The sequence below is a fragment of the Streptomyces sp. BRA346 genome (genome assembly GCF_052851135.1).
Genome location: NZ_JAIWIH010000014.1, coordinates 1 through 57,671, shown reverse-complemented (window position 1 = coordinate 57,671; position 57,671 = coordinate 1). Strand labels below are relative to the sequence as shown.

The 57,671-nt window shown below is 71.9% G+C and carries 44 protein-coding genes, 1 tRNA gene and 1 rRNA gene (1 of these 46 running past the window's edge); 17 read left to right on the top strand and 29 right to left on the bottom strand.

Annotated elements, in window-relative coordinates; all coding sequences use genetic code 11:
• The 3 genes from LCH29_RS18975 to LCH29_RS18965 form a co-directional block, all read right to left on the bottom strand.
• Positions 1–394: the 5' portion of a GNAT family N-acetyltransferase gene (locus tag LCH29_RS18975; protein ID WP_446462916.1), read on the bottom strand. The gene continues 293 nt to the left of window position 1, outside the view; only the first 394 of its 687 coding nucleotides appear in the window; it begins with the start codon at positions 392–394; the stop codon falls past the left edge of the window.
• A 67-nt stretch (positions 395–461) separates the two neighbouring features.
• Positions 462–2,831, bottom strand: coding sequence for an IucA/IucC family protein (locus tag LCH29_RS18970; protein WP_446462915.1), 2,370 nt, complete (start codon positions 2,829–2,831; stop codon positions 462–464).
• Between the two features lie 160 nt (positions 2,832–2,991).
• Entirely contained in the window at positions 2,992–4,518 is a 1,527-nt protein-coding gene (locus LCH29_RS18965) for a diaminobutyrate--2-oxoglutarate transaminase family protein (protein WP_446462967.1), read from the bottom strand.
• Between the two features lie 259 nt (positions 4,519–4,777).
• Here LCH29_RS18965 and LCH29_RS18960 point away from each other — a divergent pair, with 259 nt between their 5' ends.
• A complete protein-coding gene (locus LCH29_RS18960; protein WP_446462914.1) occupies positions 4,778–5,953 on the top strand; it encodes a trypsin-like serine peptidase in 1,176 nt (391 codons plus the stop codon).
• A gap of 77 nt (positions 5,954–6,030) precedes the next feature.
• Here LCH29_RS18960 and hflX read toward each other — a convergent pair whose 3' ends face one another.
• The 6 genes from hflX to miaA form a co-directional block, all read right to left on the bottom strand.
• The gene (gene hflX, locus LCH29_RS18955) at positions 6,031–7,374 is read right to left on the bottom strand and encodes a GTPase HflX (protein WP_446462966.1); all 1,344 of its coding nucleotides are present in this window, start codon (positions 7,372–7,374) and stop codon (positions 6,031–6,033) included.
• A 278-nt stretch (positions 7,375–7,652) separates the two neighbouring features.
• Entirely contained in the window at positions 7,653–9,257 is a 1,605-nt protein-coding gene (locus LCH29_RS18950; protein ID WP_446462913.1) for a M1 family aminopeptidase, read from the bottom strand.
• A gap of 129 nt (positions 9,258–9,386) precedes the next feature.
• A complete protein-coding gene (locus LCH29_RS18945) occupies positions 9,387–11,621 on the bottom strand; it encodes a RelA/SpoT family protein (RefSeq protein ID WP_446462912.1) in 2,235 nt (744 codons plus the stop codon).
• A gap of 136 nt (positions 11,622–11,757) precedes the next feature.
• Positions 11,758–12,669 (bottom strand): diaminopimelate epimerase, encoded by a 912-nt coding sequence (gene dapF / locus LCH29_RS18940; protein ID WP_446462911.1) that lies wholly within the window; start codon positions 12,667–12,669, stop codon positions 11,758–11,760.
• A gap of 51 nt (positions 12,670–12,720) precedes the next feature.
• Entirely contained in the window at positions 12,721–13,221 is a 501-nt protein-coding gene (locus LCH29_RS18935) for a hypothetical protein (protein ID WP_446462910.1), read from the bottom strand.
• 108 nt (positions 13,222–13,329) lie between these two features.
• A complete protein-coding gene (gene miaA, locus LCH29_RS18930) occupies positions 13,330–14,268 on the bottom strand; it encodes a tRNA (adenosine(37)-N6)-dimethylallyltransferase MiaA (RefSeq protein WP_446462909.1) in 939 nt (312 codons plus the stop codon).
• Between the two features lie 210 nt (positions 14,269–14,478).
• On the opposite strand from miaA, the gene LCH29_RS18925 reads away from it, so the two are divergent.
• Together LCH29_RS18925 and LCH29_RS18920 are read left to right on the top strand one after the other, a co-directional pair.
• The gene (locus LCH29_RS18925; RefSeq protein ID WP_446462908.1) at positions 14,479–14,697 is read left to right on the top strand and encodes a gliding motility protein; all 219 of its coding nucleotides are present in this window, start codon (positions 14,479–14,481) and stop codon (positions 14,695–14,697) included.
• 25 nt (positions 14,698–14,722) lie between these two features.
• A complete protein-coding gene (locus tag LCH29_RS18920; protein ID WP_446462907.1) occupies positions 14,723–14,995 on the top strand; it encodes an antitoxin in 273 nt (90 codons plus the stop codon).
• Between the two features lie 174 nt (positions 14,996–15,169).
• Here LCH29_RS18920 and LCH29_RS18915 read toward each other — a convergent pair whose 3' ends face one another.
• Complete coding sequence (locus tag LCH29_RS18915; RefSeq protein ID WP_446462906.1) at positions 15,170–15,982, bottom strand: class III extradiol dioxygenase subunit B-like domain-containing protein; 813 nt, start codon at positions 15,980–15,982, stop codon at positions 15,170–15,172.
• Between the two features lie 45 nt (positions 15,983–16,027).
• Positions 16,028–17,524, bottom strand: coding sequence for a tRNA (N6-isopentenyl adenosine(37)-C2)-methylthiotransferase MiaB (miaB, locus tag LCH29_RS18910; RefSeq protein WP_446462905.1), 1,497 nt, complete (start codon positions 17,522–17,524; stop codon positions 16,028–16,030).
• Positions 17,525–17,602: 78 nt separating this feature from the next.
• On the opposite strand from miaB, the gene LCH29_RS18905 reads away from it, so the two are divergent.
• Entirely contained in the window at positions 17,603–18,592 is a 990-nt protein-coding gene (locus LCH29_RS18905) for a TAXI family TRAP transporter solute-binding subunit (RefSeq protein ID WP_446462904.1), read from the top strand.
• Between the two features lie 21 nt (positions 18,593–18,613).
• Here the strand turns inward: LCH29_RS18905 and LCH29_RS18900 are convergent, their stop codons facing one another.
• Both LCH29_RS18900 and LCH29_RS18895 read right to left on the bottom strand, forming a co-directional pair.
• Complete coding sequence (locus LCH29_RS18900) at positions 18,614–20,038, bottom strand: ATP-binding protein (protein WP_446462903.1); 1,425 nt, start codon at positions 20,036–20,038, stop codon at positions 18,614–18,616.
• A gap of 18 nt (positions 20,039–20,056) precedes the next feature.
• The gene (locus tag LCH29_RS18895; protein WP_446462902.1) at positions 20,057–20,773 is read right to left on the bottom strand and encodes a response regulator transcription factor; all 717 of its coding nucleotides are present in this window, start codon (positions 20,771–20,773) and stop codon (positions 20,057–20,059) included.
• A gap of 297 nt (positions 20,774–21,070) precedes the next feature.
• Here LCH29_RS18895 and LCH29_RS18890 point away from each other — a divergent pair, with 297 nt between their 5' ends.
• The 8 genes from LCH29_RS18890 (at position 21,071) to LCH29_RS18855 (ending at position 27,645) form a co-directional block, all read left to right on the top strand.
• The gene (locus LCH29_RS18890; RefSeq protein ID WP_009714604.1) at positions 21,071–21,847 is read left to right on the top strand and encodes an amino acid ABC transporter ATP-binding protein; all 777 of its coding nucleotides are present in this window, start codon (positions 21,071–21,073) and stop codon (positions 21,845–21,847) included.
• Positions 21,848–21,923: 76 nt separating this feature from the next.
• Positions 21,924–22,832 carry a glutamate ABC transporter substrate-binding protein gene (locus LCH29_RS18885; RefSeq protein ID WP_446462901.1) on the top strand — a complete coding sequence of 303 codons (909 nt, stop codon included), beginning with the start codon at positions 21,924–21,926 and terminating at the stop codon, positions 22,830–22,832.
• A gap of 77 nt (positions 22,833–22,909) precedes the next feature.
• Entirely contained in the window at positions 22,910–23,557 is a 648-nt protein-coding gene (locus tag LCH29_RS18880; protein WP_446462900.1) for an amino acid ABC transporter permease, read from the top strand.
• Entirely contained in the window at positions 23,554–24,489 is a 936-nt protein-coding gene (locus LCH29_RS18875; RefSeq protein WP_446462899.1) for an amino acid ABC transporter permease, read from the top strand. Before LCH29_RS18880 ends, LCH29_RS18875 begins: the two co-directional genes overlap by 4 nt.
• Before the next feature lie 161 nt (positions 24,490–24,650).
• The gene (locus tag LCH29_RS18870) at positions 24,651–26,396 is read left to right on the top strand and encodes an FAD-dependent monooxygenase (protein WP_446462898.1); all 1,746 of its coding nucleotides are present in this window, start codon (positions 24,651–24,653) and stop codon (positions 26,394–26,396) included.
• Positions 26,397–26,548: 152 nt separating this feature from the next.
• The gene (locus LCH29_RS18865) at positions 26,549–26,638 is read left to right on the top strand and encodes a putative leader peptide (protein ID WP_324618140.1); all 90 of its coding nucleotides are present in this window, start codon (positions 26,549–26,551) and stop codon (positions 26,636–26,638) included.
• A 61-nt stretch (positions 26,639–26,699) separates the two neighbouring features.
• Positions 26,700–27,245 carry a cysteine dioxygenase gene (locus LCH29_RS18860; RefSeq protein WP_446462897.1) on the top strand — a complete coding sequence of 182 codons (546 nt, stop codon included), beginning with the start codon at positions 26,700–26,702 and terminating at the stop codon, positions 27,243–27,245.
• Between the two features lie 4 nt (positions 27,246–27,249).
• Positions 27,250–27,645 carry a rhodanese-like domain-containing protein gene (locus tag LCH29_RS18855; protein ID WP_446462896.1) on the top strand — a complete coding sequence of 132 codons (396 nt, stop codon included), beginning with the start codon at positions 27,250–27,252 and terminating at the stop codon, positions 27,643–27,645.
• A gap of 110 nt (positions 27,646–27,755) precedes the next feature.
• Here LCH29_RS18855 and recX read toward each other — a convergent pair whose 3' ends face one another.
• From recX to LCH29_RS18835, 4 genes are all read right to left on the bottom strand, one after another.
• Entirely contained in the window at positions 27,756–28,367 is a 612-nt protein-coding gene (gene recX, locus LCH29_RS18850; protein ID WP_446462895.1) for a recombination regulator RecX, read from the bottom strand.
• Between the two features lie 3 nt (positions 28,368–28,370).
• Complete coding sequence (recA, locus tag LCH29_RS18845; RefSeq protein WP_446462894.1) at positions 28,371–29,501, bottom strand: recombinase RecA; 1,131 nt, start codon at positions 29,499–29,501, stop codon at positions 28,371–28,373.
• Positions 29,502–29,638: 137 nt separating this feature from the next.
• On the bottom strand, positions 29,639–30,862 hold the full coding sequence (locus tag LCH29_RS18840) for an AI-2E family transporter (protein ID WP_446462893.1): 1,224 nt from the start codon (positions 30,860–30,862) through the stop codon (positions 29,639–29,641).
• Between the two features lie 90 nt (positions 30,863–30,952).
• Complete coding sequence (locus tag LCH29_RS18835) at positions 30,953–31,147, bottom strand: DUF3046 domain-containing protein (RefSeq protein WP_123107059.1); 195 nt, start codon at positions 31,145–31,147, stop codon at positions 30,953–30,955.
• Positions 31,148–31,226: 79 nt separating this feature from the next.
• Between LCH29_RS18835 and LCH29_RS18830 the strand changes: the two genes are divergently transcribed.
• The 4 genes from LCH29_RS18830 to LCH29_RS18815 are packed head-to-tail and all read left to right on the top strand — an operon-like array spanning position 31,227 to position 38,672.
• Positions 31,227–32,183, top strand: coding sequence for a hypothetical protein (locus LCH29_RS18830; RefSeq protein ID WP_446462892.1), 957 nt, complete (start codon positions 31,227–31,229; stop codon positions 32,181–32,183).
• A 60-nt stretch (positions 32,184–32,243) separates the two neighbouring features.
• The gene (locus LCH29_RS18825; RefSeq protein WP_446462891.1) at positions 32,244–37,034 is read left to right on the top strand and encodes an ATP-dependent helicase; all 4,791 of its coding nucleotides are present in this window, start codon (positions 32,244–32,246) and stop codon (positions 37,032–37,034) included.
• Between the two features lie 9 nt (positions 37,035–37,043).
• Entirely contained in the window at positions 37,044–37,847 is an 804-nt protein-coding gene (locus LCH29_RS18820) for an Fpg/Nei family DNA glycosylase (RefSeq protein WP_446462890.1), read from the top strand.
• 36 nt (positions 37,848–37,883) lie between these two features.
• Positions 37,884–38,672, top strand: coding sequence for an SDR family NAD(P)-dependent oxidoreductase (locus tag LCH29_RS18815; protein WP_446462889.1), 789 nt, complete (start codon positions 37,884–37,886; stop codon positions 38,670–38,672).
• Positions 38,673–39,178: 506 nt separating this feature from the next.
• Here the strand turns inward: LCH29_RS18815 and LCH29_RS18810 are convergent.
• From LCH29_RS18810 to LCH29_RS18770, 9 genes are all read right to left on the bottom strand, one after another.
• Positions 39,179–39,658, bottom strand: a complete 480-nt coding sequence (locus tag LCH29_RS18810) for a Dps family protein (RefSeq protein WP_446462888.1) — start codon at positions 39,656–39,658, stop codon at positions 39,179–39,181.
• 145 nt (positions 39,659–39,803) lie between these two features.
• Positions 39,804–40,187: a helix-turn-helix domain-containing protein gene (locus LCH29_RS18805; RefSeq protein ID WP_123107066.1), complete on the bottom strand. Its 384-nt coding sequence runs from the start codon at positions 40,185–40,187 to the stop codon at positions 39,804–39,806.
• Between the two features lie 109 nt (positions 40,188–40,296).
• Complete coding sequence (locus tag LCH29_RS18800; RefSeq protein WP_446462887.1) at positions 40,297–40,848, bottom strand: CinA family protein; 552 nt, start codon at positions 40,846–40,848, stop codon at positions 40,297–40,299.
• Positions 40,845–41,507 carry a CDP-diacylglycerol--glycerol-3-phosphate 3-phosphatidyltransferase gene (pgsA, locus tag LCH29_RS18795; RefSeq protein ID WP_446462886.1) on the bottom strand — a complete coding sequence of 221 codons (663 nt, stop codon included), beginning with the start codon at positions 41,505–41,507 and terminating at the stop codon, positions 40,845–40,847. The genes LCH29_RS18800 and pgsA overlap by 4 nt, the downstream gene beginning before the upstream one ends.
• On the bottom strand, positions 41,504–43,000 hold the full coding sequence (gene rimO, locus LCH29_RS18790) for a 30S ribosomal protein S12 methylthiotransferase RimO (protein WP_446462885.1): 1,497 nt from the start codon (positions 42,998–43,000) through the stop codon (positions 41,504–41,506). Before rimO ends, pgsA begins: the two co-directional genes overlap by 4 nt.
• Before the next feature lie 68 nt (positions 43,001–43,068).
• Complete coding sequence (locus tag LCH29_RS18785) at positions 43,069–43,902, bottom strand: helix-turn-helix domain-containing protein (RefSeq protein ID WP_063735921.1); 834 nt, start codon at positions 43,900–43,902, stop codon at positions 43,069–43,071.
• A 190-nt stretch (positions 43,903–44,092) separates the two neighbouring features.
• Positions 44,093–46,942 carry a DNA translocase FtsK gene (locus LCH29_RS18780; RefSeq protein WP_446462884.1) on the bottom strand — a complete coding sequence of 950 codons (2,850 nt, stop codon included), beginning with the start codon at positions 46,940–46,942 and terminating at the stop codon, positions 44,093–44,095.
• A gap of 170 nt (positions 46,943–47,112) precedes the next feature.
• Entirely contained in the window at positions 47,113–47,787 is a 675-nt protein-coding gene (locus LCH29_RS18775) for a response regulator (protein ID WP_009714629.1), read from the bottom strand.
• Positions 47,788–48,084: 297 nt separating this feature from the next.
• Positions 48,085–53,640, bottom strand: coding sequence for a HAMP domain-containing protein (locus LCH29_RS18770; protein WP_446462883.1), 5,556 nt, complete (start codon positions 53,638–53,640; stop codon positions 48,085–48,087).
• Between the two features lie 250 nt (positions 53,641–53,890).
• Between LCH29_RS18770 and LCH29_RS18765 the strand changes: the two genes are divergently transcribed.
• Positions 53,891–56,518 carry a SpoIIE family protein phosphatase gene (locus LCH29_RS18765; RefSeq protein WP_446462965.1) on the top strand — a complete coding sequence of 876 codons (2,628 nt, stop codon included), beginning with the start codon at positions 53,891–53,893 and terminating at the stop codon, positions 56,516–56,518.
• A 115-nt stretch (positions 56,519–56,633) separates the two neighbouring features.
• Here LCH29_RS18765 and LCH29_RS18760 read toward each other — a convergent pair.
• From LCH29_RS18760 to rrf, 3 genes are all read right to left on the bottom strand, one after another.
• Positions 56,634–56,706, bottom strand: a tRNA-Thr gene (locus LCH29_RS18760).
• Between the two features lie 64 nt (positions 56,707–56,770).
• The gene (locus tag LCH29_RS18755) at positions 56,771–57,478 is read right to left on the bottom strand and encodes a DegT/DnrJ/EryC1/StrS family aminotransferase (RefSeq protein ID WP_446462964.1); all 708 of its coding nucleotides are present in this window, start codon (positions 57,476–57,478) and stop codon (positions 56,771–56,773) included.
• A gap of 96 nt (positions 57,479–57,574) precedes the next feature.
• Positions 57,575–57,671 (bottom strand): 5S ribosomal RNA (gene rrf, locus LCH29_RS18750); the annotation flags it as partial.

Here is a 57,671-nt window from a genome sequence, read left to right as displayed (position 1 = left end):
GGTCGAGGTCGGCGCGATACACCTCCCAGTAGCTCATCGGGACCCCGTCGAGCACCCCCAGGCAGGGCACGCTGCGGCCATCGCCGTCGAGCTGGCCGCCCAGGTGGCTTGCCGTGATGTCGTCCGGGCCGTCGAGTTCCCAGAAGGCGGCCACGGCGGGGTCGTTCATCCATCGGGCGATGAGCCGCAGGTCGCGCCCGATGCGGACCGGGACCAGTTGGAAGGCTCCCGCCGGGGTGCTGGTGGGCCCCCATTCGGCGATGCGGTCGAGGAGGTCGGGGCGGCTGTCGAACTCCGGGCCGGTCAGCTGGCTCTCGGGGACTCGCGCGGTGTCTTCTTCCTGGCGCATCCGCATGTCGATGGTGTCGTCGGTGCTGGAGTCGGAGTGCGACACGGCGACGCTCTCCTCTCATGGATGTCAGACGCGCCGTGAGGGGCGTGATCGGCGGGGTGGACGGGCGTCATGCCGTGGAAGCGGCGGAAGTGACGAGGGGGTTGGCGATGGTGACGTAGACGGACTGGGTGTCGACCGGCCCGACGAGTTCGTCCAGGCCGCGTAGGCGGGTGAGCAGATTGGCCTTGCAGCGCAGGGTGGGCGTCTCGAGGAGGCGGGCGGGCAACTGCGAGCGGAGCTTGCCGGGACCGGACGCGGCGTCGGCGAGGAACCGGCGGAGCGCGGCCAGCAGCACGCGCTCGTCGGCGAGCCGCTGCGCCCCGAACGCTCCGATCATGCCGAGGACGTTGTTGACCCCGAGGTAGTAGGCGAAGCGCTCATCGGTGACCTCGTCGGACACGAAGGTGTCGCTGCGCCCGCCGATCCCGGGCAGCCGCCGCTGGAGATCGTCATAGCGGGACTCACGGAAGTAGTAGCCCTGGTTGTCCCGGTAGCGGCCCCCGACCGGCCAGCCGTCCGGGTCCAGCAGCACCAGGATGTTCTGCTGGTGTGCCTCCAGGGCGATGCCTGCCTCTCCGTCCAGCCAGAGCACGGGGCGTACGACCGTGTGCAGGTAGCGCAGGAACCACTCGGCGCTGACGGCCGCGGAGGAGCGGCCCGTGCGGGCGGCGAGCCGGGCGACGACGTGGGCCAGGCGTGAGCGCATCGCGGGCTGCCCCGGCCAGGTCCGGAGGGAGAGGAGCCCGGCGACGCAGACGGCGTCGTCGCCCGGGCCGAACGGGTTGTGCCGGATGACGACGTCGAGCCCGGTCAGGGGGTCGCCATCCGGCCCGTCCACCGCGAGCCAGGCCGGGTCACGGACGATGTCGAAGCCGGATCCGGGGAAGGCGGCCCGCCATCGCTCCGCCAGCCCGCTGCGCAGCAGCCGGTGCACCTCGACGCCGCGGCGAAGCTCCTTGCGGAGGTTCTCACGGCGGGAGTTGGTGATCCGCAGACCGAGGGAGAGTTTGAGCATCGCGGGCGCACCGGGCCGGTAGACGGTGCGGACCGAGGAGGTGGGGTGCCAGTGTCCGCCGGCCGGGCCGAGGTCGTGCAGCAGGCCCGCGTCGAACAGCGCGGCGACGGCCGGGCGGTGCCGGACCTCGTGTGCCTGCCAGGGGTGCAACGGCAAGGGCACGGATCCGGGGGGCAGTTGCAGACCACTGCCCGCGAGAGAGAGGGCCAGCCTCTCGGCGGGCACCGTTCGGCCGCGCTCGGTCCAGGCCGACTCACAGGCGAGCACGGACCGGTCAACGGCGAGCCACTGCAAAGGAAAGGAGCCACGCGATTCGGGTGAGCACACAGGTGAGGCAGCGTCGGAGAGACCTTCGCGGCTCTTCGGCGTGGGATGAAGGGGGTGACCGAGAAGGAGGGACTGTTCCGCGCTGAGAAAGGGGGTTCCGGCGTCGGGATCGGCGGGCGCGGCCCGGCGGTGGGCCAGGAATTGGGCGGTGCGTCGTACGGAGTCCGCGACGCGGCCGATGAGTTCGGAGGCCTCCGCGTCGGTCTCGTCCTGCCGGGCTGCATACGCCGCCTCCCGGGTGAGCAGCGCCGCGAGGGCCACCGCGCCGACAGCGGGGGCGTCCCACGGGCCGTGTTCCAGCACCGGTTCGCCGAAGCGGTGCCAGCCGGTGGCCGACCAGTAGCGCACGGGCACCTGGAGGGAGGTACCGCTCGCGGCGAGGGGAATGCGGAGGATGTCGCCGTCCGGGGGCCCTGCGGCGGTCTCCCGTACCCAGCAGCGCAGCAGGTTCTCGACCCCCGCGGCATCGGCGGCGAGCTGCGGATCGGGATGGTCGAGCGGGTCCTGCCCGGCGGTAGGAGCGGGTGCCTCGGGTGCGTCATGACCACCGTGGTCCTGCCGCGGTACCGGGGCCGTCCCGACGGGGGGCGGTTCGACAGCGGCTGCCGACGGTGTGAGAGCAGTGGCCCGGACCGGCGCGCTCGGCGCGGACTCGGCCGACGCGGACTGCGACGGCGCGGGCTGGGTCACCGTGGCCTGGGTCGGTGCGGGCCCCGTTGGCGCGGCCTGGGGCGGTGCGGGGTGGGGCGGCGCCGCGGCCTTGGGCGGCGCGGGCGGGAGGCCGGTGGGCTCCCCGGCGGTCATGGCTGCGGGCGGCTGGGGCACGAGCGGCGCGGGGACGGAGGGACCGGCGGTGGAGGGACCCGCCGTCGGCGACCCGGGTGGGGGCGTTGCCGACTCGGGTGGTGGGGCGGTGGGCTGAGACCGTGCCCCCGCGGAGTGCAGCACCCGTGGCTGTGATCCCGTCGGCGCGGTCGCGGGCGGGAACCCCGTCGTCTCCGCGGCGGCCCGCGGCGGCGCGGAGGACGCGGCGGGCGGTGTCTCGCCTCCGGCTGTGGGGTGCCCGGGAGCGGTGCGGGCCGTCCGGTCGCTCATGGCACCGTCCTCCGGGTCCGGCTGGGGATACAGGGGGGCTCGCCCAGGGGAGTGCGGCATGGTGGGTGCGGCGCTCGCGTCACGGCCTTCACGCCGGGAGCCTGGCGCCTGCCTCCTTCGATGGTGCGGTGGTGGTGCGGTCCTACGGCCGCGGGGCGCGTCACCGGCGGCCTCCGGTGAAGGGCGGGGCAGGTGGCGGGAGTTCATGGTCGGCGCGGTCGCCGAGAGCGTGGATCGCTGCGTCCAGGGCATCGGCGAGCCGGTCCAGAACGGCTTCGGCCTGCTCGTCGGTGATGGTCAGCGGAGGAAGGAGGCGGATCACGGCGGAGTGGCGGCCGCCGAGTTCGACGATCAGGCCGCGATGCAGGCACTCCCGCTGTACGGCGGCCGCCAGTATCGGCGCGGCGCGACGGGCGGGGGCTCCGGTGTCCGTACGGCCGTTTTCGCGGCCGTACGTGCGGCCGTACGCACCGGTGAAGGCGCCGGTCGTCAGGGCGTTCTCGGCCGTGGCCTCAGGGCACTCCGGGCCGGGGTCCGGCTCCGCCGGGTCGACGAGCTCCAGGCCGATCATGAGTCCGCGGCCGCGGACGTCCCCGATGTGGGGGCACCACGCGGCGAGGGCGCGCAGCCGGGTCAGCATCCGCTCGCCGACGACCGCGGCCCGCTGCGCGAGGCCGTTCTCGCGGACGTACGCGAGGGTGGCCGCGCCCGCCGCCATCGCCAGCTGGTTGCCCCGGAACGTGCCCGCGTGGGCGCCGGGCCGCCAGGCGTCCAGCTCCTCCCGGTAGACCACGACGGCCAGCGGCAGGCTGCCGCCGATGGCCTTCGACAGCACCATCACATCGGGCACCACGCCGCTGTGTCCGACCGCCCAGAAGGAACCGGTGCGTCCCACGCCGGTCTGCACCTCGTCCGCGATCAGGGGGATGCCGCGGGCCGCGGTGATCTCCCGCATCCGGCGCAGCCAGCCGTCCGGTGCGGGGATCACCCCGCCCTCACCCTGCACCGGCTCGAGGATCATTCCGGCCGGTTCGGCCGTCCCGCCCTTCGGGTCGTCCAGCAGCCGCTCGGTCCAGCGCGCCGCGAGGTCCGCGCCGCGCTCGCCGCCCACTCCGAACGGGCAGCGGTAGTCGTAGGGGAAGGGCAGCCGGGTCACGCTCACCGCGGGGGCGCCGCCGGAGGCGGCCAGCGCCCCGGCCGTCATCCCGTGGTAGGCCCCGGAGAAGGCCAGCAGGCCGTCTCGCCCCGTGGCGGTCCGTACCAGCTTGAGTGCGGCTTCGACCGCGTCCGTGCCCGCGGGCCCGCAGAACTGGATCCGTGCGTGGGCGGCGAGTTCGGGCGGCAGCGTGGCGAACAGCTCTTCCGTGAAGGCGTCCTTGACCGGCGTGGCCAGGTCCAGGACCTGGAGGGGGGCTCCCGAGTCCAGGACGGCGCGGATCGCTTCCAGCACCACCGGGTGGTTGTGACCGAGCGCCAGCGCCCCGGCTCCGGAGAGGCAGTCGAGGTAGCGGCGGCCGTCGGCGCCCTCGATCGTCAGCCCGCGGGCGCGCACCGGGACGATGGGCAGCGCCCGGGCGTAGGTGCGGGCGGCCGACTCGCGCAGCGACTGGCGCCGCAGGATGGCCGGAGCGTCCTCGCCGGATCCTTCGCCATCCGGCACGACGGGCGGCGCAGGGTCCGGAGTCATCGGCGGGAGCTGGGTCATGGCCACGGCTCACGGTCCTCTCGCTGCTGAACGCCCTCCGACTGTCCCCCGTACGTACCAACGACGGGTCAGGCCCGCGATCACGGGCTGACCGAAGATCCTTGCCGCCGGGAACCAAGGACCCGCCTGTAGCCGTCGTAGGCGGCACCGGCATAGTGGGGGATCACCCCACTGTCGGGGGGAGCATGACAATTCCGGACAGGCCGTGAAGCAGTTCAGAACATCAGGGGGAGTCCCGCCCATGCCTTTCAAACGCCGACCCGCGCTCGCCTCGGCGGCCATCGCCGCGGTGCTGGCGCTCACCGCCACCGCGTGCGGATCGTCGGACGACTCGGCCGATGCCAAGGCGTCCGCATCGTCGGCGCAGCAGGGCGCGGACGACATCAAGCTGCCCGACAACATCAACGACAAGCTGAAGAACCTCGGCGTCGACCTGGACGAGTGGAAGAACGGCGCCTGGAACAAGTGGGACCGGGACGACTGGCTCCGCGAGGCGGGCGACTTCATCAACCCGATCATCAAGGGGCTGTGGAAGCCGGACCGGATGCGGGATGCTCAGGAGCCGGAGGAGCAGGTCGACGACAGCGACATCGCTGACGACCAGGGTGTGACCGACCCCGATCCGCAGCCGGTGAAGGCGCAGGAGGTCGACGGCCCGTACAGCTCCCGCGTTCCGTATGCGGGCAAGGTCTTCTTCGACGGCCCCGAGGGGTCGATGGTCTGCTCCGCGACCGTGGTCGAGGACCCCGCCCACCCCGGCAAGTCCAACATGGTCTGGACCGCGGGCCACTGCGTCCACGCGGGCAAGGGCGGCGGCTGGTACAAGAACCTGATGTTCGTGCCCTCGTACAACGACTCCGGCAAGTCGGCGGCCGAGTTGGAGAACGCCACCCGGGAAGAGCTCGCCCCCAAGGGCGTCTGGTGGGCCGACTGGGCGCAGACCTCGTCCCAGTGGATCGACAGCGGTGCGGCCACCGGCGGCAAGGGCGCACCGTACGACTTCGCGGTCATGCATGTGAAGCCTGAGGTCAGCGGCGGCAAGTCGTTGGAGGAGACGGTTGGCGGCGCGCTGCCGGTCGACTTCAACGCACCGGCTGTGAAGTCCATCGACGAGATCACGGCCACCGGCTACCCGGCGGCTCCGCCGTTCGACGGCCAGAAGATGAACCAGTGCGCCGACAAGCCGGGCAGGCTGTCGCTGGAGGCCAAGCAGCCGACCATGTACCGCATCGGCTGCACGATGACCGCCGGTTCGTCCGGCGGCGGCTGGGTCGCGAACGGTGCGGACGGCAAGCCCTCGCTGGTGTCCAACACCTCGATAGGCCCGTCCAACGCCACCTGGCTGGCGGGCCCCCATCTGGGCCCCGAGGCCAAGGGCGTCTACAACGCGGTCAGCAAGAAGTTCGCGGGTCAGTAGTCACCCGCGGTCAGCAACGGCGAAGGCCCGCCCCCGGAATGGAGGGGGCGGGCCTTCGCCGTGAGCGGTTCGGTGCTCTACTGCCGCGCGCCTGCCGCGGCCGGTACGAACCGGCGCAGCTCGGCGGCCAGCTCCTCGTGCACCCGTGCCTTGAGCAGCGTGCCCTCCGGGGTGTGCTCCTCGGAGATCACCTCGCCGTCGGCGTGCGTACGCGAGACCAGCTTGCCCTCGGTGTACGGCACCAGGGCCTCGATCTCGACCTGCGGCCGGGGCAGCTCGTGATCGATCACCCCGAGCAGTTCGTCGATGCCCTGCCCGGAGCGGGCCGATACGGCCATCGCGCTTCGCTCCATGCGCAGCAGCCGCTGGAGCACGAGCGGATCGGCCTTGTCCGCCTTGTTGATGACCACGATCTCGGGCACGTCGACCGCGCCCACCTCACGGATCACCTCGCGCACCGCGGCCAGCTGCTCCTCCGGTGCCGGATGCGAGCCGTCCACCACATGGAGGATCAGATCGGCGTCGCCGACCTCCTCCATGGTGGAACGGAACGCCTCGACCAGGTGGTGCGGCAGATGGCGGACGAAGCCGACGGTGTCCGCCAGCGTGTACAGCCGCCCGCTGGGCGTCTCGGCCCGGCGCACGGTCGGGTCCAGGGTGGCGAACAGCGCGTTCTCCACCAGCACGCCCGCGCCGGTGAGCCGGTTGAGCAGCGAGGACTTGCCCGCGTTGGTGTATCCGGCGATGGCGACCGACGGGACCTTGTGACGCCGGCGCTCCTGCCGCTTGATGTCGCGGCCGGTCTTCATCTCGGCGATCTCGCGGCGCATCTTCGCCATCTTCTCGCGAATGCGGCGCCGGTCCGTCTCGATCTTGGTCTCACCGGGACCACGGGTGGCCATGCCGCCGCCCGACGATCCGGAGCCACCGCCACCCATCTGCCGGGACAGCGACTGACCCCAGCCGCGCAGCCGCGGCAGCATGTACTGCATCTGCGCGAGCGAGACCTGCGCCTTGCCCTCGCGGGACTTGGCGTGCTGGGCGAAGATGTCGAGGATCAGGGCGGTGCGGTCGACCACCTTGACCTTGACGACGTCCTCGAGATGGATCAGCTGGCCGGGGCTCAGCTCACCGTCGCACACGACGGTGTCGGCACCGGACTCGATCACGATATCGCGCAGTTCCTCGGCCTTGCCGGAGCCGATGTATGTCGCGGGGTCCGGCTTGTTGCGGCGCTGGATCACGCCGTCGAGCACTACGGCGCCCGCGGTCTCCGCGAGCGCGGCCAGCTCGGCGAGGGAGTTGTCCGCGTCCTGCGCCGTACCGGACGTCCAGACGCCGACCAGCACCACGCGCTCCAGGCGCAGCTGCCGGTACTCGACCTCGGTGACGTCCTCGAGCTCGGTGGAGAGTCCCGCCACACGCCGTAGCGCGGCACGGTCCGAGCGGTCGTACTGGTCGCCGTCACGCTCCCCGTCGATCTCGTGACTCCAGGCGACGTCCTCTTCCATCAGGGCGTCGGCCCGAAGGCTCTCGGCGAGGCGCTGCCGGTCCTGCGGAAGGGAAGAGGAGTGGGTCAAAGGAATCCTTACGTCGAGAGACATCGTCACTGTCGACAACGTACGACCGGCCCGTGGGATTCCCCACCGCTCCGGCCGCGACGCCGACCCCTCGATGGTCGCACGCGGCGGCGGGGCCGTCACTCGGGTTTCACGGTATGGCGCGCCGTTGGTCCGTGCGGGGTGGAGCGGGCCGCGGGCTTGGCCCCCGGCTGCGCGCCCGGCTTCGCGCTCGGCTTGGCACCCGGCTTGGCCTCCGGTTTCGCGTCCGGCTTCGGGGCGGGCTTCCAGTCGGGGTGCCCGGGCATCGTCGGCGTCTTCTTGCCGTACAGCCAAGGGCGCAGGAAGCCGTTCAGATCCTTGCCCGCCACCTCCGACGCGAGACGGACGAAGTCGGCCGTCGAGGCCACCCCGTCCCGGTGGCGGACCACCCACTGCCGTTCCAGCCGCTCGAAGGCCGCGCGGCCGATCCGCTGCCGCAGCGCGTACAGGACCAGGGCGCTGCCGTCGTAGACGATCGGGCGGAAGAGCCCGATCTGCTTGCCCGGTTCGGCGGGCCGGGGCGCGGCGGGCGGCCCTCCGGCGGCGCGCCAGACGTCGGACTGCTCATAGGCCAGCCGCATCCGGCGCTCCAGGCTCTCCTTGCCGTACTGGTCCGCGTACAGCGCCTCGTACCAGGTGGCATGGCCTTCGTTGAGCCACAGATCGGACCAGCGGCGCGGGCTGACGCTGTCGCCGAACCACTGGTGCGCCAGTTCGTGCAGCATGATCGACTCCACGTACCAGCGCGGGAACTCGTCACCGGTGAAGAGGCCCCGTTCGAAGAGCGAGAGCGTCTGGGTCTCCAGCTCGAAGCCCGTGGTGGCCTGGGAGATCAGCACTCCGTAGTCCTCGAACGGGTACGGGCCGACCTTCTTCTCCATCCAGCTCAGCTGCCCCGGGGTGCGCGCGAGCCACTTCTCGAGCTTCGTGCGGTCCGCGGCGGGCACCACGTCGCGCACCGGCAGCCCGTGCGGGCCGGTGCGGTGGAGCACGGCGGACCTGCCGATGGAAACCTGGGCCAGCTCGGTGGCCATGGGGTGGGCGAGGCGGTACGACCAGGTGGTGCGCGCCCCCTCGCGGACGCGCCCGGTCAGAAGACCGCCCGCGACGACCGTGAGGTTCTTCGGCGCGGTGACCCGGAAGGTGAAGCGCGCCTTGTCGGACGGATGGTCGTTGCACGGGAAGACCCGGTGGGCGGCGTCGGCCTGATTGGCCATGGCAAGGCCGTCCCGGGTGCGGACCCAGCCGCCGCTCGCGCCGTCCCCCGGGTCGCTGGTGTGCCGGACGGTGACCCGGAAGTCCGCGCCCCGCTCGATCCTGGTGCGCGGGGTGATGACCAGGTCCTCGCCCGCGGTGGCGAACGCGGCGGCCGCGCCGTCGACCCGTACCGAGCGCACGGTGCCCTGGGTGAAGTCCAGGTTGAGGGCGCGTAATCCGGCGGTGGCACGGGCGTCGATGGTCGTGACGGCGTCCAGCGGCCGGTCCGCGCGGCGGTAGTCCAGGGTGATGTCGTACGCCGTGACGTCGTAGCCGGGGTTGCCGAGCCGCGGGTAGAGCGGGTCGCCGATGCCGAGCGGGCGCGGGCCCGCGGGGGTCACCGGTCCGGCGGCGGAGGACGGGCCGACCGAGGCGAGAACGGCGGCCAGGGCAACGCCCACGAGGGCGGTCCTGCGGCGCCCCATCCGAGGAAGGGGACCGGCCATCCGCGGAAGTGGACCGGCCGACCGCGGAACGGGGCCGGGGCGGGGGCCCGGAGATTGCGTCATGCCTTACGGCTATCAGCGCCCGGGCGGGGACGCAGTCCCACCCGGGCCCGATCCACCCGAAGGAGTTCAGGAACGGGCAGTCGCCACCCTGCGCCCCTCCCGGGTCACGTCGTAGACGCCGGGCACGTCGCGCATGGCCCGCATCAGCGTCGGCAGTCGGCCCGCATCGGACAGCTGGAGCGTGTACGTATGGCGAACCCGCTGCTCACGCGGCGGTTCGACGGCGGCGGCGACCACCTCGGCGCCCTCCGCGGCGATGGCCTCGGTGAGGTCCGCGAGCAGATGGGGCCTGCTGAACGCCTCCGCGAAGAGGGTGACCCGGTAGTCGCCCCCGTCCCCATCGTCCCCCTCCGACCAGCGCACCCCGACCCGGGCACGCCCGGCGGCGGTCATCCGCGCCACGGCGGGGCACCGCTCGCGGTGGACGGTGACGGCGCCGCCGCGCACCGCGAAGCCGGTGATGGCATCCGGCGGTACGGGGGTGCAGCACCGGGCCAGCCGTACGATCACACCGGGCAGGTCGACGACGATGCCCGCCTCCGGGCGGCCCGCGGGGGCCCCGGGGAGCACGTCCCCGGCGTCTTCCCCGACTCCCTCCGGATCGACCTCCTCCGGATCGGCCCCTTGCGGATCCGCCCCTTCCAGCTCGGTCTCCTCCGGCTCCACGGGGGCGTGCAGATGCTCGGCGCCGGGCGCCTCGCCCTGCGGCGGCTCGTGCGCCGGGTCGGCGGGATGGGCGGCCAGCCAGCGGTTGATGGCGATGCGCGCGGCCGGGGTACGGGCGTGGTCGAGCCATTCCGGCGAGGGCCCGGACGAGGCCGCGTCACCCGCCATCAGCAGTTGAAGGGTGTCGCCGTCGCGCAGCACGGTGCTGAGCGTCGCGATCCGCCCGTTGACCCTGGCCCCGATACAGGAGTGGGCGTCCTCGCCGTACTGGGCGTACGCGGCGTCCACACAGCTCGCGCCCGCGGGCAGGCCCAGGGTGCCGCCGTCGGACCGGAAGACCGTGATCTCCCGGTCCTGGGCGAGGTCGTCGCGCAGCGCGGTCCAGAAGATGTCGGGGTCGGGGGTGGCGCTCTGCCATTCGAGCAGCCGGGACAGCCAGCCGGGGCGGGTCGGGTCGGCCCGCTCGCCCTCGGGAGCAGCGGCCGCCTCGGTCGGGGCGTACGGATTGCCGAGGGCGATCACCCCGGCCTCGGCGACCCGGTGCATCTGGTGGGTGCGGATGAGGACTTCGGCGACCTCGCCGCTGCGCCCGGCCACGGCCGTGTGCAGCGACTGGTAGAGGTTGAACTTGGGGACGGCGATGAAGTCCTTGAACTCCGAGATCACCGGGGTGAAACAGGTGTGCAGCTCGCCGAGGACCGCGTAGCAGTCCGCGTCGTCGGCGACGAGGACCAGAAGCCGCCCGAGGTCGGACCCGGTCAGCTCGCCGCGCTTGATCCCGACGCGGTGGACCGAGACGAAGTGCCGTGGGCGGACCAGGACTTCGGCGGTGATGCCCGCCTCCTGGAGCACGGCCCGTACGTCCTCGGCGGCGCGTGCGAGCGGGTCGGGGCGCTCCGCGTGGGACTGGAGCAGCTCCCGGGTGCGGGCGTACTCCTCGGGGTGGAGGATCGCGAAGACCAGGTCCTCCAGCTCGGTCTTGAGCGCCTGCACGCCGAGCCGTTCGGCCAGCGGGATCAGCACGTCGCGGGTGACCTTGGCGATGCGGGCCTGTTTCTCGGGGCGCATCACGCCGAGGGTGCGCATGTTGTGCAGCCGGTCGGCGAGCTTGATCGACATCACCCGGACGTCGTTGCCGGTGGCGACGAGCATCTTGCGGAACGTCTCGGGCTCGGCCGCCGCACCGTAGTCGACCTTCTCCAACTTGGTGACGCCGTCGACGAGATAGCGCACCTCCTCGCCGAACTGCTCCCCCACCTGGTCGAGCGTCACCTCGGTGTCCTCGACCGTGTCGTGGAGAAGGGACGCCGTCAAAGTGGTGGTCTCGGCGCCCAGTTCGGCGAGGATGAGCGTGACGGCCAGCGGATGGGTGATGTACGGCTCACCGCTCTTGCGCATCTGGCCGCGGTGGGAGGACTCGGCGAGGACGTACGCCTTGCGCAGCACGTCCAGATCGGCGCCCGGGTGGTACGCGCGGTGCACCTTCGCGACGTGTTCGATCGCGTCCGGCAGCCGGTCCCGGGATGCCGGTCCCAGCAGCGCGGCCCGGCCGAATCTGCGGATATTGCGCAGATCGATGCGGGGGAGGCCGCGCCTGCGGCCGAGAGCGGCTTGATCTGGGGCCTCTGCGCTCATGGGCACCTCCGGCGGCGTCGAGCGTCAACCGGCGTGGGCACTCCCCCGGGGCCGGTGCTTGATGCTATCGAGCCCACCACGCACGGCCGACCGGCTCTCGCCCAGAGTGAAACGGATCACCCATGAGAGGGACGAGTCAGTCGAGCGCCGCATCCAGCCACATGGGATCCAGCTCCCCCTCGGCGACGATCACGGCAGGGCCCGTCATCTCCACCGTACCGTCAGGCCGCTCGCTGATCACAAGTCGCCCACCGGGTACGTCCACCGTGTATGTGACGGGGCGCCCGGTGACGCCCGGATCGGCGCCGTCGCGGCGCGCGGCGGCCACCATGACGGCGCAGGCGCCGGTGCCGCAGGAACGGGTCTCGCCGGAGCCGCGCTCGTGCACGCGCATCGCGACGTGCTGCGGGCCGCGGTCGACGACGAACTCGACGTTGGTGCCGTCCGGGTACGCGGAGGCGGGGTGAACGGCGGGAGCCGTGAACAGGGTCCCGGCCTGGTCGAGGTCGTCGACGAAGGCGACCGCGTGCGGGTTGCCCATGTTGATGTTGCGGGCGGACCAGGTCCGGTCGCCGACCGCGACGGTGATACCGCCGTCGGGGCCGGGCTCGGGCAGCACGGCCTTGCCCATGCCGACGGTGACCGCGCCGCTGTCCGGGGCGCCCTCCGGGGCGGCCTTGGCGATGTGGATGTGCCGCAGTCCCGCCCGGGTCGCGATCGTCAGGTCGCCCTCCTCGGCGAGCCCCTCCCGCTGGAGGTACCGGGCGAACACCCGGACGCCGTTCCCGCACATCTCGGCGACGCTGCCGTCGCTGTTGCGGTAGTCCATGAACCACTCGGCCTCGGCGGCCATGGCCCGCGCCTCGGGGTGCGCCGACGCCCGTACGACGCGGATCAGCCCGTCACCGCCGACACCGGCGCGGCGGTCGCAGATCCGGGCGACGGCGGCCGCGGACAGCTCCAGCCGACCGTCCAGGTCCGGGACGATGACGAAGTCGTTCTCAGTGCCGTGGCCCTTCAGGAACCGCAGCCGGGGCGCGTTGCTCATCCCTCGATCCTACGGGGCGCCGCGCGGGCCGTCGCCCTGACCGGACAGGCCCTAGCGCAGGCGGGCCACGCGCCAGAAGGTGAGGGCCGCGAGCAGCACCACGATCACCACGTAGAGCACCACGAAGCGCCAGTCAGGGCGGCGACCGGAGCCCCGGGGCGGCAGGCCGGGCCAGGTGTAGCCCACCCGGCGGGCGGCCATCAGGCCCCAGCCCGCCGCGCAGCAGCTGAGCAGCAGGCCCAGCATGGCCACGACCGCGCCTCCGTCGCCGAACTCGAAGGCGAGCGGGAAGGCGAACATCAGCGAGCCGAGGATGGCGAGGCCGACGATCGGCGCGACCTGCCAGATCCGCAGGCGACGCGGCGGGCGCAGCTCACGGAAGGACTCCCCGGAGCCCGGCTCACCCGGCTCCCCCGCCTCGTCGAGAGCCGGGCCGCCCAGCTCGGGGAGCGCGGGGGTCTCGTCGGGGCCGTCCGGGGTCAGCGGCCCGAGATCGCCCTGCGGCGAGTCCCGCGCTGCTTGCTGCGATGCGTTGCGAGGGCCGGCCTCCATCGCCACACGCCCTCCCCACTCCAGACACCACGGCACGATCGGAGCTTGATGATGGCATGCCCGCGGGGGCCTCCATGACGAGCGGAGCGTCCCGATGCCATCACGTGATCAGGCTGTGACCGCCCGTTCAGCCAACGAGAGCGCGTTCGCCAGGAGTTCTCCTCGGTCCGCGGTCGCTCCGCTGAGCCAGTGGACCCTCGGATCGCGGCGGAACCAGGAGTCCTGGCGGCGCGCGAACCGCTTGGTGGCGCGCACGGTCTCGGCCCGTGCCTCGTCCTCCGTGCACGCTCCGGCGAGGGCGGCGAGCACCTGCTGGTAGCCGAGGGCCCGGGAGGCGGTACGCCCCTCCCGCAGTCCGGCCGCTTCGAGCCTGCCGACCTCGTCCACCAGCCCGGCCTCCCACATCCGGTCCACGCGCACGGTGATCCGCTCGTCCAGCTCGGGCCGCTCGACGTCCACCCCGATCTGGAGGGTGTCGTAGACGGCCTCGTGGCCGGGGAGGTTGGCGGTGAAGGGACGACCGGTGATCTCGATGACCTCCAGCGCCCGCACCACGCGCCGGCCGTTGCTGGGCAGGATCGCCCGGCCCGCCTCGGGGTCGGCGGCCGCCAGCCGGGCGTGCAGGGCGCCCGGGCCCAGCTCCTCCAGCTCGGCCTCGAGCCTGGCCCGCACGGCGGGGTCGGTGCCCGGGAAGTCGAGCGCGTCGATGGCCCCGCGGATGTACAGGCCCGAGCCGCCGACCAGGACCGGCGTACGGCCCTCGGCGAGCAGTCGGTCCATCTCGGCGCGGGCCAGTCGCTGGTATTCGGCGACGCTGGCCGTCTGCGTGACGTCCCAGATGTCGAGCAGACGGTGCGGCACGCCCTGCCGCTCCTCCTCCGTCAGTTTGGCGGTGCCGATGTCCATGCCCCGGTAGAGCTGCATGGAGTCGGCGTTGACGACCTCGCCGTCGAGGTGCCGGGCGAGGGCGACACCCAGATCGGACTTACCGGCCGCGGTGGGGCCGACGACGGCGATGACTCGCGGCGGATGGCCTGCTGTATTCACCCGCCCAGTCTCGCAAACCCCGGAGGGCCTCCTCGAACGAGCGACGTGACGGGGGACGGCCGCGGTCGTTGCCTGTTGCGAGGTTCCGAGGACCGGTTCGGGAAACCGGCCCCCGCGAGCGGCGCAATGGGACGCTCCGAGCGGCACGGGATTTCGCCCACACGAGTAGGCTATGGAGTAGATATGGGCGTGTTTTCCAGGTTTCGTCGGGTGTCGAAGGAGGAGAGCCGTTCGTCCGCAGAGGCGCCCTCCGAGCAGTCCGCGGCCGACACCGTGACGGCGGCACCGGCCCCCGAGGTCCCCGCCGAGGCGGAGCCGGAGCGGAGCGAGGAGGAACCCGCGGCGGGCGAGGGGGCGGCGGCGATCCCGAAGCAGCAGTCCGCGGCCGGGACGGCCGACAGCGAGGCCGGTGAGGGCGCCCGCACATAAGGGATCCGATGAGGGAAGGTGGCCCATGGGCCTGCTGGACAATCTCAAGGCCAAGGCCGGTGTCATGAAGGACCGGGCAGGCAACTTCGCGCAGCAGCACGAGGCCAGGATCGAGCGGGGTCTCGACAAGGCCGCCAAGACGGTCGACACCAGGACCAAGGGCAAGTACAGCGCAAAGATCGAGACCGGCACGGGCAAGGCGAAGGACGCCCTCAACCGCTTCTCCCACCGGAACGAGGACCGCAACGAGGACCGCAGCGGGAGCGAGCGCAAGGACCAAGGCGGCGAAAGCGCCTGACCCCCGCCGGTACGCGGCCGCGAAGCCGATGCCTCGCGGCCGCGGCGGCCCTGCGCCCGTACTCCGAGCCCTGACCCGAGCCGCCGTACCCCACGCGGCAGCGTGCCGTGCCGCTCCGGCGGCAGCTCGCCCCGGGACGCCGTCGTCCGGCGCCCGTAGTGGGCGATGCCCGCCCTACGCCCAGCGGGCCACGAAATACCCCACGCCGTATGGCGCCTCGTCATACCGCAACTCCCCCTTCAGCCCCGCCCCTTCGCCCGCCCCCGCGAGCACCTGGAGCGGGGCGCGGCCCGCCGCCTTCAGCTCGTAGGCCAGCGTCTCGTCGAGCGCGGCGAGGGCCGCGGTGTCGGCCGACGCCAACGCCCGCGCCACCTCGGCGTCGAACCCGGCGGCGCGCTCGTCGAGATAGCCCGGCGCCTTCAGTGTCCGGCACGCGCTGCCGTCGCCCATCACCAGCAGCGCGACCCGCTCCGCCGACGCGGCGAGCTTCCTTCCGACATGGATACACCGCTCGGCCGCGAGAGGTTCCCCCACGCCCAGCCCCTCGACGGGCGCCACGTCCCACCCCGCGCGCTCCAGCAGCCAGGCGCCGACCGCCAGCGACGGCGGCAGCGGCCGCCCGGGCACCCCGCCCGCGGCCTCGCTGCCCCTGACGCCGCCCCCGGCCTCGCCGCCCCAGTCCTCGCTGTCCCCGGCCGCCCAGTCCCCGGCGCCGCCTTCAGCGGCCACCGGCGCCGCGCTCCCGAGCCGTACCTCCACGTCCACGCCGAAGCCGCGGAACGATCCGGTCGCGCCCTGCGGATGCGGTCCTCGCCCCGGGGGCTCCGCCGGACCGGCCACGATCAGCCGCTCGGGCCGGGCCGCCGCCAGCGCCGCGATCGCGTCCAGGCATGCCGCGCGCAGCGCGTCGAGCTCGGGGGCCGCTCCGGCGGCCACCTCGGGCACCAGCAGCGGCGGACAAGGACAGACGGCGGCGGCGATCAGCATGATCGCCAGCCTATCCGGCGGGCCGGACCCCACGGTCGCGGTCGGTCAGTCGCAGCCGCAGCCCGTCGCGGAAGCCGGGGCAGGGGCCGGAGCCGGGGCGCCGATGGTGGGCAGCCCGAGCATCACGCCCGCAGGCTTCTTCTCCTCGGCCGCGTTCCGCCGCTCCCACGCGTCGCCCGCGCGCGTACGCCGGACGCCCCGGGCCGGGCCCTCGGCCAGCAGGTGGTGCGGCGCGGCGTAGGTGACGTCGACGGTGACGACGTCACCGGGGCGCACCGGCTCGTCGGGCCGGGTGAAGTGCACCAGACGGTTGTCGGGGGCGCGGCCGGACAGCCGCCGGGTGGCGTCGTCCTTGCGGCCCTCGCCCTCGGCGACCAGCACCTCGAGCGTCCGGCCCACCTGCTTCTTGTTCTCCTCCCAGGAGATCTCCTCCTGGAGGGCGACCAGCCGCTCGTACCGCTCCTGGACGACCGCCTTCGGCAGCTGCCCGTCCATCTCGGCGGCGGGCGTCCCGGGCCGCTTGGAGTACTGGAAGGTGAACGCCTGGGCGAACCGCGCCTCGCGCACCACGTGCAGCGTCTGCTCGAAGTCCTCGTCCGTCTCGCCGGGGAAGCCGACGATGATGTCGGTCGAGATGGCGGCGTCCGGCATCGCGGCGCGCACCTTCTCGATGATGCCGAGGTAGCGCTCCTGCCGGTACGAGCGGCGCATCGCCTTCAGCACGGTGTCCGAACCGGACTGGAGCGGCATGTGCAGCTGCGGCATCACGTTCTCCGTCTCCGCCATGGCGGCGATGACGTCGTCCGTGAAGTCGCGCGGATGCGGCGAGGTGAACCGGACCCGCTCCAGCCCCTCCACGTTTCCGCAGGCGCGGAGCAGCTTGCTGAACGCCTCGCGGTCGCCGATGTCGGAGCCGTACGCGTTCACGTTCTGGCCGAGCAGGGTGATCTCGGTGACACCCTCGGCGACCAGCGCCTCCACCTCGGCGAGGATGTCGCCCGGGCGGCGGTCCTTCTCCTTGCCGCGCAGCGCCGGGACGATGCAGAACGTGCACGTGTTGTTGCAGCCGACGGAGATGGAGACCCACGCGGCGTACGCGGACTCGCGCCGGGTCGGGAGGGTGGAGGGGAAGGCTTCGAGCGACTCGGCGATCTCGACCTGGGCCTCTTCCTGGACCCGGGCGCGCTCCAGCAGCACCGGCAGGCTGCCGATGTTGTGGGTGCCGAAGACGACGTCGACCCAGGGGGCCTTCTTGACGATGGTGTCGCGGTCCTTCTGGGCCAGGCATCCGCCCACGGCGATCTGCATGCCCGGGCGCCGCGCCTTGATCGGTGCGAGCCGGCCGAGATTGCCGTACAGCCGGTTGTCGGCGTTCTCCCGCACCGCGCAGGTGTTGAAGACGACGATGTCGGCTTCGCCCTCACCGGTGCCTTCGGGCGCACGGACGTAACCGGCGCCTTCCAGCAGGCCGGACAGGCGCTCGGAGTCGTGGACGTTCATCTGGCACCCGTAGGTGCGCACCTCGTAAGTCTTCGCACTCATCTCAATCGACCAGGGTACGTGCTCGTCCCGCTCCCCCGCCCCTCCCTTCCCGCGGCGGGGGCTGGCAGGATCCTGCCCATGGCCGTCACTCTTCCGCGCCCGGACCGGCGCCGCGCCCTGCAGTCCGCCGCGGCGGGCGTGGTCGTCCTCGCGCTGCTGCTGTGGTGGCTCCTGCCGGTCGGCGGCGGGGAGAAGCCCGAGGGGAAGGTGACCTTCGCGACGGGGGTGTCCACCGGCGTCTACCAGACCTACGGCGAGATGCTGAAGCGGGACCTGTCGCGGGACCTGCCCGATGTGGACGTCACGCTCCTGGAGACCCGGGGGTCGCCCGACAACGTGGAGCGGCTGGCCCGCGGCCGGGCCACCTTCGCCATCGCCGCAACCGACGCCGTCGCCGCCTACCACGGCCGGGACGCCGGGCGGCTGCGTGCCTGCGCGCGGCTGTACGACGACTACATGCAGCTGATCGTGCCGCGCGGCTCGAAGGTGCGCTCGGCGCGGGATCTGCGGGGGCTGCGGGTCGGCGTCGGGGACGACGGCTCGGGCGTACAGCTGATCACGCGGGGGCTGATCAAGGCCGCCGGGCTCGACTTCGACAAGGACATCACGGCCGTGCGCTCCGGTATCGACACGATGCCGGAGCTGCTGCGGAAGGGGAAGCTGGACGCCTTCTTCTGGTCGGGCGGTCTGCCGACCACCGCGGTGCGCACCCTGGCCCAGATGTATCCGATCCGGCTCGTCCAGCTCGGCGACCTCACCGGCCCGCTGCACCGGCAGGGCGGGGTGACGCGCTACTACCGGGCGGCGACCGTGCCCGCCGACGCGTATCAGGAGATACGTCAGCCGGACGACGTCAAAACGATCGCGGTACCGAATCTCCTGGTCACCACGGATCGGGTGGACCCTGAGCTGGCGAAGGGCGTCACCCGCACGGTGATAGAGAACCGGGACCGCATCGGAGCGAAGGTGCACGCCGCGCAGAAAGTGGACCTGCGGACGGCCGTATTCACCGATCCGCTGCCGCTGCACAAGGGCGCCGCGCGCTATTACCGCTCGGAGAAGCCGTGACGCCCCTGACAGCAGCGCATCTCACTGCGGCTTGCTGCGCGGCACGGTGATGGTGACGCGCAGTCCGCGGGGCTCGTTGGGCGCGTAGGCGATGGTGGCGCCGCCCGCCGTGAGCAGCGCACGGGAGATGGACAGGCCCAGTCCGGAACCCGAGACGTTCTGGTGCCGGTTGCTGCGCCAGAAGCGGTCGCCGATCCGGGCCAGCTCGTCCTCGGTGAGGCCGGGACCGCCGTCGGCGACGGTCAGGGCGATGGACTCGCCCTCGGCCCGCGCCGAGACCTCCACGTGCGACCCCTGGGGCGTGAACTTGAGCGCGTTGTCGACGACCGCGTCCAGAGCGCTGGACAGGGCCACCGGGTCGGCCCAGCCGGTGATGGCCGAGGGGCCCGTGTAGGCGAGACCGACCTCCTCGCGCCCGGCGACCGGAAGCCAGGCGTCCACCCGGTCGGCGGCCAGTTCGGCGATGTCGGTGAGACGCAGGTCGGCCGCCGTGTGCTCGGCCAGGGCGAGGTCGAGGAGGTCGTCCAGGACGCGGGCCAGGCGTTTGCCCTCGGTGCGCACCGAGGCGATCTCCTCATGGCCGTCGGGCAGCTCGAGACCCAGCAGCTCGATGCGCAGCAGCAGCGCGGAGAGCGGGTTGCGCAGCTGGTGGGAGGCGTCGGCGACGAAGGCCCGCTGCTGTTCCAGGACTTCCTCGACGTTGTCGGCCATCTCGTTGAACGAGCGGGCCAGCCGCCGCAGTTCCGGCGGGCCCGAGGCGGCCGCGACCCGCGACTGCATGCGCCCGGTCGCGATGTCGTGCGTGGCGGTGTCCAGGATGCGTACGGGCCGCAGCACCCAGCCGGTCAGGCGGAACGCGGCCCCCACCGCGAGCAGCATCGCGGCGCACTCCCCGCCCCCGATGACCAGCCAGCCGTGGAGGATGCGCGAGCGCATCCGGCCGGTGGGCGAGTCGGTCACGACGACGGCCACCACGTCCCCGTCCCGTACGACGGGGGACGCGACGGTGAGCCTGCCCCGCTGCCACGGCCACACCTGCGGCGGATCGTGGCTGCGGCGCCCGGCCAGGGCCTCGTCGAAGGCCTCGGCGCCGTTCCCGTCCCGGGGCAGCCGCCAGTCGGCGGGCGCCTTGGCCATCCGCAGGCCGTCCCGGAAGAACACCCCGGCCCGGATGCCGTACAGATCGTGGTAGCGGGCGAGTTCCGAGCTCAGCGTATTGAGCCGTTCATTGCCCTCGCCCCCCTTGTCCCCCTTCGCGCCCATCACGGCCGTCGGCCCGGCGGTGACGAACTGGGCGAGCGCGGCGAAGCGGGCGGTGTCGTCGATCCGGTCGACGACCACGCGCTGCTGCTCGCGGGCGGCCAGGCTCATGGCGAGCGGGAAGCCGAGGGCGAGCAGGACGCCCGCCATGAGGACGATCAGCAGCGGGAGGAGACGAGTGCGCACGCGGGCAGCCCTGGCCGCTCAGCCGGCCGGGGCGACGAGACGGTAGCCCACGCCGCGGACCGTCTCGATCAGGGCGGGCATGTGCAGCTTGGAGCGGAGCGAGGCGATGTGCACCTCCAGGGTGCGTCCGGTTCCCTCCCAGCTGGTGCGCCACACCTCGCTGATGATCTGCTCACGGCGGAAGACCACGCCGGGGCGCTGGGCCAGCAGCGCGAGCAGGTCGAACTCCTTGCGGGTGAGCGAGACCGTCGTGCCGTCGACCGAGACCTGGCGGGTGAGCAGCTCGATGGTGACCGGGCCGAGCCGCAGCGGCGGCTGCGGGCCCTCCCCGCTCTCCTCCGTACCGGCCCCGGCACCGGAGTCGGAGGGGAGGGTACGCCTGCTGACGGCGTGGATGCGGGCGAGCAGCTCCATGGTGTCGTACGGCTTGACCACGTAGTCGTCGGCGCCGAGGTTGAGCCCGTGTATGCGGGACCGCACGTCGGAGCGCGCGGTCACCATGATCACGGGCGTCGCGGTGAGCTTGCGGATCCGGCCGCACACCTCGAAGCCGTCCTGGTCCGGCAGTCCGAGGTCGAGGAGTACGACGCCGAAGGGCGCGCCCGCACCGGGCAGCAGCGCCTTCAGCGCCTCCTCGCCGCCGCGGGCGTGGGTGATGTCGAAGCCGTGCCGGGACAGCACCGCGGTCAGGGCCGCGGCCACATGGTTGTCATCCTCGACGAGCAGCAGCCTCACCGGCCCCTCCTCCACTTTCCCTCTCATGGGTGCGTGCCTTGTGCCCGCGCGGCCCCGAAACGTGACCGAAGACACGGCCCCAAGGAATCCACTCCGATACACGCGCATGCGTCAAGACGCATACAGTCACAGGAAGGTTTCCGTTATGCAGCCGGTACGACACCCCTGAGGACCTTTACACAGAGTGCCAGGCCGAAGCCAGATCGTTATCCTCAATTTCCGCTCAGATGTAATGACGCTGATTGTGGCTGCTCATTAATGTCCTCCCAACCAAGGAGGACGGGAGCGGAAAGCCGAATGAGCGAAGTATCGGTGACCAAGGACGCCGCGCCGGTGGCGAACGCGTTGGTCGCGCTGTCCGGAGTCAACAAGCACTTTGGCGCGCTGCATGTCCTCCAGGACATCGACCTGACCATATCCCGCGGCGAGGTGGTCGTCGTCATCGGACCGTCGGGATCCGGTAAGTCCACGCTGTGCCGCACGATCAACCGGCTGGAGACGATCGACGCCGGATCCATCACGATCGACGGCAAGCCGCTGCCCCAGGAGGGCAGGGAGCTGGCCCGCCTGCGGGCGGACGTCGGCATGGTCTTCCAGTCCTTCAACCTCTTCGCGCACAAGACGGTGCTCGAAAACGTGGTGCTGGGCCAGATCAAGGTCCGTAAGGCGGACAAGAAGGCCGCCGAGGACAAGGCCCGGAAGCTGCTCGACCGGGTGGGCGTCGGCGCCCAGGCGGACAAGTACCCCGCCCAGCTCTCCGGCGGTCAGCAGCAGCGCGTGGCCATCGCCCGCGCGCTGGCCATGGACCCGAAGGTGATGCTCTTCGACGAGCCCACCTCGGCGCTCGACCCGGAGATGATCAACGAGGTGCTGGAGGTCATGCAGCAGCTCGCCAGGGACGGCATGACGATGGTCGTCGTCACCCACGAGATGGGCTTCGCGCGCTCCGCAGCGAACCGCGTGGTCTTCATGGCCGACGGCCGCATCGTCGAAGAGGCCGAGCCGGACCAGTTCTTCAACAATCCGCGCAGCGACCGGGCCAAGGACTTCCTCTCGAAGATCCTCCACCACTGAGCCCGCGACCGCACACCCAAGTTTGCGATGACGCCAAGTCCGCGAAGACGTACGGAACCAAGGATGGGGCAGCACCATGAGGATGCGTAACACGGCAGCGGCCGCAGCGGTGGCACTCGCTCTCGCGGCGACCGCGACCGCCTGTGGCGGCGAGAAGGGCACCGCAGGCGACAAGCCGAAGGGCGGCGAGGTCTACGAGGGCTCGTACACCGTCGCCAAGGACGTGAAGCTGAACTCGCCGACCCTGAAGGCGGCGCAGAAGCGGGGCAAGATCGTCATCGGCGCCAAGGCCGACCAGCCCTTCCTGGGCTTCGTGGACACCGAGGGCAAGCGCTCCGGCTTCGACATCGAGATCGCCAAGATGGTCGCGGCCGACCTCGGCTTCTCCGCGGACAAGATCACCTTCAAGACGGTCGACTCCAACGTCCGCGAGACCTCCATCTCCAAGGGCCAGGTCGACTACTACGTCGGCACCTACACGATCAACGACGAGCGCAAGAAGCAGGTCGGCTTCGCGGGCCCGTACTACAAGGCCGGTGCCGACCTGCTGGTCCGCAAGGACGAGAAGGGCATCACCGGCCCGGACAGCGTCAAGGGCAAGAAGATCTGCTCGATCGTCGGCTCTACTCCGCTCCAGGAGATCAAGAAGCCGAAGTACGGGGCCAAGACCACCGAGCTGAGCAAGTACTCGCTCTGCGTCAAGCAGCTCCTCGACGGCCAGGTCGACGCGGTCACCACCGACGACGCGATCCTCAAGGGCTACGCGGCCCAGCGGCCGTCGAAGCTCAAGCTGGTGGAGAAGCCGTTCACCGAGGAGCCGTACGGCGTCGGGATGAACAAGAACGACAAGGTGCTGCGCGACGCGATCACCGACTCGCTCGAGAAGCACATCAAGAACGGCGACTACAAGAAGGCGTACGTCGGCACGCTCGGCAAGTCCGGCTCCTCCTACGTCGCGCCGAAGACCCCGCTGCCCCGCTACTGAGCGGTCCGGTCCCCCGTTCACCCGTGAAGCCGGTGCGCTCCGCACGCCGCTGACCCGACCGCTACCGCGGAGAATCGATGAACGTACTCCTCGATCATTTGCCCCAGTTCCGCGAGGGCTTTCTCGGAACCCTCGCCCTCACGGCGGCCAGTGCGGCGCTCGCCCTCGTCCTGGGCATCATCATGGCCGGCTTCCGGGTGTCCCCCATTCCGCCGCTGCGCGCCTTCGGCACGGCGTGGGTCACCCTGCTGCGCAACACTCCGCTGACCCTGCTGTTCCTGGTCGCCTTCTTCGTGGTCCCGCAGATCTTCTTCCCGGGAACGAGTCCGTTCGTTCTCGCGATGGTGGCGCTGGGCTGCTACACGTCGACCTTCGTCTGCGAGGCCGTGCGGTCCGGTATCAACACCGTGCCGCTCGGCCAGGCGGAGGCCGCCCGCAGCCTGGGCATGTCCTTCGCCCAGACGCTGCGGCTGATAGTCCTGCCGCAGGCCACCCGGACCGTGATCCCTCCGATGAGCAGCATCTTCATCGCTCTGACGAAGAACTCGGCCATCGCGGGCGCCTTCAGCAACACCGAACTGTTCAACGTCTCGAAGCTGCTGAGTGACAAGGGCTTCCCAATCGGGTGGATCTTCCTGTGGGTCGCCCTGTGCTACCTCGTCATCACCTTCACCATCAGCGGTGCCTTCCGACTGCTGGAGAGCCGTCTGGAGGTGGCCCGATGAGCGCGAGCGTCCTGTACGACGCGCCCGGCCCCAAGGCCCGTATCCGCAACCGCGTCTACTCGGTCCTCGGCACCCTCGCCGTCCTCGCCCTGATCGTCTTCGCCGTCCTGCGGCTGAACGAGAAGGGCCAGTTCGCGCCGGAGATGTGGGAGATCTTCAACAACGCGGGCGTGCGGACCAGCATCCGCGACGGCGTGCTCACCACCCTCCAGGTGTTCGCCGTGGCGTCGGTGCTCTCGCTGGTCCTGGGCATCCTGCTCGCGGTCGCCCGGCTCTCGGACCACCAGCCCGTGCGCTGGCTCGCGACCGGATTCATCGAGCTGTTCCGGGCCATCCCGCTGCTGATCACCATCTACGTGCTGTGGGTTCTCCTCCTCACCTACCGCTCCGACCTGGGCCTCACCGGTGACAGCACCGGCTTCTGGGCGCTGGTCGTCGGGCTGACCGTCTACAACGGCTCGGTGCAGGCCGAGGTGCTGCGGGCGGGCATCAACGCGGTGCCCCGCGGGCAGCGTGAGGCCGCCTACGCCCTCGGCATGAGCAAGACCCAGGTCATGACGACGGTCCTGATTCCGCAGGCCGTCCGGGCGATGCTGCCGACCATCATCAGCCAGCTCGTGGTGACGCTGAAGGACACCTCGCTCGGCTACGTCATCACCTACCAGGAGCTGCTGTTCCAGCTCCAGCAGCTCGCCGGGAACATCGTCGTCAACGACGACAACCCGTACGTCCCGGTGATCATCGTCGGGGGCACCATCTACATCGCGATGTGTCTGGCCCTCTCCTCGCTGGCCACCTGGATCGAACGGCGCGGCCGGCGCGCCAAGACCGGCATCCCGGTCGCGGACGCCGCCCAGCCGCTCGCGGCCGTCGACGCGCTCGACGCGGTGGACCAGCCCGCGCCGGAGCAGCCGGCCGGCAAGACCGGCTGAGGCAACCGGGTCCTGACGGGCGGTGGCGCGTGCGCCACCGCCCGTCGCCGCTTGACGCGGGCACTCGCAGTCGGTTGCATGCTTTCTGTGATCGCTCACCGGGTTTCAACTGCCAGTTTCCGTACGTCACGTACGCCCCGCAGGGCCATGGGAACCGCGCCGTGGACCCGGTGATCGTCGCCGGGGCGGGCCCGGTCGGGCTCACCCTGGCCCTCGCACTCGCCCGTCAGGACGTCCCCGTCGTGCTGTTCGACGAGACCGCCGGGGGCGACGAGCCGCGCCTGGCCCGCACCGTCGTGCTGCGCCCGGACACCGCCGCCCTGCTGGAGCGGCTCGGCTGCCGGGCCACGGCCGGGGCGCGGCCGTGGACGGGGTGGCGCACGCTGCGCCGCCGCCAGCTCGTACGGCACGTCCCCCTGGTGCCCGGCCCGCTTTTCGGCGCCCCTCCCCCGGCGGCCACCGAAGACGGCGACGGGCGGGACGGTGCCACACGCGACGGATCCCCTCGGGACGGATCCTCTCGGGACGGATCCTCTCGGGAGGGCGAGCCCGAGGCACCGGTGTCCTCCCCGCTGCATCTGCCGCAGCACGAGCTGACCCGGGCGCTGCGGGCGGCGCTGGCCGCCATCGGCGACGAGGACCTCGTACGGATCGTCCCCGGCACCCGCGTCGAGACCGTGGAGCAGGACGCGCGGGGGGTGAGCGTACGGACCCGGGGCGCCCAGGCCACCTGGTGGCGGGGCAGCCACCTGGTCGGCTGCGACGGCCCCCGGTCCACCGTCCGCAAGCAGCTGGGGGTGCGCTTCCCCGGACGTACGGCGGTGGAACGGCACGCCGTCGCCGCCCTGCGCGCCGACCTCCCCTGGCCCGGTGAGGCCGTACTGCACCGCTCGCCGCCGTGGCGCAGCATCGACGCGGAGGTGACCGCCCGTCCGCTGCCGCACGGCGTCTGGCGGATCGACTGGCTGCTCCCGCCGGGCCGCGACCTCGTCACCCCGGACGCCCTCATGGTCCGGGTGCGCGACACCCTCGCGGGGTGGTGCGAGGAGACCGCGATCCCCTACGAGCTCCTGGACACCGGCGTGCACACCGTGCACCACCGGCTCGCCCGGCGCTGGCGCGTGGGCCGCGCCTTCCTCGCCGGGGACGCCGCCCATCTGCACGGCGCCCTGGGCACCCAGGGGCTCGAAGAAGGGCTGCGGGACGTCGGCAATCTCGCCTGGAAACTCTCGCTCGCCTGGCACCACGGCGCCTCCGACGCCCTGCTCGACAGCTATCAGGCGGAGCGGCGGACGGCCGTCGCCGCGCGACTGCGCACCGCCGACCAGGCGCTGCCGCTGGTCCGGGCGGCCGGGGGGTGGCGCGCGGTACGGCGCACGGTGCTGCCGGGGGGCAGCCGCGGCCATGACGCGCTGCTCACCGACGGCCACCTCGGCCATGGCCCCCTCGGCGCGCCCCCCGCCTACGGCCGCTCCCCGCTGGCCCCCGCGGCGCCCCCGGAGGGCTCCGTCACGGTGGGCACGCCCACCGGGGGGCCGGTGGCCGACGTCCGCGTGACCGCGCCGGACGGGGCGGTGGTGCGGCTGTGGGAGCGGCTGGACCGGGAGCTGCTGGTGGTGCTGGTCGCCCCGGGCACCGGGGTGTGGGACCGCCGCCACTGGATGCGCGCGGGGCTGATGCCCCGGCTGGCGGCGGCCGTCTCGGCCCTGCCGATGCGCACGGAACTGCTGGTCGCCGAGGAGTACCCGGGGGCTCCGGCCCACACCGTGCTGCTGGTGCGGCCGGACGGCCATCTCGCCGCGGCGCTGTCCGGGGTACGCCCCGCCGAGCTGTACGCGTGCGCGGACGCGGCGCGAGGCGGGGACACCGCCCGGGGCGTGGACGCGGAGGCCATGGCACGCCGGTAGTGAGGGGAAGCCACGGCACGCCGGTGGTGAGGAGTGCGTCACGCGCCCCCGCGCCCATCATGGCGCTGACGTCGTACGCCGGTGTGTGGGCCGTCCCGGAGCGCCCCCGGTGTGATTGACCTCCCCGTCCGGCTCATGCTTCACTGCGGAGCGTGACTGACACCGGCCTGCCTCGCTTCTGGCGGAGGGTCCATCTGGACCTCCTCCGCTACGCGGGCTGCGTGTGTCGTCCGTCCTGTTGATCCGCTTTTCCTCCCGCGCGGCCCGGCCGCGCCTCTTTCGCGATCACCCAGGACGGTTTCCGTGTCTGACGCACCCCTTCTCTCCCCTGCGCGCCCCTCGGCCGGTCCCGCCACGCCGCCCAGCGCGGCCGATCTGCTGGACTTCGTCCGCCGGACCGCCGCCGACGCCGAACTCGTCGCGTCGCTCCCGCTCGATCCCGAGGGCCGCACCTGGCTGCGGCTGGAGGGCCCGGGTGGCAGCGAGGCATGGCTGATCGCCTGGCCGCCCGGCACCGGCACCGGCTGGCACGACCACGGCGGCTCGCACGGGGCGTTCGTGACGGCGGCCGGCGAGCTCAACGAACAGTCGCTGGCCGTCCGCCTGCCCACCGAGGGCTGGAAGACCCTCGAACTGGCCGAGGGCGTGGACCGCGAACGGCGGCTGTCCGCCGGACTCGGCCGGGCCTTCGGTGCGCACCACGTCCACGAGGTCATCAACCCGTCGCCGGAGCGGCATGCGGTGTCGGTGCACGCCTACTATCCGCCGCTGCCGCTGATGCGGCGCTACAGCCGCACCGGCCAGGTGCTGCGGCTGGAGCAGGTCGAGCAGCCGCAGGAATGGGAGTAACGCGATGGGCACGGCACACGTGACGAAGCGCAGCGTGGAGGAGCTGCTGGCCGAGGCCCGCCAGGGGCTGGACCGGCTCGGCCCCGAGGAGGCCGCCGCCGTGCAGTCCGCGGGCGGACTGCTGGTGGACATCCGGTACGCGGCACTGCGGGAGCGCGACGGCACCATCCCCGGCGCGCTGATCGTCGAGCGGAACGAGCTGGAGTGGCGGCTCGACCCGCAGTGCGACCACCGGCTGCCCGAGGCCACCCACCACGACCTTCAGGTGGTGGTGGTCTGCAACGAGGGCTATGCGTCGAGCTTCGCGGCGGTCTCGCTGCGGCAGCTGGGCCTGACCCGGGCGACCGATCTGACCGGCGGCTTCCAGGCCTGGCGGGCGGCCGGTCTCCCGGTGCACTGACCTCTCCGGCCCGCACCCCGTGGGCGGGAAGGTTCCGCTTCGACCAGACGTCGACCGGAGGGACCCGGACGGTCGGACATGGGCCGGAGGGCCCGATGTCGGCCGGAGCGTCAGACGTCGGGCAGATGGTGCTCCAGCAGCTCCGGGTCCTCGCCCTCCTCCTCCAGCGCGCGCCGCACCACCCGGAGTGCCACCCCCTCGGGATATCCCTTGCGGGCGAGCATTCCGGCGAGGCGGCGCAGCCGCTTCTCCCGGTCGAGCCCGCGGGTGGTGCGCAGCTTGCGCTCGACCAGCTCGCGGGCGGTCCGCTCCTCCTGATCGGCCTCGAGCTGCCCCACCGCATCGGCGATCAGCGCGGAGTCGACGCCCTTGGTGCGCAGCTCCCGGGCGAGCGCGCGGCGGGCCAGGCCCCGGCTGTGATGCCGGGACTCCACCCAGGCCTCCGCGAACGCCGCGTCATCGATGAGCCCGACGTCCTCGAACCGGGACAGCACCTCCTCGGCCGCCTCATCGGGGATGCCGCGGGTGCGCAGGGCGTCCGCGAGCTGCTGACGGGTGCGCGGGGTCCCGGTGAGCAGGCGCAGGCAGATCGCCCGCGCCTGCTCCTCCGGGCCGAGCGGCGTCCCCTGCTCGGCCCTCGACGAGGAGGGGGCGCCGCGATCCGGACGGTCCGGGGGCTCCGGACGGCCCGGGCCGTCCTGCCAGTCGGTCCGCCGTGTCATGGATCAGCTCTTCGCCGCGGCGGTCTTGGCCGCCTTCGACCCGGACTTGGCCGCCGGGGCCGCCGCGGGCTTCGCCGGTTCCGCGGCGGGCGCGGCACCCGCCGCGTCCGGGCCGGGCTCGGCGGCCGGGTCCGCGGGCTTCACGCCGATGCCGAGCTTCTCCTTGATCTTCTTCTCGATCTCATTGGCGAGATCGGGGTTGTCCTTCAGGAAGTTGCGGGCGTTCTCCTTGCCCTGGCCGAGCTGGTCGCCCTCGTAGGTGTACCAGGCGCCGGACTTGCGGATGAAGCCGTGCTCGACGCCCATGTCGATCAGACCGCCCTCGCGGCTGATGCCCTGGCCGTAGAGGATGTCGAACTCGGCCTGCTTGAAGGGCGGCGCGACCTTGTTCTTGACGACCTTGACGCGGGTGCGGTTGCCCACCGCGTCGGTGCCGTCCTTGAGGGTCTCGATGCGGCGGATGTCCAGACGCACCGAGGCGTAGAACTTCAGCGCCCGGCCACCGGTGGTGGTCTCCGGGGAGCCGAACATGACGCCGACCTTCTCCCGGAGCTGGTTGATGAAGATCGCGGTGGTCTTCGACTGGTTCAGCGCACCGGTGATCTTACGGAGCGCCTGGCTCATCAGCCGGGCCTGGAGGCCGACATGGGAGTCGCCCATCTCGCCCTCGATCTCCGCGCGCGGCACCAGCGCGGCGACGGAGTCGACGACGATGAGGTCGAGGGCGCCGGAACGGATCAGCATGTCCGTGATCTCCAGCGCCTGTTCGCCGTTGTCCGGCTGGGACAGGATCAGCGAGTCCGTGTCCACGCCCAGCTTCTGCGCGTAGTCGGGGTCGAGGGCGTGCTCCGCGTCCACGAAGGCGACGGTGCCGCCGGACCGCTGGGCGTTGGCCACCGCGTGCAGGGTCAGGGTGGTCTTACCGGAGGACTCCGGCCCGTACACCTCCACCACGCGGCCGCGCGGCAGCCCGCCGACGCCGAGGGCCACATCGAGAGCGGTCGACCCGGTGGGGATGACCTCGATGGGCTCGTTCGGCCGCTCGCCCATGCGCATCACGGCGCCTTTGCCGAACTGCCGTTCAATCTGTGCGAGCGCGGCGTCGAGTGCCTTCTCGCGGTCGGTTCCTGCCATGGGTTCCACCCGGTTTGCTTGAGTCGATCGCTTCACGTCCATGACGCTAGCGCCTGCCACTGACAAGCGGCCCGGACATGCTCGGCCTGTGGATAACCGGGCCGGGTCTCCATCAGAATGGATGTTCGATTTTTGTGTCAACTGCGCCGGGACAGCGCGTGTCGCATGCGCGCCAGCGCGGAGGCACCGCGCCGCCGCGTCCGCCCGTGCATCCGCGGATCGTCCGTCACGTCGTAGCGCTTGATGTACGCGCCGAGGAACGCCTGGAGCGTCGCGGTCGCCGGAATCGCGATCAGCGCCCCCACCGCGCCCAGCAGCGCCGTGCCCGCGATCACCGATCCGAAGGAGACGGCGGGGTGGATGTCCACGGTCCGCGACGTGATCCTCGGCTGGAGCAGGTAGTTCTCGAACTGCTGGTAGACCACGACGAAGACCAGCACCCAGATCGCGTACCAGGGGTTGACCGTGAAGGCGATCAGCATCGGCAGGGCACCCGCGAGGTACGTGCCGATGGTCGGGATGAACTGCGAGATCAGCCCCACCCAGACGGCCAGCGCCGGGGCGTAGGGCACGCCCAGGCTCTCCAGCAGGATGTAGTGCGCGACACCGGAGATCAGCGCCATCAGCCCGCGCGAGTAGATGTAGCCGCCGGTCTTGGCGACCGCAATCTCCCAGGCCCGCAGCACCTCGGTCTGCCGGTTCGGCGGCAGGACGGAGCACAGCGCGCGGCGCAGCCGGGGGCCGTCGGCGGCGAAGTAGAAGGCGAACAGCGTCACCGTGAGGAGCCTGAACAGCCCGCCGAGCACCTGCGCGGAGACGTCCAGCACATTGTCGGCGCTGTTCTTCACATAGCTCTGAAGCCAGTCGGAGTGGAGCAGGCTGTCCTGGATCTCCAGCCGCGACAGCCGGGTGTGGAACGTGTCGTTCATCCAGCTGACCACCTGATCGAGGTACTTCGGGAAGTCCTCGACCATGGTCATGATCTGGTCGGCCAGCATCGAGCCGAGCAGGGTGAAGAAGCCCGCGGCGGTGACGAGGATGCCGATGAAGACAATCCCGGTGGCCAGGCCCCGGCGGACGCCGCGCGCGGCCATGCGGTCCACGGCCGGTTCGATCGCGAGCGCCAGGAAGAACGCGATCAGGACGTTCAGCAGCAGTCCGGTCAGCTGATCGAAGGCCCAGGTGGCGAGCCGGTAACAGGCCACCAGGGCAAGGGCGAGCACCATGGCGCGGGGCAGCCAGCGCGGCATGCGCGCGGACTGCGCCGAGCCCTCCGTGGGGGCCGGTGCGTCCTTCGGGGCCTGTGCGGGGGTCGGGACGCCGTCGGCGTCGGGGGAGAGGGTCTCTTCGGTCGGGGCCACCCGGCAAGTGTGGCGTACACCCGTCCAGAAAATCCGGCCACCCCGGGAGTGCGCTCCCTCTCACACGTCCCGGCCCCCGCCCGGCGCTCGTCAGCGCTTCTCGGGAGGGATCTCCATCGCGGTGCACACCCCGCGCCAGACGTCCTTCGCCTCCCACCCCGCGGCGAGCGCCTGGTGGACGGTCCGGCCGCCGAGCTGGGACATCACATGATCGCGCGCGAAGGAGTCGGCGTACGCCTCACCGAAGTGATCCGCCATCCGCTGCCAGAAGACCGTCAACCGCATGCGACCAGTATCGCGCTCCCGGGGTGCACCGGGGCGTGAGCCCCCTTCCGCAGGCGTTTCCCGCCCTACGGTCTGTCCCATGGATCGATCCGCAGCAGTCCCCTCCTCCCCGTCCGCGCCGCCCGCGCCCGCCTCTCCGCTCGCGCGCGCCGCGCGGTTCGTGTGGCTGACCGCACGCGTGCTCGAGCAGCGCCGGTTCGCGTATCACTTCCAGGACGCCGACGCCGAGCCGGTCGAGACCGCGCTCGCCGCGTACCTGGGCACCGACGGGGGCTACGGCCACGCCCTGGAGCCGGATCTGCGCGGCCCGGTGAGCCAGCCGCAGCACGTCGCGCACGCCCTGCGGGTGCTCGACGGGATCGGCCGCTGCGGCGGGCAGCGGGTGGAGCGGCTGTGCCGCTATCTGACCGCGATCTCCACCCGGGACGGCGCCCTGCCCGCATGCCACCCGTCGCTCCGCGACTACCCGGCCGCCCCCTGGATCCGGCCGTCGGACCATCCGCGCGGCGATCTGCTGACCACCGGCCCGGTGGTGGGGCTGCTGCACCGCAACGAGGTGTGGCACGCCTGGCTGTTCCGCGCCACCGACTTCTGCTGGGCGGCGGTGACGGCGCTGGAAGAGGGCGCCCCGGCGCGTCCGTACGAGGTGGCGGCGGCCGTCGCCTTCCTCGACGGCGCACCGGACCGGGCGCGCGCCGAGGAGGTGGCCGAGCGGCTGGGCCGCCGGGTGCGGGAGCGGCGGCTGGTGGTACTGGACCCCGAGCGCGCCGAGGACGGTCCGCTGCCGCCCGGCCACGGCCCCGGTGACCACAGCTTCGTGTACGACGTCGCCCGTGCGCCCGGCTCGCTGGCCCGCCGCTGGTTCACCGACGCCGAGGTGGAGCGCTCGCTGGACTTCCTGGCGGCCGCGCAGCGCGAGGACGGCGGCTGGCCGGCCCGGCGGCGGGCCTGGACCCCGGGGGCGGCGCTGGAGTGGCGGGCGGTGGTGACCGTGGAGGCGCTGCTCACGCTGCGCGCCTACGGGCGGGCGATCTGAGGAACCTGGGCTGGCCCGCTGACCTGCGCGGACGGCCCGTTGTCGGTGGGGCGGTGCACGATGGGGGACATGGCACGGTCGGCGCTGCACGCACTTTCCCCGGCCACCCGAGGGTGGTTCACGGGCGCCTTCACCGCGCCCACGGCCGCGCAGGAGGGGGCGTGGCGGGCGATCGGCGAGGGCTCGGACGTGCTGGTGGTCGCCCCGACCGGCTCCGGCAAGACGCTGGCCGCGTTCCTGGCGGCGCTGGACCGGCTGGCCGCCGAGCCGCCGCCCGCCGAGCACCGCAAGCGCTGCCGGGTGCTGTACGTGTCGCCGCTGAAGGCCCTGGCGGTGGATGTGGAGCGCAACCTGCGCAGCCCGCTCACCGGCATCCGGCACGAGGCGGCGCGCCTCGGCCTGCCCGAGCCGGAGATCCGGGTGGGCATCCGCTCCGGCGACACCCCGGCCGCCGAGCGCCGCGCCCTGGCCACCCGCCCGCCGGACATCCTCATCACCACGCCCGAGTCGCTGTTCCTGATGCTCACCTCCGCCACCCGGGAGGCGCTGCGCGGAGTGGAGACGGTGATCCTGGACGAGGTGCACGCCGTCGCGGGGACGAAGCGCGGCGCGCATCTCGCGCTGTCCCTGGAGCGGCTGGACGAGCTGCTGGACCGGCCCGCCCGGCGGATCGGCCTGTCGGCGACGGTGCGCCCGGTGGACGAGGTGGCGCGCTTCCTGTCGCCGCGGCGCGCGGTGGAGATCGTCCAGCCGCCCTCGGGCAAGGAGTTCGACCTGTCGGTGATCGTCCCCGTCGAGGACCTGGGAGAGCTGGGCGGCTCCCCGGCCCAGGACGGGCAGCCGGGCGAGAAGCCGTCGATCTGGCCGCATGTGGAGGAGCGGATCGCCGATCTCGTCCAGGCGCACCGGTCCACGATCGTCTTCGCCAACTCCCGCCGCCTGGCCGAGCGGCTGTGCAACCGGCTCAACGAGATCGCCTACGAGCGGGCCACCGGTGAGGCACTGCCCGAGGACCACTCCCCCGCCGAGCTGATGGCCGAGGCCGGTGCGGCCCGTGGTGCGCCCGCGCTGCTCGCCCGCGCGCACCACGGCTCGGTGTCCAAGGAGCAGCGGGCCCTGGTCGAGGAGGACTTGAAGGCGGGTCGGCTGCCCGCCGTCGTCGCCACCTCCAGCCTGGAGCTGGGCATCGACATGGGCGCGGTGGACCTGGTCGTCCAGGTCGAGTCGCCGCCCTCGGTGGCGTCCGGACTCCAGCGGGTGGGCCGGGCCGGGCACCAGGTGGGCGCGGTCTCCACCGGTGTGGTGTTCCCCAAGTACCGCGGCGATCTGGTGCAGGCGGCGGTGGTCACCGAGCGGATGCGGGAGGGGGCCATCGAGTCGCTTCGGGTGCCCGCGAATCCGCTGGACGTGCTCGCCCAGCAGCTCATCGCCATGACGGCCATGGACAGCTGGGACGTGGAGGAGCTGCTGGCCCTGGTCCGCCGCGCCGCGCCGTTCGCCTCGCTCCCGGAGTCGGCGTACACCTCGGTCCTCGACATGCTCGCGGGCCGCTATCCCTCCGACGCCTTCGCCGAGCTGCGGCCGCGCCTGGTGTGGGACCGGGTCGCGGGGACGGTCACGGGGCGGCCGGGGGCGCAGCGGCTCGCGGTGACCTCCGGGGGCACCATCCCCGACCGCGGGCTGTTCGGCGTCTTCCTGGCGGGCGCGGACCCGAAGAAGGGCGGCGGCCCATCCGATACAGCAGCGCGAAGCGCTTCCGCTCGGGGCGGTGGCGGGCGACGGGTGGGCGAGCTGGACGAGGAGATGGTCTACGAGTCGCGGGTGGGCGATGTGTTCACCCTGGGCACCACGTCCTGGCGGATCGAGGACATCACCCGCGACCGCGTCCTGGTCTCCCCCGCTCCCGGCGTCCCCGGCCGGCTCCCCTTCTGGAAGGGCGACCAGCTCGGCCGCCCGCTCGAACTGGGCCGGGCGCTGGGCGCGTTCCTGCGGGAGGTCGGCGCCCTCGCTCCGGAGAAGGCCCGGGAGCGGCTGCTGGCCGCCGGGCTCGACGCCTGGGCCGCCGACAACGTGATCGCGTACCTGGGCGAACAGCGCCAGTCCTGCGGCCATGTGCCGGACGACCGGACGATCGTGGTGGAGCGCTTCCGTGACGAGCTGGGCGACTGGCGCGTGGTGGTCCACTCCCCCTTCGGCGCGCAGGTCCACGCCCCCTGGGCGCTCGCGCTCGCCGCGCGGCTGTCCGAGCGGTACGGCATGGACGCCCAGGTGATGCACGCGGACGACGGCATCGTGCTGCGGCTGCCCGACGCGGACCTCATGGGCCTGGACCTGCTCGACACCGATCCGATGCGGCAGGGCACCGAGTACGACGGCGAGCAGTCCCCCATCGGAGCGGCCGATGTCGTCTTCGACCGGGGCGAGGTGTCCCAGATCGTCACCGACCAGGTCGGCGGTTCGGCCCTGTTCGCCTCCCGGTTCCGCGAATGCGCCGCCCGCGCCCTGCTGTTGCCCCGGCGCGATCCCGGCAAGCGCACCCCGCTGTGGCAGCAGCGCCAGCGGGCCGCCCAGCTCCTCCAGGTGGCGAGCGAGTTCGGTTCGTTCCCCATCGTGCTGGAAGCCGTCCGCGAATGCCTCCAGGACGTCTTCGACGTGCCCGGCCTCACCGAGCTGATGGGCGACATCGAGGCCCGGCGGGTGCGGCTGGTGGAGGTGACCACCCCGGAGCCGTCCCCCTTCGCCCGCTCGCTGCTCTTCGGCTACGTGGCGCAGTTCCTGTACGAGGGCGACTCGCCGCTGGCCGAGCGGCGCGCCGCGGCCCTCTCCCTCGACTCGCGGCTGCTGGCCGAGCTGCTGGGCCAGGCCGAGCTGCGCGAGCTGCTGGACGCCGACGTCCTGGACGAGCTGGAGCGCGAGCTTCAGTGGCTCACCGAGGACCGCCGGGCCAAGGACGCCGAGGGCGTCGCCGATCTGCTGCGGCTGCTCGGCCCGCTCACCGGCGCCGAGCTGGCCGGGCGCGGCGCCGACCCGGCCTGGGCGGAGGAGCTGGAGCGGGCCCGGCGCGCGATCCGGGTCCGTATCGCGGGCGAGGAGCGCTGGGCGGCCGTCGAGGACGCGGGGCGACTGCGCGACGCACTGGGCACGGCGCTGCCGGTGGGCGTCCCCGAGGCGTTCACCGAGCCCGTGGGCGACCCGCTCGGCGATCTGCTGGCCCGCTACGCCCGCACCCACGGCCCGTTCACCTCCGCCGAGGCGGCCACCCGGCTGGGTCTGGGCACGGCCGTCACCGACGGCGCCCTCCAGCGCCTGGCCGCGAGCGGCCGCGTCGTCCAGGGCGAATTCCATCCCTCCGGAATCGGTCAGGAATGGTGCGACGCCGCCGTGCTGCGCAGGCTGCGCCGCCGGTCGCTGGCCGCGCTGCGCCAGGAGCTGGAGCCCGTACCGCCTTCGGCGCTCGCCGCCTTCCTCCCGCAGTGGCAGCATCTGGGCACCCACAGCCTGCGGGGCATCGACGGGCTGGTGCGCGCCATCGAGCAGCTCCAGGGCGCACCGGTCCCGGCGTCCGCCCTGGAGAAGCTCGTCCTGCCCTCCCGGGTCGGCGACTACAACCCGACGATGCTGGACGAGCTGACCGCCGCCGGTGAGGTCGTCTGGGCCGGTGCGGGCGCGCTGCCCGGCAAGGACGGCTGGGTCACCCTCCATCTCGCCGAGACCGCGCCGCTGCTCCTGCACACCCCGCACCCCTTCGAGGCGGGGCCGCTCCACCAGGCCGTGCTGGACGCGCTGGCCGGGGGCTTCGGGCTGTTCTTCCGGCAGATCGCCGAGCAGGTCCGGGCCGCCGGTCACGAGTTCCAGGACGCCCAGCTCGCCGAGGCCATATGGGACCTGGCCTGGTCCGGCCGGCTCACCGGCGACACCCTGGCCCCGCTGCGCTCCCTGCTGGGCTCGGGCCGCACCGCGGGCGCCACCGCCCACCGCGCCAAGCGCACGGTCCCCCGGGGCCGGTACGGCACGCTGACGGGGCGCACCGGCCGCCCCACCGCCTCGCGCAGCGGGCCGCCGACCGTCGCCGGGCGCTGGTCGCTGCTGCCGGAGCGCGAGCCCGAGCCCACCCACCGGGCGCACGCCCTGGCGCGCACCCTGCTGGACCGGCACGGGGTGGTCACCCGCGGAGCGGTCGCCGCCGAGGGGGTCGAGGGCGGCTTCTCCGCCGCGTACCGGGTGCTGTCCGCCTTCGAGGAGACCGGCCAGGCGCGCCGCGGCTATGTGGTGGAGGGGCTGGGGGCCGCGCAGTTCGCGATGGACGGCGCGGTCGACCGACTGCGCGCGGTCAGCACGGCGCGCGACCGGGCGGCGGGCGCGGCCTTCGGCGGTCACAACAGTTACGGCGGCCCGGACAGTTACGGCGGCCCGGGCGGTCACGGCCGTCCCGGCGGTCCGCCGGGGCAGTCGTCCCGGCACACCACCGTCCTCGCCGCCGCCGACCCCGCCAACGCGTACGGCGCGGCCCTCCCCTGGCCCGATCCGCCCGCGGGCGCGAACCACCGGCCGGGCCGCAAGGCGGGCGCCCTGGTGGCGCTGGTCGACGGGGAGCTGACCCTCTACATGGAGCGCGGCGGCAAGACCCTGCTCGCCTGGCCCGCGGGCGAGGCCGAGGCGGGGTCCCCGGAGGACGACGCCCGGCTGCGTACCGCGGTCGAGGCCCTGGCGCAGTCCGCCCGCGCGGGCGCCCTCGGCTCGGTGACCGTCGAGCGGGTCAACGGCGCCGCGGCGCTGTCCTCGCCGATCGGCCGCGTCCTGGAGGCCGCGGGCTTCCACGCGACCCCGCGCGGCCTGCGGCTGCGTCCCTGAGGGGGCGGGATGCCCGAGGGAGACACCGTCTGGCAGACGGCCCGGCGCCTGGACGACGCCCTGGCGGGCCCGCCGCTCACCGGCTGCGATCTGCGGGTGCCCCGGCTGGCGACCGTCGACCTCACCGGCCGCCGGGTCCTCGAGGTGGTCGCGCGCGGCAAGCATCTGCTGACCCGGGTGGAGGGCGGGCTGACCCTCCACTCCCATCTGCGGATGGACGGCGCGTGGCTGGTGTACGGCCACGGCGAGCGCTGGCGCGGCGGCCCGCACCACCAGATCCGCGCCGTCCTGGCCACGGCCGAGCGCACCGCCGTCGGCTACCGCCTCCCGGTCCTGGAGCTGCTGCGCACCGCGGACGAGGACCGCGCGGTGGGCCACCTCGGGCCCGATCTCCTCGGCCCGGACTGGGATCCGGACGAGGCGCTGGGGCGGCTGCTCGCCGACCCGTCCCGCCCGGTGGGCGAGGCGCTGCTGGACCAGCGCAACCTGGCCGGAATCGGCAATGTGTACGCGTGCGAGCTGTGCTTCGTACTGCGGATCCCGCCCTGGCTGCCGATCGGCCGCGTGCCCTCCCCCGAGCGCCTGGTGGACCTCGCCAAGCGGCTCCTGGAGGCCAACCGGACGCGCCGGGCGCGGGTCACCACGGCGCAGGCGCGCCCCGACCGGCGGCTGTGGGTGTACGGCCGCGCGGGGCGTCCCTGTCTGCGCTGCGGTACGCCGGTGCGCGCCGCGGACCGGGGCCGCGCGGGTCAGGAGCGTACGACCTTCTGGTGCCCGGTGTGCCAGCCGGAGCCTCCCGCCCCGCCAGACTAATTGACGGGCCGTCAGATCCGGTCGTACCGTCGGCCCATGACCGTCACGGCGTACGACCTCACCGGCCGCACCGCGCTGGTCACCGGCGCCGCGAGCGGCATCGGACGCGCCACCGCAATCCTGCTGGCGGCGGCCGGAGCGATCGTGCACTGCGCCGACCTGGACGAGCAGGGCGCCCGGCGGACCGCGGAGCGCATCACCTCCGACGGTGGCAGCGCCCACGCCCACCCCCTCGACGTCACCGACCGCGCCCAGGTCGCGGCCGTCGTCTCCGCCGCTGCCACGGCGGCCGTCCGCGCCGGGGGCCATCTCGCCGTGGTGGCGGCCATCGCCGGGATCATGCACCGCAGCACGGTCCTGGAGACCGTGGAGGCCGATCTGGACCGGGTGCTCGCGGTCAACTTCAAGGGCGTGCTGTACGGCTGCCAGGAGGCGGCCCGCGCCATGATCGACCACGGCGCCGGCGGGTCCATCGTCACCATGGCATCCGGCGCGATCGACTCCGGCACCCCCGGGCTGCTGTGCTACGGCGTCGCCAAGGCCGCCGTGGTCCAGCTGACCCGGACCCTCGCCGCCGAGGTGGGACCGCACGGCATCCGCGTCAACGCGGTCGCCCCCGGCTGGGTGCGTACGCCCATGACGCGGCGCGGCACCGCCGAGGAGCAGCGGCGCGCCGAGGCACCCATGGCCCGGCACGCACCGCTGGGGCGGGTGGGCGAGCCGGAGGACGTCGCCCATGCGGTGCTGCACCTGGCTTCGGACGCCTCCGCGTTCACGACCGGCCAGATTCTGCGCCCGAATGGCGGAGTCGCGATGCCCTGGTGATCCGCTCGCGCACGCCTCCGCGCCGGGGCGAGGGACCGCAGTGCACGGGCAGCAGGCTCAGCCCCCAGCCGCCGACGGCGAACGCCCCCTCGACCGGTCCGGTCCCGGTCGGCTCCACCGCCAGCCGGAGCACGGACCACCACCACAGGCCGCCGAGAACGAGCGCGACCACCCATCGAACCGGCCTTCGGCGCAGGGTGCCGGCCCCTCCCACGGCTGCCATGCTGCCTCCTTCGGGCGACGCTAGCGGGCGACGCTAGACGCCTGTTCGCACGCGGCGGGAGGGCGCACAGGAGGCCCGTCAGCGCGTGTCGGACCCCCGCGCTCCCCCAGTGTGCCCAGCCGCACCGCGGGGCGCACCCAGAGCGGGGCACCCCCGCGGCGGGCCATGAGCCGACGTCCGTCAGCTCGCAGACTGTGCGGCCATCGCCCGAGGCCGGGGGGCGTGCCCCGGCGATGACCACACAGGGTGCGAGCGGAAGTACCGCCCTTGCCTGTCTCGTCGCTCAGTGTCCGTTGACGTTCTCCGCCTGGAACATCCAGTGGTGCTTCTCCAGGTCCCGGGTGAGCCCGATGAGAATGTCCTGGGTCACCGGATCCGGCTCGTCCGTCGCGGCGATGCGCTCGCGCATGCGCGAGATCACGGACCCGAGTGCGTCCACGAGCGTCCTCACGGCGTCCGTGTCCTGGGTCCAGCCCTCCTTGACGTTGCCGATGGCGCTCTGCTTGGCCACCGTCTCGGCCCGTCCGTCCGGCGCAATCCCGAGCGCCGAGGCGCGCTCCGCGACCGTGTCGGCGTGCGTCCTGGCCGTCGACACCACATCGTCGAGCTGGAAGTGAACCGTGCGGAAACGCGGTCCGATGACCGTCCAGTGAATCTGCTTGCCCACCAGGGCGAGGTCGACGAGGTCGACGAGGGCGCCTTGCAGAGCGTCGCTGACGACCTTGAGGTTCTCCTCGGCGAGCGGGCTCTTGACCACAGACATCCACTTCCTCCTGTTCGACCGTTTGGCCCCCCTTGATTACCTCTCCACCAGTCAGGTGACCGGAAAGGCGCCGGTCAAACATCGAGCCCCGACCGGTATCGCTACCGGCCGGGGCTCGAAGAGCTTCCGCGCTGACCTGGGGCCGTCAGGCCGCCACGACGTCCACAGCCTCCTTGGGCGGCTTGATGGTCACCCGCTCGTCCGGGACGCCCGTCACAGAGGTGACGGACACCGAATTGAGCATGGGCCGCATCGGTGCGGGCACCTTCTCGCTCGCCGTGGCCGACTCCGCCAGCTCCGCGAGCGACAGCTCGTCGCTGACCTCGCGCATGACCTGTGACATCCGTACGTCCAGGGCGTCGCAGATCGCCGACAGCAGCTCGGACGAGGCTTCCTTCTGCCCGCGCTCGACCTCTGACAGATAGCCGAGCGACACCCGGGCGGAGGAGGAAACCTCGCGCAGAGTACGGCCCTGGCGCTGGCGCTGCCGGCGCAGCACGTCACCCAGCAGGCGACGGAGCAGAATCATCGCTGGCTCCCTCCTCGGACCTCGGATCCGGATCCTTCTCGCCCCACCGTACCGCCTCTGGCTGTGCGCGTGCGGGGAGCGATGTCGTGTTCACTCAGGGCTGCAAACATCAAAATTCGTCGTGTTGTTCCGTATCCTGTGCCCCCGCTGTCGCGATCAATTCGCTGAACAGCAGCTTGACCGCGGCGCGGACGCTCTCTGCGCGGATTCCGGCCCGGTCCCCCTCCAGCCGCAGCGCCGCGGCCGCGGGCTTGTTCGAGGGCCCGGCGACGGCCACGTGGACGGTGCCCACGGGCTTTCCGTCCTGCGGTGTGGGACCCGCCACACCGGTGGTCGCCACGCCCCAGTCGGCGCCCAGTGCGCGCCGTACGCCCCCCGCCATCTGCCGGGCGACCTCCGCGTCCACCGCCCCGCGCTCGGCCAGCAGCGCGCCGTCCACGCCCAGCAGGTCGCGCTTGAGGTCGGTGGCGTACGCGGTCACCGAGCCGCGGAAGGCGTGGGAGGCCCCGTCCACGGCGGTCAGCTCGGCGGCCACCAGGCCGCCGGTCAGGGACTCGGCGACGGCCACGGTCTGCCCGCGCCGCCGCAGCAGCGCCAGGACCCCGGCCGCGCTCGCCCCGGCGGCGCCGTCCCGGGCCGCCGCCGTCTCGTCGCCGCTCATCGGGCCGGTTCCTGCCCGGGCTCCTCCGCCGCACCGGCGCTCTCCACCGCACGGCCCGCCCGGCGCAGCACCAGGGCCTGCCGTACGTAGTCGAGGCCGGTGAGGACGGTCAGGGCGACGGCCACGGCCATCACCCAGAACCTCAGCGTGGCCAGCGGCCCGGTGAGCACGAGGATGTACATCCCCACGGCCACGCCCTGGGCGAGGGTCTTCATCTTCCCGCCGCGGCTGGCCGGGATGACCCCGATCCGGATCACCCAGAACCGCATCAGGGTGATCCCCAGCTCACGGAAGATGATCACGCCCGTCACCCACCACGGCAGATCGCCGAGGGCCGACAGGCAGATCAGCGCCGCCCCCATGATCGCCTTGTCCGCGATGGGATCCGCGATCTTGCCGAAGTCGGTGACCAGGTTGTACCGGCGGGCCAGATGCCCGTCGAACAGGTCGGTGATCATGGCGATGGCGAAGGCGGCCCAGGCATAGGCGCGCCAGGCCGGGTCGTAGCCGCCGTTGTGGAGCATCAACAAAACGAACCCGGGCACCAGGACCAAGCGCGCCATGGTGAGGATGTTGGCGATGTTCCACAATCCGGCGGGCCGGGCGGCCGCGGCGGCCCGGTGGTGGCTCCCCGCGGCGGAGGCCGGGACGCCTGTCATCTGTCCGCCTCCTCCGTACATGCGCCGCCATCCGCCTGCTCCAGCGGTTCCAGCGGCTCCGCGACGAGGTCCACTCCCTCCGCCGCGATCACCTTCGCTTCGACCATACGTCCCGCGGCGGGCCGCGCCGAGGTGCGGAGCACGGTCTGCCCGTCGGTCTCCGGCGCCTGGTGGGCGGCCCGGCCCAGTACGGCACCGGTGTCGTCGATCTCGTCCACCAGCACCCTGACGGTCTCGCCGAGCCGCTCGTCCGCCCGCTGGGCGGTCAGCTCCTCCGCGAGCCGCGAGATGTGCTCCAGCCGGTCGGCGACCTCGTCCGGGTCGACCTTGTCCTCGTAGCCCGCGGCCTCGGTGCCGTCCTCGTCCGAGTACCCGAAGACGCCGATCGCGTCGAGCCGCGCCTCGCTGATGAAACGCTCCAGCTCGGCCAGGTCGTCCTCGGTCTCGCCAGGGAATCCGACGATGAAGTTCGAGCGGGCGCCTGCCTGCGGCGCCTTGCCTCTGATCGTTTCCAGCAGTTCGAGGAAGCGGTCGGTGTCGCCGAAGCGGCGCATCCGGCGCAGCACCCCGGGCGCGGAGTGCTGGAAGGACAGGTCGAAGTACGGGGCGACCTTCTCGGTGGAGGTCAGCACGTCGATCAGCCCGGGCCGCATCTCGGCGGGCTGGAGGTAGCTGACCCGGATCCGCTCGATCCCGTCCACCTCGGCCAGCTCGGGCAGCAGCGTCTCCAGCAGCCGGATGTCGCCCAGGTCCTTGCCGTACGAGGTGTTGTTCTCGGAGACCAGCATGATCTCCTTCACCCCCTGCTCGGCCAGCCACCGGGTCTCGCCCAGCACATCGGAGGGACGGCGGGAGATGAACGAGCCGCGGAAGGACGGGATGGCGCAGAAGGAACACCGCCGGTCGCACCCGGAGGCGAGCTTCACGGAGGCGACGGGGCTGTTCCCGAGTCTGCGGCGCAGCGGGGCGCGCGGCCCGGAGGCCGGGGCGACACCGGCGGGCAGGTCCTCGGGCCGGGTGTCCTGGGCGTGGCCGGGCAGCGCCACGGAGGAGGTGTCCTGGCGCTCGGCGGGGCTGATCGGCAGCAGCTTGCGCCGGTCGCGCGGGGTGTGGGAGGCGTGGATGCCACCGGAGAGGATGGTCTGAAGCCGGCCGGAGATGTCGGCGTAGTCGTCGAAGCCGAGCACACCGTCGGCCTCGGGCAGCGCCTCGGCCAGGTCCTTGCCGTACCGCTCGGCCATGCAGCCGACGGCCACGACCGCCTGGGTGCGGCCGTGGTCCTTCAGATCGTTCGCCTCCAGCAGGGCGTCGACCGAGTCCTTCTTGGCGGCCTCGACGAAGCCGCAGGTGTTGACGACGGCGACGTCGGCGTCGGCGGCTTGCTCGACGAGCTCCCAACCGTCGTCCGCCAAGCGGCCTGCGAGCTCCTCCGAGTCCACCTCGTTACGGGCGCAGCCAAGAGTGACAAGGGCGACAGTGCGGCGTTCGGGCATGGGCTCAGACTACTTTGTCGCAGCCCCGCCCTCCGCTGCCAGGTCTCCCACCCCGCCCGCCGGGCTGGTCAGCCCGCTTCGGGATCGCCCTTGGTGTAGCTCAGACGCTGAACGGTGCCGCTGTCGCTCAGGTTCTTGACTTCCTTGCCGTTCACGAAGAGCTTGATCGCCCCGGCGTTGCCCAGCACCAGGTCGATGCGCTTGCTGTCGCTGAAGGTCTTGGACTGGCCCTTCCGCAGCACGCCCTCTTCCATCAGCCGCCCGTTGTGGTCCTGGGCGGAGATCCAGCTCTGTCCGTCCTCCGCGGTCAGCTTGACGGTGACCTTGTCCGCCGGGACGCCCGCGATGGCGCTCTCGGACGGCTCGGGCTTCCGCTCGCCGGACTTGCTGGGACTGGCGCTGGGGCTGCTGGAGGTGGACGCGGTCGGCTTGGCCGAGCCGGTCTGCTCGGCGACCGAGGAGCCGTCGTTCTTGTCGCCGCCGCTGAAAAGCGTGAAGCCGACGAATCCGACGACGGCGACGATCGCGGCGACCATCGCGGCCGTCCAGTTCGGGCGGCGGGGTTCGGGACGGATGCGCTCGGCATCGAACAGCGGCGCCGCCGGGGTCGGCTCGGGCCGGCCGCCGTGTTCGGCGTCGAATTGGTTGATCAAGGTCTCCGGGTCGAGCCGGACGGCGCGCGCGAGCACACGAATGTGCCCCCGGGCGTACACATCCCCGCCGCAGCGGGAGAAGTCGTCCTGCTCGATCCCCTGCACTATGGGCACGCGCACCCGGGTGACGGAACTGACCTCGTCGACGGTCAGCCCCGCGGCGATGCGGGCCTGCTGGAGGGCGCGACCGACGGAAGGCCGGTCTTCTTCGGGGGAGTTGCCGTCTTCGAGATCGTTGCCGATGGACACGGGGGCGCCTTTCGAGCGTGTAGCCACCTGCTGGAGGTTCAGTCTAGGGGTGGGACGAAAGGGTCGGGCAAGCGGGAGGACGGAGTTTGTCCGCCATCGGGATTGACCTGTAACCAAGATCCTGGGACGTCACTCCGCCACCTCCCTCAACTTGACGTCTCGGCAGGGGAAACGGTTGCCCGCCATACCCTTATGAGTGAGCCTTACCGCGGATCACCGCGATCACGCCATCCAATTCATCCGGCTTGACGAGCACATCGCGCGCCTTGGAGCCCTCGCTCGGCCCGACCACCCCGCGCGACTCCATGAGATCCATCAGCCGGCCCGCCTTGGCGAAGCCCACCCGCAGCTTGCGCTGGAGCATCGACGTCGACCCGAATTGCGTGGAAACCACCAGCTCAGCGGCCTGGCACAGCAGATCGAGATCATCGCCGATCTCCTCGTCGATCTCCTTCTTCTTCGACGTCCCGACCGTGACGTCGTCCCGGAAGACCGGCGCCATCTGCTCCTTGCAGTGCGCGACGATCGCCTGCACCTCGGCCTCGGTCACGAACGCGCCCTGCATCCGGACCGGCTTGTTCGCGCCCATCGGCAGGAACAGCCCGTCGCCCTTGCCGATCAGCTTCTCGGCGCCGGGCTGGTCCAGGATGACCCGGCTGTCGGCCAGCGAGGAGGTGGCGAAGGCGAGCCGCGAGGGCACGTTCGCCTTGATCAGACCGGTGACGACGTCCACGGACGGCCGCTGGGTGGCCAGCACCAGGTGGATGCCCGCCGCCCGGGCCAGCTGCGTGATCCGCACGATCGAGTCCTCGACGTCCCGCGGCGCGACCATCATCAGGTCCGCCAGCTCGTCGACGATCACCAGCAGATACGGATACGGCTTGAGCTCCCGCTCGCTGCCCTCGGGCTGCTTCACCTTTCCGGTGCGCACCGCGTCGTTGAAGTCGTCGATGTGGCGGAAGCCGAACGCGGCGAGGTCGTCGTAGCGGAGATCCATTTCGCGGACGACCCATTGCAGGGCCTCGGCCGCGCGCTTGGGGTTGGTGATGATCGGTGTGATCAGATGCGGAATGCCCTCGTACGCGGTCAGCTCCACGCGCTTGGGGTCGACCAGCACCATGCGCACGTCGTCCGGGGTGGCGCGCACCATGACCGAAGTGATCAGGCAGTTGATGCACGACGACTTTCCGGAACCGGTCGCGCCCGCCACCAGCACATGCGGCATCGTGGCCAGGTTGTGCGCCACGTAGCCGCCCTCGACGTCCTTGCCGAGCCCGACGACCATCGGGTGCGTCTCGCCCACCGAGTCGGCCGAGCGCAGCACGTCCCCCAGGTTGACCATCTCGCGGTCGCTGTTGGGGATTTCGATGCCGACCGCCGACTTGCCGGGGATCGGGCTGATGATCCGCACATCGGGGCTGGCGACGGCGTACGCGATGTTCTTGGTCAGCGCCGTGATCCGCTCGACCTTGACGGCCGGGCCCAGCTCCACTTCGTAGCGGGTGACCGTCGGTCCGCGGGTGAAGCCGGTGACCGCGGCGTCCACCTTGAACTCCGAGAACACCTTCGACAGCGACTCCACCACCGCGTCGTTGGCGGCGCTGCGGGTCTTGCCGGGGCCGCCGCGCTCCAGGAGGTCGAACGAGGGCAGCGCGTAGGTGATGTCGCCGGAGAGCTGGAGCTGCTCGGCACGCGGCGGCAGCGGTTCGCCCGGGTCGGTGTACGCCCGGGTGCGGTCGGGGACCTCGGCCCGCTCCGGCGCGGCGGAATCGTCCCCCCGGCCCTTCTTGCCCTTGCCCTGCGCCGCTGTGCCCGGCGCGGCCTGACCGGAGTTGCCGGAGTCGTGCGTGACGGACCCGCTGCCGGTGCCGGATGCCCCGTCGTGGTCGTCCTGCTCGCCCGAGATGCCGCTGCTGAGCCCGGCGACGAGCGGTGAGGGCTGGACGCCGTGCAGCACCGCGCCGTCCAGCGAGGCGGCCGCGGCGGCCGCCACGTCCACGGCGTCCATGGGGCGGTCCAGCGGCGGCTGGACGGACGACTGCCGACGCGACCTGCGGCGCTTGCGCAGCGCCTCCTCCTCGGCCTGCTCGGGGTCGCTCGCGCCGTCCGCGGACTCTTTCTCCAGCGAGGTCCTGCGAGGCCGCCTGGCGGGCTTCTCACGCCATTCGTCGGCGTACTCCCCGGCGGCGTCGCCCTCGTGGTCGTACGCCCCCTCCTCGTCCCGCACCAGGCCTAGCCGGACGCCGAGCGCCCGCAGCCGCTGCGGAATCGCGGCGACCGGTGTCGCGGTGACGACCAGCAGCCCGAAGACGGTGAGCAGCACCAGCAGCGGTACGGCCAGCACATCGCCCATGGCGTAGATCAACGGCCGGGAGACCGCCCAGCCGATCAGCCCGCCCGCGTCCTGGATCGCCGCGTCGCCCTGGCCGCGTCCGGGGGCGCCGCAGGCGATGTGGACCTGCCCGAGGACGCCGATCACCAACGCGGACAGGCCGATCACGATCCGCCCGTTGGCCTCGGGGCGTTCGGGGTGGAGGAACAGCCGCCCGGCGATGGCGCCCAGGAGTATCGGCACCACCAGGTCCAGGCGGCCGAAGGCGCCGGTGACGAGCATCTCGACCAGATCGCCCACCGGCCCCTGGAGGCTGGACCACGTCCCGGCCGCGACGATCAGGGCCAGCGCGAGCAACAGCAGTGCGCTGCCGTCCTTGCGATGGGCCGGGTCGAGCCCCTTCGCGCCGCGCCCTATGGAACGGAACATCGCCGCGACGGCGCGCGCGAGACCCATCCAGACGGCGCGCGCGGCGCGGTACACACCGCTGGTCGCGTAGGGCGCGGGCGGCGGAGGGGCTGCCTTGGCGGCCGCCTTCTTCTTCGGGGCCGCCTTCTTCGCGGGCGCGGCTGCCTTCTTGGCGGGCGCCTTCTTGGCCGCCGCCTTCTTCGCGGGCGCCTTCTTCACAGCGCCTCCGGACTGCCCGGCGCGCTTCTTCGAGGTGCCCGCCGTGCTCTGGGAACCCTTGCCGGACGTACGAGAGGCCATGGGGGCGAGATTACCCGCGTCCGCCGTACGGAGCACGTATGGCATGGGTATCCGGCGCCACCGAGGTCACACCCGTGTCGCGTCCGGGCGGAACACCGGCCGGACGGTGAAGGGAGGGTGACAGGACGTCAACGGTCGGGTGGTCACGCGGTGGTGCGACGGCGCGGCGCTCAGTTCTGCGAGGGGACCTGACCGGCTCCGCTGCCCGCGCCGGGCTCCAGCGCGTCCAGGGCGCGGCGCAGGCCGGTGAGCTTGCGCTCCAGATGGGCCGCGGTGGCCACGGCCGCCGCGTCCGCCGACTCGTCCAGCTGCTTGGACAGCGCCTCGGCCTGCTCCTCCACGGCGGCGAGCCGCGCGGACAGCTCGGCCAGCAGCCCGGCCGACTCCTTGTCCCCGGCGGCCGGCTGGCCGCCCTCCAACTGGAGCCGCAGCAGGGAGGCCTGCTCCCGCAGCTGGCAGTTCTTCATGTACAGATCGACGAAGACCGAGACCTTCGCTCTGAGCACCCAGGGGTCGAAGGGTTTGGAGATGTAGTCGACCGCGCCCGCCGCATACCCCCGGAAGGTGTGGTGCGGGCCGTGGTTGATCGCGGTGAGGAAGATGATCGGGATGTCCCGGGTCCGCTCCCGCCGCTTGATGTGCGCCGCGGTCTCGAACCCGTCCATGCCCGGCATCTGGACATCCAGCAGGATCACCGCGAAGTCGTCCGTCAGCAGCGCCTTGAGCGCTTCCTCCCCTGACGATGCCCGCACCAGGGTCTGATCGAGCGCGGAGAGAATGGCCTCCAGCGCCAGCAGATTCTCCGGCCGGTCATCGACCAGGAGGATCTTGGCCTTCTGCACCATGCCCCGTCCTCCTCGTCCCGGCTTGGGGTCTCCCCAGCTCGAAGCGCTGGGGGAAGCACCGGGCGCCGCCCCAGGGGACGACTCCCTTGCGTCGCCCGTCCTTGTGCCGGTCATGGTAGCCGCACCCCGCTGTTCGCCACACCCTGTCACCGCGATGTCACTGTGCACGTAGCAGAAACGCGGTGGGAGACCAGAAGGTTCCCCGATTCCCGCGTTCCCACACGTGTTCGGCGACAGTCAGTCAACACCACGATGGCGTCCGGTGTCCCATCGGACACTCCCCTGCCTTTCACCTGGTCACTCATCCGACATCCACTGCTCCATCACCGTAAGGAGATGATCGGTGTCGACGGGCTTGGTGACATAGTCCGACGCGCCCGCCTCGATGCTCTTCTCCCGGTCGCCCTTCATCGCCTTCGCGGTGAGCGCGATGATGGGCAGCCCGGCGAACTGCGGCATCCTGCGGATCGCCGCCGTCGTGGCGTAACCGTCCATCTCCGGCATCATGATGTCCATCAGGACGAGTACCACATCGTCGTGCTGCTCCAGGACTTCGATGCCCTCCCGCCCGTTCTCGGCGTAGAGCACCTGGAGCCCGTGCTGTTCCAGCACGCTGGTGAGCGCGAAGACGTTACGGATGTCGTCGTCGACGATGAGCACCTTCTCACCGTGGAAGCCGCCCGTCGGCTCCGGGGCCACCAGATCCTGACCGCCCAGCATCCACGGCTCGGAGGCCTGCGGCTGCCGGCTGCCGGTGCCGGACCTGCCGCCGTTCCGGCGGGCCTCCTCCGGGGCGGCCGTCTGCGGTTCGGGAGCCTGTGACGGCTCCTGCTCGGTCCGCTGACGCCGCCGGAAGAGCCCGGCGGCCCCGCGGGTCCGCTGCGCCGTGGCGTCGGCGGTGACGTCGTGCTCGGGCTCCCGCTCCGCCGCGGCCCCGGACTCGTCGTCCTCCGCGCCCTCGGCCGGGTCGTACGGCTCCAGCGCCGGCGGGCCCGCGCTGCCCGGTGTGAGCTGCGGGTAGCCCTGCGGGGGCAGCTCGCTGGGGTACAGCGGCAGGTACAGCGTGAAGGTCGAGCCGCGGCCCGGCTCACTGGCCGCGTGGATCTCACCGCCGAGCAGCCGGGCGATCTCCCGGCTGATGGACAGGCCGAGGCCGGTGCCGCCGTACTTCCTGCTGGTGGTCCCGTCGGCCTGCTTGAACGCCTCGAAGATCACTCGCATCTTGCTCGCGGCGATGCCGATACCGGTGTCGGTGACCGAGAAGGCGATCATGTCGGCCTCGGGGTCGCGCAACGCGCCGTGTTCCAGCAGCTGTTCCCGGATGGCGTTCGGCACGTCCACCCCGGCCGGGCGGATGACCAGTTCCACGGCGCCGCCGTCGGTGAACTTCACCGCATTGGACAGCAGGTTGCGGAGCACCTGGAGCAGCCGCTGCTCGTCGGTGTGCAGCGTCGCCGGAAGCTCCGGCGAGACCCGGACGGAGAAGTCGAGGCCCTTCTCGGCGGTCAGCGGCCGGAACGTGGCCTCCACGTAGTCGACGAGCTGGACCAGCGCGATCCGCGTCGGGCTGACGTCCATCTTGCCCGCCTCGACCTTCGACAGGTCGAGGATGTCGTTGATCAGCTGGAGCAGGTCCGAACCGGCCCCGTGGATCGTCTCGGCGAACTCCACCTGCTTCGGCGAGAGATTGCCCTCGGCGTTGTCCGCGAGCAGCTTGGCGAGGATCAGCAGCGAGTTGAGCGGTGTGCGCAGCTCGTGCGACATGTTCGCCAGGAACTCGCTCTTGTAGCGCATCGAGACCGCGAGCTGCTCGGCGCGCTCCTCCAGGACCTGCCGGGCCTCCTCGATCTCGGTGTTCTTCACCTCGATGTCGCGGTTCTGCCGGGCCAGCCGGTCGGACTTCTCCTCCAGCTCCGCGTTGGACGCCTGGAGCGCCTTCTGCCTGTTCTCCAGCTCCGCCGACCGCTCCCGCAGCTGCTCGGTCAGCTCCTGGGACTGCTTGAGCAGCACCTCGGTCTTGGTGTTGACGCTGATGGTGTTGACGCTGGTGCCGATCATCTCGGCGATCTGGTTGAGGAAGTCCTTCTGGATCTGCGCGAAGGGCTGGAACGAGGCCAGCTCGATCACGCCGAGCAGCTGGCCCTCGAAGAGCACCGGCAGCACGATCACATGGGCCGGGGCCGCCTCGCCGAGCCCCGAGGCGATCTTGAGGTAGCCCGGCGGCACGTTCTCCACCAGGATCGGGCGCTTCTCCTCGGCGACCGTGCCGATCAGCGTCTCGCCCGGCCGGAAGGACGTGGGCATCGAGCCGATGGAGTAGCCGTAGGAGCCGATCAGGCGCAGCTCGTAGCCCTCCTCGGCGGTGCTGTCCGCGACCACCTCGGTGCCGTCACCGGCGGGGACCGCCAGGAAGAACGCGCCGTGCTGGGCGGAGACCACCGGGGTCAGCTCGCTCATGATCAGCCGGGCGACGTCCTCCAGGTCGCGCCGCCCCTGCATCAGACCGGAGATCCGGGCGAGGTTGCCCTTCAGCCAGTCCTGCTCCTTGTTGGCGAGCGTGGTCTCGCGCAGGTTCGCGATCATGGTGTTGATGTGGTCCTGGAGGACCTGGATCTCACCGGAGGCATCCACGTCGATCTTGAGGTTGAGGTCGCCGCGGGTCACCGCGGTCGCGACCTCGGCGATGGCGCGCACCTGACGGGTCAGGTTCCCGGCCATCTCGTTCACCGACTCGGTGAGGTCCTTCCAGGTGCCGGCCACGTCCCGCACCCGCGCCTGGCCGCCCAACTGCCCCTCGGTGCCCACCTCACGGGCCACCCGGGTCACCTGGTCGGCGAAGGACGACAGCTGGTCCACCATCGTGTTGATCGTGGTCTTGAGTTCGAGGATCTCGCCCCGCGCCTCGATGTCGATCTTCTTGGTCAGGTCACCCTGGGCGATCGCCGTGGTGACCATCGCGATGTTGCGCACCTGTCCGGTCAGGTTGGACGCCATCGAGTTCACGGACTCGGTGAGGTCCTTCCACGTCCCCGACACGCCCGGCACCCGTGCCTGGCCGCCCAGGATGCCGTCCGTGCCCACCTCGCGCGCCACGCGGGTGACCTCGTCCGCGAACGAGGACAGCGTCGTCACCATCGTGTTGACGGTGTCGGCCAGCGCCGCGACCTCGCCGCGCGCCTCGACCGTGACCTTCTTGGTCAGATCGCCGTTGGCGACCGCGGCCGAGACCTGCGAGATGTTGCGCACCTGGATGGTCAGGTTATTGGCCATCAGGTTCACGTTGTTGCTGAGGTCCTTCCAGATGCCGGTCACGCCCGGCACCCGCGCCTGACCGCCCAACTGGCCTTCCGTGCCCACCTCACGGGCCACCCGGGTGACCTGCTCGGCGAACGACGACAGCTGGTCCACCATGGTGTTCACGGTGGTGACGAGCTCCAGGATCTCGCCCTTGGCATCGACCGTGATCTTCTTCGACAGGTCGCCCTTGGCGACCGCCGTCGTCACCTCGGCGATGGAACGCACCTGGGACGTCAGGTTGTTGGCCATGCCGTTGACGGACTGGGTCAGGTCCTTCCAGGTGCCGGAGACCCCCTGCACCTCGGCCTGACCGCCCAACTGGCCCTCGGTGCCCACCTCGCGGGCGACCCGGGTGACCTCCTCCGCGAAGGACGACAGCTGGTCGACCATCGTGTTCAGGGTGTTCTTCAGCTCCAGGATCTCGCCCCGGGCGTCGACGTCGATCTTCTGCGACAGGTCACCGCGCGCGACCGCCGTGGCGACCTGCGCGATGTTACGGACCTGGGCGGTCAGGTTGCCCGCCATGCCGTTCACCGAGTCGGTCAGGTCGCGCCAGACGCCCGCGACGCCGGGCACCTGCGCCTGACCGCCCAGCCGGCCGTCCGTACCCACTTCGCGGGCGACCCGGGTCACCTGCTCGGCGAAGTCGGACAGCTGGTCGACCATCGTGTTGATGGTGTTCTTCAGCTCCAGGATCTCGCCGCGCGCGTCCACCTCGATCTTCTGCGACAGGTCGCCCCGGGCGACCGCCGTGGTCACCTGGGCGATACCGCGCACCTGCGAGGTCAGGTTCCCCGCCATCGAGTTGACGGAGTCGGTCAGGTCCTTCCAGGTGCCGCTGACGCCGTCCACCCGGGCCTGGCCGCCCAGCCGGCCCTCGGTGCCCACGTCCCGCGCCATGCGGGTGACCTGGTCGGCGAACGAGGAGAGCTGATCCACCATGGTGTTCACGGTGTTCTTCAGCTTGAGCATCTCGCCGGAGACGTCGACGGTGACCTTCTGCGACAGGTCGCCGTTCGCCACCGCGGTCGTCACCTGGGCGATGTTGCGCACCTGTCCGGTGAGGTTGCGGAAGGCGGTGTTCACCGAATCCGTCAGGTCCTTCCACGTACCCGCCGCACCCGGCACCTGCGCCTGACCGCCCAGCTCACCCTCGACACCGATCTCCCGGGCCACCCGGGTCACCTCGGCACCGAAGGACTGAAGCTGGTCCACCATCGTGTTGACGGTGTTCTTCAGCTCCAGCATCTCGCCGGCCACGTCCACGGTGACCTTCTGCGACAAGTCACCGTTCGCCACCGCGGTCGTCACCTGCGCGATGTCCCGCACCTGGGCCGTCAGGTTGCGGAACGCGGTGTTCACCGAATCCGTCAGGTCCTTCCACGTACCCGCCGCACCCGGCACCTGCGCCTGACCGCCGAGCAGCCCCTCGGCGCCGACCTCGCTGGCCACCCGCGTGACCTCGTCCGCGAAGGTGCGCAGCGTCTCCGTCATCGTGTTGATCGTGTCGGCGAGCTGCGCGACCTCGCCGCGTGCGCTCACCGTCACCTTCTGCGACAGATCGCCGTTGGCGACCGCCGTCGTGACCTGGGCGATCCCGCGCACCTGGGCGGTGAGGTTCCCGGCCATGAGGTTGACGGAGTCCGTCAGGTCCTTCCAGACGCCCGCGACGCCCGGCACCTTCGCCTGGCCGCCCAGTTCACCCTCGGTGCCCACCTCACGCGCGACCCGGGTCACCTCGGCGGCGAACGAGGAGAGCTGGTCCACCATCGTGTTGACGGTTTCCTTCAGCTCGAGCATCTCCCCGGACACGTGAACCGTGACCTTCCGGGACAGATCACCCTTGGCCACCGCCGTCGTCACCAGGGCGATGTCCCGCACCTGGGCGGTGAGCCGGGACGCCATCGTGTTGACGGACTCCGTGAGGTCCTTCCACGAACCCGACATGCCGCGCACCCGGGCCTGACCGCCCAGCTTGCCCTCGGTGCCGACCTCACTGGCGACTCTCGTCACCTCGTCGGTGAACGCCGAGAGTTGATCCACCAGCCCATTGACGGTGCGCCCCACCTTGAGGAACTCACCGCGCAGCGGATGCGCCGACCCGTCGGCACCCTGTGCCCGCAGGTCCATGCGCTGCTCCAGGTCGCCCTCGGCGACCGCGGACAGCACCCGGCCCACCTCGGACACCGGCCGCACAAGATCGTCCACCAAGGCGTTGGACGCGTCAATAGCCGCCGCCCACTGACCCTCACAGGCCCCGGTCTCCAGCCGCTCCGTGAGCTTTCCCTCACGGCCGACCACCCGCCGCACCCGGGTCAGCTCGCCCGTGAGCTGGAGATTCCGCTCCGCGACCTCGTTGAAGACCGCGGCGATCTCGGACATGACGCCCTCGCCCGAGACCGTCAGCCGCTTGCGGAAGTTGCCGTCCCGCATCGCCGTCATCGCGGTCAGCAGCCGGTTCAGGGCCGCCGTATCCACTTCGGTCGTCCCATTGCTCCGGGACCGTCCGCCTTTCGCGCGCGTATTCGTGCCCCGCGCCGCTGCGCCAGACTCCACCGTGTCCCTCCCGCAGGGTTGACCGTCCTCGTCGGGTTCTTCTTCCAGCTTGCCCAGTGTTTCACCATGGCCCAACCAGGCCATAACAGTTCGGCAGCATCGCATACCGGCGCCAGCCCCCTCCGGGTGGAATCACGGCGGACCGGCATTCGCGGGGGCGGTTGAGGTAAGTAACCTGGCATCCGGCCAGGCATCGGAGGGGCGCTGCGACATGGGTGAGCAGTTCGCCGAGACACATATGAGGAGACCTGTGATCACCGCGCGGGCAGCCGCCACCTTCGAGCCGGTGGGACGCTCGGTCGCCGCCGCCCGCACCTTTGTCCGGGACACGCTCCAGGGCTGGGGCCTCACCGACATCGTGGACGACGCGGTCGTCCTCACCAGCGAACTCGTCACCAACGCGGTGGTGCACGCGGGCACCACCGCCGACGTCGTGTGCATCCGCGCGGACACCGGCGTCCGCGTCGAGGTCGCCGACCGCTACCCCGAACGAGAAGTTCCGCTCCAGAGCAACGGCGGTCACCACTTCGGAAGCCCTGATCGCGAGGGCGGCCGCGGTCTGCTACTGTGCGCCGCACTCGCCGCCCGCTGGGGTGTCGAGTACACGGCCACCCACAAGCAGGTCTGGTTCCAGCTCGACTTCCCCGAGCGGCCGGCCGGCACGCGGGCCGCCGGGCCCGCGCTGCCCTCCAGCGCCCTGCCGATCGCCGACGCCCGGGTCCACGTCGGGGTCGTCCAGGTCGACAGCGACGGCCTCATCAGCGCCTGGAACGACGACGCTCAGGAACTGTTCGGCTACAGCCCGGAACAGATCGTCGGCAAGCCCCTGACCGACCTCGCCGCCTGGCCGCACACCCCCGGCACCAGCACCGGCGTCGCCGAGGCGCTCCAGCTCTCCCGCTGGGAGGGCTCGTACGGCATCCGCGGCGCCGACGGCCGCGTCTCCCCCGTCTACGCCTCCCACCTGCGCATCCGCGATGCCGACGGCGCCCCCTCCACCGTCTGTCTACTGGTCCGCGACCGTGAGCGCGCCGTCTTGCAGAGCCCGATGCGCGGCGCCGCGGCCGACACCTCCGACTCCTCCGAGCGCGGCCCGGCCAGCGACGCCTTCGAGGTCTTCATCGGCTCCCCCGCCCCCGACGACCTCGACGGACTCCTCCAGCGCACCGTCGAACGCGCTCGCGACATGCTCGACGGGGACGCCGCCTATCTGCTGCTCGCCACCGACGACGAGACCGAGCTGGAGGTGCGCGCCTCCACCGGGCTGCCGTCCGCCCGGCAGCGCTTCGCCCGCGTCCCCGTCGAAGCGGGCACCGGGCGCTACGGGTCGGCGCGGATGCCCGCCGTCCACGAGGACCTGTCCGCCGTCCCCGGCGCGGTGCCCCTGCTGGTCAACACCGGTATGCGCTCGGTCGTCACCGTCCCCCTCAAGGTCGAGGGCCGCCTCACCGGCTCGCTCGGCGTCGCCGCCGAGGCCCCCGGCCGCTACAGCAACGAGGAGGCGCTGCGGCTCCAGTTCGCCGCCGACCGCATCGCGCTCGCTGTCGAGCGCGCCCGCCTCACCGAGCTGGAGCGGCTGCGCCGCGGCTCCCTGTCGTTCCTCGTGGAGGCGTCCGATCTCCTCGCGGGCACCCTCGACCGCGACCAGACACTGGCCCTCATGGCACAGATGACGGTGCCCACCCTGGCCAGCTGGTGCGCCGTCTATACGGTCGCCGACCAGGCGTCCGACCCCGAGCTGTCGTACGTCCTGCATGAGGACGAGGACCGGATCGACGGCCTCAAGGCCCTGCTCACCAAGATCGACCCACCGGAGCAGGTGCCCACCGGCGGTGCCCGCGGCTGGACCGGCCCCTACGAGGCGGCTCACGCGGCCGCGCTGCGCACTTCGCTGCGCAGCCTGAGCCTCGGCGACTCCGCCCGGCCCTCCTCGGGCCCGGGCGCCTCGCTCGCGACCGCGTCCGCCGTCGGCGGCGAGACGGTCGTCCTGCCGCTGGTGGCCCGTAACCGCGTCATCGGCATGCTCACCCTCGGCAAGCCCACCGACGAGCACTTCCGCCAGGAGAACCTGGAGCTGGCCGAGGACCTCTCCCGCCGGGCCGCGCTCGCGCTCGACAACGCGCGGCTCTACTCGGAGCGCACCGCCATCAGCCAGTCCCTCCAGCGCAGCCTGCTGCCGCCCGAGCAGCCGGAGGTCCCCGGAGTCGAGGTCGAGGTCATCTACCGCGCCGCCGGTGAGGGCAACGAGGTCGGCGGTGACTTCTACGACCTCTTCCCGATCCGCGACGGCGCGTACGGGTTCGCCATCGGCGACGTCTGCGGCACCGGGCCGGAGGCCGCCGCGGTCACCGGTCTCGCCCGGCACGCGCTGCGCTTGCTCGCCCGCGAGGGCTTCGGCGGCCCGGCGGTCCTGGAGCGGCTCAACGCGGCGATCCTCGACGAGGGCGCCCGCAGCCGCTTCCTCACGCTCCTCTACGGGGAGCTGTGGCCGCAGCAGGACGGCGGCGCGGTGCTCAAGGTCGTCTGCGCAGGCCACCCGCTGCCGCTCCGGCTGCGCCAGGACGGCTCCGTCGAGGCGGCCGCCGAGCCGCAGCCCCTGCTCGGCGTCATGGACGATCTGGAGCTGTACGAGCAGACGGTGACGCTCGACCCCGGCGACGTCCTGCTGTGCGTCACCGACGGGGTCACCGAGCGCCGCGAGGGCACCAGGATGCTCGGCGACGACGGCCTGGTCGACGTCCTCACCACCTGCACCGGACTCACCGCGGGAGCGGTGGCCGCCCGGGTGCTGCGCGCGGTCGAGCGGTTCGCGGCCGAACCGCCGTCCGACGACATGGCGATCCTCGCAATGCGCGTCCCCGAGCCGCAGGACGCCTGACCGCCAGGGCCGGGGCACCGATGGTGCCCCGGCGTCCTCGGCCCCTTTCAACATGGCTCAACATGACTCGACATGACGAAGGCCCCCGCCGGTTGGCGGGGGCCTTTCGCAGGAGAGCCCCAATACGGAATCGAACCGTAGACCTTCTCCTTACCATGGAGACGCTCTGCCGACTGAGCTATTGGGGCGCGGCAACGGGATAGATCATACCCGAATTCGAGAGTGCTCTCGACCACCCGCCCCGTCAACCGCTCAGGCCGCTGACTGCAACAGGCCTCCCAATGCGTTGCAGGCGGAGACCACGCGCTGCAACTCCCGCCGGGACATGGCGGGATCGACGGGGAGAGCGAGGCATTCGTCGGCCGCGCGCTCCGTCTCCGCGAGCCACAGATCGCGCCTGAAGCGCGCTGTGCGGTGCGCCGGGGTCTGAATCGGTACGTGGCACACGACGCCGCGAGAACGCAGCGTACGGGCGAATGCGTCCCGGTCCGGGCGTCCGTTGCCCGGCACCCTCACGACGTACTGCTGATACGTGTGTTCCATGCCGGGCTTGGACGCGGGGGTGACGACCCCGCGCAGCTTTCCGTTCAGATAGGCCGCATTGGCCTGTCGACGCAGGATCTCGCCGACCGGCTCGCACACGGCGCCGTGTCCGATCACGAGCACGCCGTACCGCTGTCCCAGCTCGGTGAGCCGGGCCATGTCGGCCGGGTGTCCGAAGGTGTGTATGGCCACGATGGCCGCGGTGCGGGGCGTCAGCGCCTCGGCCACCGCGTCCGGGCTTATGCAGAAAGTGTGCGCGTCGATGTCCACGAACACCGGCCGCGCGCCGGCGAGGAGCACCGCCTCCGCCGCTTCGGGTGTGCCGTAGGACGGCACGATCACCTCGTCGCCCGGCCGTACTCCCGACCGGGTCAACTCACGCCACAGCTCATCCGTTGGAGTCCCCATGAACGGCATGTTGCCCACGCAACATGAACACCGAGTGGCTCGCAACACAACAAAAAGAGAGGCCTGTCGGGAACCGAAGTTCCGACAGGCCTCTCTCCAATATTTGTTCGGCGGCGTCCTACTCTCCCACAGGGTCCCCCCTGCAGTACCATCGGCGCTGAAAGGCTTAGCTTCCGGGTTCGGAATGTAACCGGGCGTTTCC

Excerpts from the sequence above, each read along its gene's own strand:
- LCH29_RS18970 (WP_446462915.1), bottom strand. The coding sequence starts at position 2,831 with ATGAGCGACCGGACGGCCCGCACCGCTCCCGGGCACCCCACAGCCGGA.
- LCH29_RS18965 (WP_446462967.1), bottom strand. The coding sequence starts at position 4,518 with ATGACTCCGGACCCTGCGCCGCCCGTCGTGCCGGATGGCGAAGGATCC.
- LCH29_RS18960 (WP_446462914.1), top strand. The coding sequence starts at position 4,778 with ATGCCTTTCAAACGCCGACCCGCGCTCGCCTCGGCGGCCATCGCCGCG.
- LCH29_RS18950 (WP_446462913.1), bottom strand. The coding sequence starts at position 9,257 with ATGGCCGGTCCCCTTCCTCGGATGGGGCGCCGCAGGACCGCCCTCGTG.
- LCH29_RS18945 (WP_446462912.1), bottom strand. The coding sequence starts at position 11,621 with ATGAGCGCAGAGGCCCCAGATCAAGCCGCTCTCGGCCGCAGGCGCGGC.
- dapF (WP_446462911.1), bottom strand. The coding sequence starts at position 12,669 with ATGAGCAACGCGCCCCGGCTGCGGTTCCTGAAGGGCCACGGCACTGAG.
- LCH29_RS18935 (WP_446462910.1), bottom strand. The coding sequence starts at position 13,221 with ATGGAGGCCGGCCCTCGCAACGCATCGCAGCAAGCAGCGCGGGACTCG.
- LCH29_RS18920 (WP_446462907.1), top strand. The coding sequence starts at position 14,723 with ATGGGCCTGCTGGACAATCTCAAGGCCAAGGCCGGTGTCATGAAGGAC.
- LCH29_RS18915 (WP_446462906.1), bottom strand. The coding sequence starts at position 15,982 with ATGCTGATCGCCGCCGCCGTCTGTCCTTGTCCGCCGCTGCTGGTGCCC.
- miaB (WP_446462905.1), bottom strand. The coding sequence starts at position 17,524 with ATGAGTGCGAAGACTTACGAGGTGCGCACCTACGGGTGCCAGATGAAC.
- LCH29_RS18905 (WP_446462904.1), top strand. The coding sequence starts at position 17,603 with ATGGCCGTCACTCTTCCGCGCCCGGACCGGCGCCGCGCCCTGCAGTCC.
- LCH29_RS18890 (WP_009714604.1), top strand. The coding sequence starts at position 21,071 with ATGAGCGAAGTATCGGTGACCAAGGACGCCGCGCCGGTGGCGAACGCG.
- LCH29_RS18885 (WP_446462901.1), top strand. The coding sequence starts at position 21,924 with ATGAGGATGCGTAACACGGCAGCGGCCGCAGCGGTGGCACTCGCTCTC.
- LCH29_RS18880 (WP_446462900.1), top strand. The coding sequence starts at position 22,910 with ATGAACGTACTCCTCGATCATTTGCCCCAGTTCCGCGAGGGCTTTCTC.
- LCH29_RS18875 (WP_446462899.1), top strand. The coding sequence starts at position 23,554 with ATGAGCGCGAGCGTCCTGTACGACGCGCCCGGCCCCAAGGCCCGTATC.
- LCH29_RS18855 (WP_446462896.1), top strand. The coding sequence starts at position 27,250 with ATGGGCACGGCACACGTGACGAAGCGCAGCGTGGAGGAGCTGCTGGCC.
- recX (WP_446462895.1), bottom strand. The coding sequence starts at position 28,367 with ATGACACGGCGGACCGACTGGCAGGACGGCCCGGGCCGTCCGGAGCCC.
- recA (WP_446462894.1), bottom strand. The coding sequence starts at position 29,501 with ATGGCAGGAACCGACCGCGAGAAGGCACTCGACGCCGCGCTCGCACAG.
- LCH29_RS18835 (WP_123107059.1), bottom strand. The coding sequence starts at position 31,147 with ATGCGGTTGACGGTCTTCTGGCAGCGGATGGCGGATCACTTCGGTGAG.
- LCH29_RS18830 (WP_446462892.1), top strand. The coding sequence starts at position 31,227 with ATGGATCGATCCGCAGCAGTCCCCTCCTCCCCGTCCGCGCCGCCCGCG.
- LCH29_RS18825 (WP_446462891.1), top strand. The coding sequence starts at position 32,244 with ATGGGGGACATGGCACGGTCGGCGCTGCACGCACTTTCCCCGGCCACC.
- LCH29_RS18820 (WP_446462890.1), top strand. The coding sequence starts at position 37,044 with ATGCCCGAGGGAGACACCGTCTGGCAGACGGCCCGGCGCCTGGACGAC.
- LCH29_RS18815 (WP_446462889.1), top strand. The coding sequence starts at position 37,884 with ATGACCGTCACGGCGTACGACCTCACCGGCCGCACCGCGCTGGTCACC.
- LCH29_RS18810 (WP_446462888.1), bottom strand. The coding sequence starts at position 39,658 with ATGTCTGTGGTCAAGAGCCCGCTCGCCGAGGAGAACCTCAAGGTCGTC.
- LCH29_RS18805 (WP_123107066.1), bottom strand. The coding sequence starts at position 40,187 with ATGATTCTGCTCCGTCGCCTGCTGGGTGACGTGCTGCGCCGGCAGCGC.
- LCH29_RS18800 (WP_446462887.1), bottom strand. The coding sequence starts at position 40,848 with ATGAGCGGCGACGAGACGGCGGCGGCCCGGGACGGCGCCGCCGGGGCG.
- pgsA (WP_446462886.1), bottom strand. The coding sequence starts at position 41,507 with ATGACAGGCGTCCCGGCCTCCGCCGCGGGGAGCCACCACCGGGCCGCC.
- rimO (WP_446462885.1), bottom strand. The coding sequence starts at position 43,000 with ATGCCCGAACGCCGCACTGTCGCCCTTGTCACTCTTGGCTGCGCCCGT.
- LCH29_RS18780 (WP_446462884.1), bottom strand. The coding sequence starts at position 46,942 with ATGGCCTCTCGTACGTCCGGCAAGGGTTCCCAGAGCACGGCGGGCACC.
- LCH29_RS18775 (WP_009714629.1), bottom strand. The coding sequence starts at position 47,787 with ATGGTGCAGAAGGCCAAGATCCTCCTGGTCGATGACCGGCCGGAGAAT.
- LCH29_RS18755 (WP_446462964.1), bottom strand. The coding sequence starts at position 57,478 with ATGCCGTTCATGGGGACTCCAACGGATGAGCTGTGGCGTGAGTTGACC.